Annotated in this window: 42 protein-coding genes and 1 pseudogene (1 of these 43 running past the window's edge); 25 read left to right on the top strand and 18 right to left on the bottom strand. The window is 72.4% G+C overall.

The annotated features are described in order from the left end of the window. Both ACWGJO_RS02755 and ACWGJO_RS02750 read left to right on the top strand, forming a co-directional pair. A protein-coding gene (locus ACWGJO_RS02755) for a hypothetical protein (protein WP_452181806.1) crosses the window boundary here: on the top strand, window positions 1–650 show its 3' portion. 46 nt of this gene lie to the left of the window's left edge; 650 of the gene's 696 nt are visible here — the last part of the coding sequence; its start codon lies beyond the left edge, outside the window; it ends in the stop codon at window positions 648–650. A 93-nt stretch (window positions 651–743) separates the two neighbouring features. Beyond that, complete coding sequence (locus ACWGJO_RS02750) at window positions 744–917, top strand: hypothetical protein (RefSeq protein WP_452181805.1); 174 nt, start codon at window positions 744–746, stop codon at window positions 915–917. Between the two features lie 64 nt (window positions 918–981). Here the strand turns inward: ACWGJO_RS02750 and ACWGJO_RS02745 are convergent, their stop codons facing one another. Continuing rightward, window positions 982–1,512 carry a GNAT family N-acetyltransferase gene (locus ACWGJO_RS02745; RefSeq protein WP_452181804.1) on the bottom strand — a complete coding sequence of 177 codons (531 nt, stop codon included), beginning with the start codon at window positions 1,510–1,512 and terminating at the stop codon, window positions 982–984. Between the two features lie 98 nt (window positions 1,513–1,610). Beyond that, window positions 1,611–2,045 (bottom strand): ATP-binding protein, encoded by a 435-nt coding sequence (locus ACWGJO_RS02740; RefSeq protein ID WP_452181803.1) that lies wholly within the window; start codon window positions 2,043–2,045, stop codon window positions 1,611–1,613. Window positions 2,046–2,207: 162 nt separating this feature from the next. On the opposite strand from ACWGJO_RS02740, the gene ACWGJO_RS02735 reads away from it, so the two are divergent. The 3 genes from ACWGJO_RS02735 to ACWGJO_RS02725 all read left to right on the top strand — a co-directional run bounded on the left by ACWGJO_RS02735 (window position 2,208) and on the right by ACWGJO_RS02725 (window position 4,332). Then, window positions 2,208–3,020, top strand: a complete 813-nt coding sequence (locus ACWGJO_RS02735; protein WP_452181802.1) for a helix-turn-helix domain-containing protein — start codon at window positions 2,208–2,210, stop codon at window positions 3,018–3,020. Beyond that, window positions 3,017–3,277 (top strand): DUF397 domain-containing protein, encoded by a 261-nt coding sequence (locus ACWGJO_RS02730; protein WP_452181801.1) that lies wholly within the window; start codon window positions 3,017–3,019, stop codon window positions 3,275–3,277. The genes ACWGJO_RS02735 and ACWGJO_RS02730 overlap by 4 nt, the downstream gene beginning before the upstream one ends. Before the next feature lie 209 nt (window positions 3,278–3,486). After that, window positions 3,487–4,332 carry a hypothetical protein gene (locus ACWGJO_RS02725; RefSeq protein ID WP_452181800.1) on the top strand — a complete coding sequence of 282 codons (846 nt, stop codon included), beginning with the start codon at window positions 3,487–3,489 and terminating at the stop codon, window positions 4,330–4,332. A 350-nt stretch (window positions 4,333–4,682) separates the two neighbouring features. On the opposite strand, the gene ACWGJO_RS02720 is transcribed toward ACWGJO_RS02725, so the two are convergent. The 4 genes from ACWGJO_RS02720 to ACWGJO_RS02705 all read right to left on the bottom strand — a co-directional run bounded on the left by ACWGJO_RS02720 (window position 4,683) and on the right by ACWGJO_RS02705 (window position 9,681). Continuing rightward, window positions 4,683–5,180: an ATP-binding protein gene (locus tag ACWGJO_RS02720; RefSeq protein WP_452181799.1), complete on the bottom strand. Its 498-nt coding sequence runs from the start codon at window positions 5,178–5,180 to the stop codon at window positions 4,683–4,685. Window positions 5,181–5,379: 199 nt separating this feature from the next. Next, window positions 5,380–6,618: a L,D-transpeptidase gene (locus tag ACWGJO_RS02715; RefSeq protein ID WP_452181798.1), complete on the bottom strand. Its 1,239-nt coding sequence runs from the start codon at window positions 6,616–6,618 to the stop codon at window positions 5,380–5,382. 214 nt (window positions 6,619–6,832) lie between these two features. Next, window positions 6,833–8,092 carry a L,D-transpeptidase gene (locus tag ACWGJO_RS02710; protein ID WP_452181797.1) on the bottom strand — a complete coding sequence of 420 codons (1,260 nt, stop codon included), beginning with the start codon at window positions 8,090–8,092 and terminating at the stop codon, window positions 6,833–6,835. 347 nt (window positions 8,093–8,439) lie between these two features. Then, window positions 8,440–9,681, bottom strand: coding sequence for a L,D-transpeptidase (locus ACWGJO_RS02705; RefSeq protein ID WP_452181796.1), 1,242 nt, complete (start codon window positions 9,679–9,681; stop codon window positions 8,440–8,442). Window positions 9,682–9,897: 216 nt separating this feature from the next. Between ACWGJO_RS02705 and glgX the strand changes: the two genes are divergently transcribed. Beyond that, window positions 9,898–12,168 carry a glycogen debranching protein GlgX gene (gene glgX, locus ACWGJO_RS02700; RefSeq protein WP_452181795.1) on the top strand — a complete coding sequence of 757 codons (2,271 nt, stop codon included), beginning with the start codon at window positions 9,898–9,900 and terminating at the stop codon, window positions 12,166–12,168. Between the two features lie 10 nt (window positions 12,169–12,178). Here the strand turns inward: glgX and ACWGJO_RS02695 are convergent, their stop codons facing one another. Next, window positions 12,179–13,606, bottom strand: coding sequence for a family 2B encapsulin nanocompartment shell protein (locus ACWGJO_RS02695; protein WP_452181794.1), 1,428 nt, complete (start codon window positions 13,604–13,606; stop codon window positions 12,179–12,181). A gap of 234 nt (window positions 13,607–13,840) precedes the next feature. On the opposite strand from ACWGJO_RS02695, the gene ACWGJO_RS02690 reads away from it, so the two are divergent. Beyond that, a complete protein-coding gene (locus ACWGJO_RS02690; RefSeq protein ID WP_452181793.1) occupies window positions 13,841–15,736 on the top strand; it encodes an ABC transporter ATP-binding protein in 1,896 nt (631 codons plus the stop codon). After that, entirely contained in the window at window positions 15,733–17,580 is a 1,848-nt protein-coding gene (locus tag ACWGJO_RS02685) for an ABC transporter ATP-binding protein (RefSeq protein ID WP_452181792.1), read from the top strand. The genes ACWGJO_RS02690 and ACWGJO_RS02685 overlap by 4 nt, the downstream gene beginning before the upstream one ends. Before the next feature lie 170 nt (window positions 17,581–17,750). Here ACWGJO_RS02685 and glgP read toward each other — a convergent pair whose 3' ends face one another. Continuing rightward, on the bottom strand, window positions 17,751–20,429 hold the full coding sequence (gene glgP, locus ACWGJO_RS02680; protein WP_452181791.1) for an alpha-glucan family phosphorylase: 2,679 nt from the start codon (window positions 20,427–20,429) through the stop codon (window positions 17,751–17,753). Between the two features lie 1,096 nt (window positions 20,430–21,525). On the opposite strand from glgP, the gene ACWGJO_RS02675 reads away from it, so the two are divergent. The 7 genes from ACWGJO_RS02675 to pyk all read left to right on the top strand — a co-directional run bounded on the left by ACWGJO_RS02675 (window position 21,526) and on the right by pyk (window position 34,528). Further along, on the top strand, window positions 21,526–23,481 hold the full coding sequence (locus tag ACWGJO_RS02675) for an alpha-1,4-glucan--maltose-1-phosphate maltosyltransferase (protein WP_452181823.1): 1,956 nt from the start codon (window positions 21,526–21,528) through the stop codon (window positions 23,479–23,481). After that, window positions 23,478–25,202 carry a maltose alpha-D-glucosyltransferase gene (treS, locus tag ACWGJO_RS02670; protein WP_452181790.1) on the top strand — a complete coding sequence of 575 codons (1,725 nt, stop codon included), beginning with the start codon at window positions 23,478–23,480 and terminating at the stop codon, window positions 25,200–25,202. Before ACWGJO_RS02675 ends, treS begins: the two co-directional genes overlap by 4 nt. A gap of 250 nt (window positions 25,203–25,452) precedes the next feature. Continuing rightward, window positions 25,453–26,943 (top strand): maltokinase N-terminal cap-like domain-containing protein, encoded by a 1,491-nt coding sequence (locus tag ACWGJO_RS02665; RefSeq protein ID WP_452181789.1) that lies wholly within the window; start codon window positions 25,453–25,455, stop codon window positions 26,941–26,943. Between the two features lie 61 nt (window positions 26,944–27,004). Then, the gene (gene glgB / locus ACWGJO_RS02660; RefSeq protein ID WP_452181788.1) at window positions 27,005–29,443 is read left to right on the top strand and encodes a 1,4-alpha-glucan branching enzyme; all 2,439 of its coding nucleotides are present in this window, start codon (window positions 27,005–27,007) and stop codon (window positions 29,441–29,443) included. A 183-nt stretch (window positions 29,444–29,626) separates the two neighbouring features. Beyond that, window positions 29,627–31,786 (top strand): phosphate acetyltransferase, encoded by a 2,160-nt coding sequence (pta, locus tag ACWGJO_RS02655; RefSeq protein ID WP_452181787.1) that lies wholly within the window; start codon window positions 29,627–29,629, stop codon window positions 31,784–31,786. Next, window positions 31,783–33,006: an acetate kinase gene (locus ACWGJO_RS02650; RefSeq protein WP_380348685.1), complete on the top strand. Its 1,224-nt coding sequence runs from the start codon at window positions 31,783–31,785 to the stop codon at window positions 33,004–33,006. The genes pta and ACWGJO_RS02650 overlap by 4 nt, the downstream gene beginning before the upstream one ends. A gap of 94 nt (window positions 33,007–33,100) precedes the next feature. Beyond that, on the top strand, window positions 33,101–34,528 hold the full coding sequence (gene pyk / locus ACWGJO_RS02645) for a pyruvate kinase (RefSeq protein ID WP_452181786.1): 1,428 nt from the start codon (window positions 33,101–33,103) through the stop codon (window positions 34,526–34,528). A 106-nt stretch (window positions 34,529–34,634) separates the two neighbouring features. On the opposite strand, the gene ACWGJO_RS02640 is transcribed toward pyk, so the two are convergent. From ACWGJO_RS02640 to ACWGJO_RS02625, 4 genes are all read right to left on the bottom strand, one after another. Next, entirely contained in the window at window positions 34,635–36,032 is a 1,398-nt protein-coding gene (locus ACWGJO_RS02640; protein ID WP_452181785.1) for a hypothetical protein, read from the bottom strand. Beyond that, window positions 36,029–36,670, bottom strand: coding sequence for a DUF6114 domain-containing protein (locus tag ACWGJO_RS02635; protein WP_452181784.1), 642 nt, complete (start codon window positions 36,668–36,670; stop codon window positions 36,029–36,031). The genes ACWGJO_RS02640 and ACWGJO_RS02635 overlap by 4 nt, the downstream gene beginning before the upstream one ends. A 133-nt stretch (window positions 36,671–36,803) precedes the next feature. Then, window positions 36,804–37,466 carry a DUF6230 family protein gene (locus ACWGJO_RS02630; protein WP_359899897.1) on the bottom strand — a complete coding sequence of 221 codons (663 nt, stop codon included), beginning with the start codon at window positions 37,464–37,466 and terminating at the stop codon, window positions 36,804–36,806. A gap of 700 nt (window positions 37,467–38,166) precedes the next feature. Further along, a complete protein-coding gene (locus tag ACWGJO_RS02625; RefSeq protein ID WP_452181783.1) occupies window positions 38,167–39,159 on the bottom strand; it encodes a tetratricopeptide repeat protein in 993 nt (330 codons plus the stop codon). A gap of 401 nt (window positions 39,160–39,560) precedes the next feature. Here ACWGJO_RS02625 and ACWGJO_RS02620 point away from each other — a divergent pair, with 401 nt between their 5' ends. Beyond that, window positions 39,561–40,250: a TetR/AcrR family transcriptional regulator gene (locus tag ACWGJO_RS02620; RefSeq protein WP_452181822.1), complete on the top strand. Its 690-nt coding sequence runs from the start codon at window positions 39,561–39,563 to the stop codon at window positions 40,248–40,250. A 76-nt stretch (window positions 40,251–40,326) separates the two neighbouring features. On the opposite strand, the gene ACWGJO_RS02615 is transcribed toward ACWGJO_RS02620, so the two are convergent. The 3 genes from ACWGJO_RS02615 to ACWGJO_RS02605 form a co-directional block, all read right to left on the bottom strand. Further along, window positions 40,327–42,012 (bottom strand): acyl-CoA mutase large subunit family protein, encoded by a 1,686-nt coding sequence (locus ACWGJO_RS02615; RefSeq protein WP_452181782.1) that lies wholly within the window; start codon window positions 42,010–42,012, stop codon window positions 40,327–40,329. Between the two features lie 206 nt (window positions 42,013–42,218). Further along, complete coding sequence (locus ACWGJO_RS02610; protein WP_359899903.1) at window positions 42,219–42,560, bottom strand: DUF3817 domain-containing protein; 342 nt, start codon at window positions 42,558–42,560, stop codon at window positions 42,219–42,221. Window positions 42,561–42,636: 76 nt separating this feature from the next. Next, window positions 42,637–43,173: a MarR family winged helix-turn-helix transcriptional regulator gene (locus ACWGJO_RS02605; RefSeq protein WP_359899905.1), complete on the bottom strand. Its 537-nt coding sequence runs from the start codon at window positions 43,171–43,173 to the stop codon at window positions 42,637–42,639. A 497-nt stretch (window positions 43,174–43,670) separates the two neighbouring features. Here ACWGJO_RS02605 and ACWGJO_RS02600 point away from each other — a divergent pair, with 497 nt between their 5' ends. Next, complete coding sequence (locus ACWGJO_RS02600) at window positions 43,671–45,302, top strand: M4 family metallopeptidase (protein ID WP_452181781.1); 1,632 nt, start codon at window positions 43,671–43,673, stop codon at window positions 45,300–45,302. A gap of 397 nt (window positions 45,303–45,699) precedes the next feature. Next, on the top strand, window positions 45,700–47,325 hold the full coding sequence (locus tag ACWGJO_RS02595) for a M4 family metallopeptidase (RefSeq protein WP_380348673.1): 1,626 nt from the start codon (window positions 45,700–45,702) through the stop codon (window positions 47,323–47,325). A gap of 151 nt (window positions 47,326–47,476) precedes the next feature. On the opposite strand, the gene ACWGJO_RS02590 is transcribed toward ACWGJO_RS02595, so the two are convergent. After that, on the bottom strand, window positions 47,477–47,788 hold the full coding sequence (locus ACWGJO_RS02590; protein WP_380348672.1) for a DUF3817 domain-containing protein: 312 nt from the start codon (window positions 47,786–47,788) through the stop codon (window positions 47,477–47,479). A gap of 266 nt (window positions 47,789–48,054) precedes the next feature. Between ACWGJO_RS02590 and ACWGJO_RS02585 the strand changes: the two genes are divergently transcribed. The 5 genes from ACWGJO_RS02585 to ACWGJO_RS02565 all read left to right on the top strand — a co-directional run bounded on the left by ACWGJO_RS02585 (window position 48,055) and on the right by ACWGJO_RS02565 (window position 51,852). Next, the gene (locus tag ACWGJO_RS02585; protein ID WP_359899911.1) at window positions 48,055–48,852 is read left to right on the top strand and encodes a DUF2127 domain-containing protein; all 798 of its coding nucleotides are present in this window, start codon (window positions 48,055–48,057) and stop codon (window positions 48,850–48,852) included. A gap of 103 nt (window positions 48,853–48,955) precedes the next feature. After that, the gene (locus ACWGJO_RS02580; protein WP_359899913.1) at window positions 48,956–49,594 is read left to right on the top strand and encodes an AIM24 family protein; all 639 of its coding nucleotides are present in this window, start codon (window positions 48,956–48,958) and stop codon (window positions 49,592–49,594) included. Then, complete coding sequence (locus ACWGJO_RS02575) at window positions 49,594–50,244, top strand: AIM24 family protein (protein WP_452181780.1); 651 nt, start codon at window positions 49,594–49,596, stop codon at window positions 50,242–50,244. The genes ACWGJO_RS02580 and ACWGJO_RS02575 overlap by 1 nt, the downstream gene beginning before the upstream one ends. Window positions 50,245–50,486: 242 nt before the next feature. After that, window positions 50,487–51,296 carry an AIM24 family protein gene (locus tag ACWGJO_RS02570; RefSeq protein ID WP_452181821.1) on the top strand — a complete coding sequence of 270 codons (810 nt, stop codon included), beginning with the start codon at window positions 50,487–50,489 and terminating at the stop codon, window positions 51,294–51,296. A gap of 40 nt (window positions 51,297–51,336) precedes the next feature. After that, a complete protein-coding gene (locus ACWGJO_RS02565; RefSeq protein WP_359899917.1) occupies window positions 51,337–51,852 on the top strand; it encodes a MarR family winged helix-turn-helix transcriptional regulator in 516 nt (171 codons plus the stop codon). A gap of 60 nt (window positions 51,853–51,912) precedes the next feature. On the opposite strand, the gene meaB is transcribed toward ACWGJO_RS02565, so the two are convergent. Then, on the bottom strand, window positions 51,913–52,869 hold the full coding sequence (gene meaB, locus ACWGJO_RS02560; RefSeq protein WP_359899919.1) for a methylmalonyl Co-A mutase-associated GTPase MeaB: 957 nt from the start codon (window positions 52,867–52,869) through the stop codon (window positions 51,913–51,915). A gap of 86 nt (window positions 52,870–52,955) precedes the next feature. Beyond that, entirely contained in the window at window positions 52,956–54,149 is a 1,194-nt protein-coding gene (locus ACWGJO_RS02555; protein WP_452181779.1) for an acetyl-CoA C-acetyltransferase, read from the bottom strand. Window positions 54,150–54,400: 251 nt separating this feature from the next. Between ACWGJO_RS02555 and mce the strand changes: the two genes are divergently transcribed. Continuing rightward, complete coding sequence (gene mce, locus ACWGJO_RS02550) at window positions 54,401–54,841, top strand: methylmalonyl-CoA epimerase (protein WP_316526247.1); 441 nt, start codon at window positions 54,401–54,403, stop codon at window positions 54,839–54,841. A gap of 566 nt (window positions 54,842–55,407) precedes the next feature. After that, window positions 55,408–57,671, top strand: a pseudogene (locus ACWGJO_RS02545) (hypothetical protein); the annotation flags it as partial.

Raw genomic sequence — 57,671 nt, 5'->3', positions numbered from 1 at the left:
AGAGGCCCAGCGGTCTCCGGGCGATCTGGGCGAACACCCTGGAGCCGGTGGCTCCGCTGCCCTGGTACCGGCGGGTGCCGCGCAAGGCTCTGATCGCGGCGGTCGTGGTCGTCGGCCTGTTCGCCGCGCTGACCGTCGCGGCGGTGACCGGGGCCGGCGCCCCGACACGGCACCGGATCGTGCTCGCGGACCGGATCGGCGACCAGGTGCGGCTCCCGGACGAGGACAGCACCCTGGCCCTGCGCGCCGACATCGAGCGGCAGATGACGGCCCTGCGGCCGTACCGGGAGCTGACGGTGGCCGGCTACGGCGCCGCCGGGTCGACCGAAACCACGCTGACCGTGATCGGGCTGACCGGCAGCTTCCCGGACGTCCGGCGGGAGCTGGACAAGTACTTCGGCACGCAGACGATGAGCGACCCGTCGGGCGAGACGGTGGTCGACCGCCAGGACTACCCGGCCGGCCCCCTCGGCGGCGCGCTGGACTGCGCGGTGCTCGACTACCCGGCCGCGTCCCTCACCACCTGCGCCTGGGCGGACGGCACCACCGTCGGCATCGTCGTCGACGAGACGGGCGCCGGCGAGCCCGAGGAACTGGCCCTGCGCACACTGGACATCCGGGCCGCCGTCGAGGTCGAGGCGAAGGACTGACCGACGGCCCGCCGGAACTGTCGGACACGCCGTGGGGCCGCCGGAATGAAACCCAGCCTTGTGGACCCGGCGGCGCTCACGACGGAGACGGCCGTGCAGATACGGACGTGGCGAGTCGACGAGGACTTCACCTGGCGCTCCGTGGCCCGGGCCGCCACCGACCGGTGGGGCTCCGGGTACGGCAGCAACCAGATCTACGGCAGGGACCTCTGCGTGGCCGCCGCGAAGGTGCTGGGCGAAGACCCCGACCGGGAACCGTGGAACTGACCCCCAGGGGTGAGCACAGGAAGTCGGGCGGGCCGACTTCCTGTGCGGGCGGCGACCCTTGTGGTCAGTCGCGGGCCGGTGGCGGGGACCACAGGCCCAACCACTGGTCGGCGCCGAAGGCCTCGAAGCGCTCGACCTCGGTGAAGCCCAGCTTCGCCGCGAGGCGCATCGAGGGGAGGTTGGCGGTCTGGGTGGCGAGCACCACCGGCTCGCCGGGGAGCACGCCGGCGAACCAGTCGAGTACCGCCGCACACGCCTCGGCGGCGTAGCCGCGCCCCCACGCCTGCGGCAGGAACAGGTAGCCGAGCTCGGCCCTCTCGCCGACCCTGCCGACACGCCCCGCCTCCTTGCGCAGCAGGACCTGGCCGATCGTCTCCCCGTCGAGATCGACCGCGAAGATGCCGGGGCTGCGGCCGGGCGCCCCGGGCATCCCGCGCTCGATCTCGTCACGCGGCCGGGCCCCACCGAGGTAGGTGTTCACCTCCGGCGAGGCCAGCAGCTCGATGAACGCCGCACGGTCACGGGCCTCGGGCTCGCGGAGCACGAGCCGCTCGGTCCTGATCGGGGCGGACGGCGGCCAGGGAAGGGGGCGCACGGTGGTCTCCTGATCCTCTCGGGCGGCGACTTCCGGCGCCGTCGAAGATCAGGACGCGCTCCGGCGCGACGCCAGTTGCGTGCGCCCGGAGAACGGCCTCAGCCGTGCGGGTTGGCCGGGGTGGGGAGGGCCAGTTCGCACCAGACGGTTTTGCCGATGTAGCCCTCACCGCGCAGGTGGGCGCCCCAGGAGGTGGAGAGGGAGGCGACGAGTCCGAGGCCACGACCCGACTCGTCGTCGAGGGTGGCGTGGCGCAGGGTCGGGAGCGTGGCGTTCGCATCGGAGACCTCGATGCGGAGGAGGGAGTCGGTGGGGAGAAGGACGCGGACGCCGATCATCCGGTCGCGCTGGGAGCGGGCGTGACGGCAGGCGTTGGTGACGAGTTCGCTGAGGAGGACCAGCCCGGTCTCGGCGGAGTCGACGGGCACCTCCCACTCGAAGGCCTGCCGGATGAAACGGATCCGGGCACGGCCGGCGCTACGAGGGAGGCGGGGGAACATCCACTCGACGACATCGACGGGCTGAGTGAGCATCAGAGTCCTTGGGGGGCGTACGGACGGCTTCACTCGGGAGAGCTGAGTTCGGCCATTTCACCCTTCAAGCGTCGGCAGCCGGGCATAGCCTCAGCAGTTACGCGATACGTACAGCGAGAGCTTGAACCGCCCTGCGACCAGGGCAGGGAGGAGCACGGGGCCGTGAGCACGCCGAAGGAAAACCCGATGTCGTGGAAGTACTGCGGCGACCAGCTCAAGCGGTGGCGTACGAAGGCGGGAGTGACCCGCGAGCAGTTGGCCAAGGAGGCCTGCTACGACATCGAGAGCGTGCGGTCGATGGAGGCGGGGAGGCGGAAACCGTCGCTCAAGCTGCTTCAGACGGCGGATGAACTGTGTGACGCGAAGGGGATGCTGCTGGGGGCGGCGGACTACCTGGCGCCCGAGAAGTTCCCGTCCTACTCGCAGGGCTACACGCATGCCGAAGCCGATGCGATCGCGATCCACACATATGAAGCGCTGCTCATCCCGGGACTCCTCCAGACCGAGGAGTACGCCCGAGAGCTGATCGGCCACGCGTGCCCGCCCCTGGACAACGAGACGGTTGACGTCCGGGTCGAGGCTCGAATGCAACGCCAGGCGAAGCTGACGAGCTCCCCACCGGCATTGTTCGGCTTCGTGATCTACGAAGCCGCGTTGCGGGCGAAGGTCGGCAGTTCGGACCTCATGAAGAGGCAGCTCGCGCACATCATCGAGAGGAGCTGCCTGCGCAACGTCGCCATTCAGGTGCTTCCCGCGAACCGTGCGGCGTACCCGGCCCTCACCGGGCCCATCATCCTGCTGGAGACGGCCGACCACGAGCAGCTGGCATACGTGGAAGGGCACCGAACGGGCGCACTGCATGCCGATCCCGACAAGGTGAACGTGATCACGCAGCGACATGGCATGATCCGCATGCAGGCCCTCAGCACTGAGGAATCCGTAGAGTTCATCAGGAAAGTCTCGGAGGAGCTATGAATGCTGATGCCGAGTGGTTCAAGTCCAGCTACAGCGACGACAATGGCGGCGCCTGCGTCGAAATCGCCATCTCCTGGGTGAAGTCCAGCTACAGCGGAACAGAGGGCGGCAACTGCGTCGAAGTCGCCCCCTCCCCCTCCTCCATCCACGTCCGCGACTCCAAGGACAAGGCCGGCCCGACCCTCGCCTTCTCCCCCGCCGCCTGGTCGGCCTTCGTCGCCTTCGCGGCCGAAGCTCAAGCCGCCAAGCCCGAGTGACCCCTTAGTGGAACGGGTGGGTAACCACCTTCCAACCACCCCCGCACGCAGCAGATATGACTTATCGTCACGACTTCTCCACAGGCAGTTCCCCCATGTAGCGTGCGCACTAACGAAACAACCCCCGCCGGTGCAGCAACACCGAACGGGGGTCTGACCGGCACGATCGAAGAGGGTTCGATCCTGTGGCTACCCACGACTCTACCGTCATGGCCTCCCCCGGATACGGCAAGCAGTCGGCCCCCGGGCAACTCCCCCCGGCAGCGGACGACTTCACTCACCTCCCGGCCCGCGAGGCATACCTCGCCAGCCTGATCAACCAGCTTCCCGACGGCGCCGCGATGGACGTGAAAACCCTCGCCGCGCACCAGCCCCTCTTCGGGCAGATGGCCGTCCGCTCGGCCCTCAACAAGCTCTCCACCGCAGGTCACCTGCGCCGCGTCCGGGAACGGGTCAACGCCGAGCACCCCCAGTGGGTGTTCCGCACCTACTTCTCCCGGACGCCCCGCTCCGACGCTTGGTGGAACCACTTCCTCGCCACCGGGGGCGCCGGGGAGGCGTCAACGGATTCCGCACCCGATCCCCCGGAAGAGCGAACGCGCAACCGCGCCCCCCTCACCTCGGTCGCCTACGCCGCCCTCGCCGGCCTCGGCATCGCGGACGCCCGCCTCTCCCTCTCCGCCACCGACTGCGAAGCGCTCGAACCGCTCGCCGCCGAGTGGTTCGCCCGGGGCGCCACCCTGGCCCTCTTCATGAACGCCCTCACCTCGGGCCTGCCCACCCCGGTCCACAGCGCGGCGGCCCTCACCCGGCGCCGCCTGATCGACAAGCTTCCGCCCGAACGCCCGCAGCCGCCGGAAGCCGTCCGCATCCCCGAGTGCACCGACTGCCGAACCCCCTGCCGACCGCAGGTCCTCCTCGGCGGCCTCTGCCGCGCCTGCCGCAGCGGCGGAAACGCGATCCCACGGCCCCGCTCCGGCGGCCTCTCCCCGACCGCGGTCCGCGCGCACGCCGCGCGAGCCCGCCAAGCCATGGTCACATCGCCGCGATCGTGAATATTCACAGGCAATGGCGTTAACCTATGCAAAATCCAAAGGTGAACTAGGTAACAAGCCTTGCATTCCAAGACGCCTGGTTTGCCCGCATGCTGAGATCCGTGCGATAGTCGAAGCAGCCCAACGGCGGGCGACACCGCACGCCGCCCTGGGCCGATGACTTCGGCGGGCCCGACCTGGCACTGCCGACGCCCATCGCGCGGCACGCACCCCCTTGGCCGGCGCGATGACCTGCAAGGGCCCCCGCCCGCCGGACCACGGCGAAATCGGGGGCCTTGCGTGTTTTCCGGGAAAACCGTCGGACCCGCCCGGCCTCCAGAGCCACTCGGGCCCCGGAGCCGCCCCGGCCCTCAGGGCCGCTCGCGCACCTTCAGCTCGAACCAGACGCCCTTGCCCCGCGGCAGCAGGTCCGCGCCCCAGCGGTCGGCGAGGTCGTCGACGATCTTCAGCCCCCGCCCCCGCTCGTTCACCGGCCTGGCCTCGGCGAGGATCATGCAGGGCAGCGCCCGGGAGGAGTCCCGGACCTCGATCCGGAGCCAGCCGGGCTTGCGGCTGACGTGCAGGCCGATGGTGCGCCCGGCGGCGTGCCGCACCGCGTTGGCCACCAGCTCGCTGGTGAGCAATTCCCCGGCCTCCAGGCACTGGTGGAGCTCCCAGGACTCCAGGACGGAGAGCACCAGTCTGCGGGCCACCGGGCCCGACTCCGGCCGGGACGGCAGCCGCACCTCGTTGGGCGCCGACTGGTCGCACAGTCTGCCGGAGTACAGCTCCTCCAGCTCCTCGGAGGTGAGCCGCTCCAGCGCCGAGAGCCCGCCGCCCTGGACGTCGATCCAGGAAACCTCGGCCACCGCGCCGACCCCGGGAACCGATGACTGATCTGCTTCGCCCCAACCCGCCATGCGGACCATCATTGCGGAACGCAAGCAGCCGCGTACGGACAATGAGCAAACGATCTCCGCGAGTCGGCATATGCCGGAAGCAAGAAGGGGTCACCCGGGCCGACTTCCGTCAATCCCGGGTTGACCCCTCGCACGCCTCAGCAGCCGGTCACCAGTTGCTCCACGGCATGTTCCAGCCGCTCAGCCCGTTCGCCGGGTCGAGCGTCTCCTTCCGGATCGAGTTCTTCACGACCATCACGTCGCCGACCAGCGAGCCGTCGTAGAACTTGCCCATGGAGGTGTTGGCGCCGCCGCCCTCGACGTCCTTGAGGCCCACGCAGCCGTGGCTGACGTTGTCCTCGCCGAAGGTGCTGCTGCTCCAGTAGTTGCCGTGCACGTACGTGCCGGAGGTGGTCAGCCGCATCGAGTGCGGGACCTGGAGGTCGTACGGCGCGCCGGTCATCCCGGGCAGGGTGCTGGACTGCATCCGCACCACGCCCTCCTTGGACATGACCACCATCGTGCCGTTCCAGGTGGGGTGTTCGGGCGCGCCGGCACTGATGTCGATGTCGCTCGACACACCGTCCCGTACGACCGTCATCTTGTGTGCCGCGGCGTCAACCGTCGAAACCTGGGACCGCCCGATCGTGAAGGGCTCGTCCCGGTCCGCGCCGTACACCCCCGTGGCGATCTCGACGCTCTTGAGCCGGTAGTGCACGACCACCTTGGTCCCGGGCGTCCAGTACTGCTCCGGGCGGAAGTCCAGCCGGCGGTCGTCGAACCAGTGGCCCTTGACCACGGTGCCGTTGTCGGTCTGGAAGGTGATGCCCCGCAGGACCTCGTCCTTGTTCTTGACGTCCTTGCCGAAGTTCACCGAGACGATCATGCCGACGCCGTACGTGGCGTCGTTGTCCACGTTGTCGGAGGCCTTGACGAGCGCCGTCGGCGTCAGCGTGGTGAAGCTGCTGTCCGCCGTGGCGACCGCGCCGTTCGCGTCCGCGGCCATCGCGCTGACCTGGTAGGCGGTGCCCACCTCCAGGCCGGCCGTGGGCGTCCAGGAGGCGCCGTCGGCGGAGATGGTGCCGGGAACCTCCTTCCCGGCCCTGTCGCTCACCTTGACGGTGGTGAGCCTGCCCCCGGTCGCGCCGATCCTGAGCGCGTTCGGCGCCACGTCCACCGAACCGGCCTTGGGCTCGATGCTCACGGCGGCCGTGGAGACCTTCGGCACCGCGCTGGTGGGCGCCGCCGCGGGCGCCGTCGCCGTGGGCGCGGCAGCGGCCGCGCCGGCCCCCAGGTCGGCCTTGGCCGCGCCGCCCCCCGCACCCCCGCCGCCCCCGCCGCAGGCCGCCGTCAGCGTCATCGCCCCGCCGACCAGACCGACCGCCACCACTCTGCGTATCGACCTCAACGTCGATTCCCTCCCTCAGAAGATCCGAGAAACTCCCCGTGGACCCGACGGACCCGACCGGCCGCACGCACCCGGCCACCGGAAAGGTTGCGCCACGCGTGGGGCTGATCGCCCCGGAAACCGCGGCGGCCCGACCCCAACGGGTGAGGATCGGGCCGCGCGGCGAAGGACTCGCCGGAGGGCCCGGGTATCCGGGCCCTCCGGCGGGTAGGGCCTACCAGTTGGCCCAGTCCACGTTCCAGCCGCCCAGCCCGTTGGAGGGCGCGACGGTCTTCTCCTTGGTGTTCACGACCTTGATCGGGTCGCCGATCATCGAGTCGTTGAAGAACTTGCCCGCGACCGAGCTGTCGCTGCCGCCCTTCACGTCCTGCATCGACACGCAGCCGTGGCTCGCGTTGGTCTTGCCGAACGGGCTGGCCCAGTAGTTGCCGTGCACGAAGGTGCCGGAGGTGGTCAGCCGCATCGCGTGCGGCACGTCCTGGATGTCGTACTCGCCGCCGAGACCGACGGTCTGCGAGTTCATCCGGGTGACCTTCTCCTTGGACATGACCACCATCGTCCCGCCCCAGGACGGCGTGGCGTCCGCGCCCAGGGTGACCGGCAGGGTGGCGCTCTGGCCGTCCCGCTCCACGGTCATCTGGTGCGACTTGGCGTCCGCGGTGGAGATCATCGACCGGCCGATGGTGAACGGCTCGTCCTTGTCCACGTCGCCGTAGATGCCGGGCGCGACCTCGACGTTCTTGAGCCGGTACTTGACGGTCACCTTGGTGCCCGGCGCCCAGTACTGCTCCGGGCGGAAGTCCACCCGGCGGTCGCCGAACCAGTGGCCCTTGACCACGGTGCCGTTGCTGGACTCGATGCTGATGCCCTTGACGACGGCGTCCTTGTTCTTGACGTCCTTGTTGAAGTTCACCGAGACGATCATGCCGACGCCGTAGGTGGCGCCGTCGCTGATGTTGTCGTTGGTGGCGATCTTCTTGTCCGGCGTCAGGGTGGTGAACGAGGTGGTGGACGCGGCCACCAGGCCCTCGCCGTCCTTGGCCTGCGCGTTCACCTTGTACGCCATGCCGACCGCGAGCGCCCCCGCGGGCTTCCAGCCGGCGCCGTCCGGGGTGATCGCCCCATCGACCGGCTTGCCGTCCTTGTCGGTCACCTCGACCGTGGTGAGCTTGCCGTTGGAGACGGACACCTGGAGCCCGTTCGGCGGGACGTCCTGGGCACCGTCCTTCGGCTCGACGGCGAGCACCGCGGCCGAGGGCTTCGGCGTGGCCGACCCGCCCCCGTCCGCCGCGGCCGACGCCGAGGCCCCACCGCCGGCCGCCGAACCGCCCGAGCCACCCGAACCGCTGCCCTTGTCGTCATTGCAGGCGGCAGTGAGCAGCAGCACCCCACCCATGACCAGCGCCATCGCACTCCTGCGCCCGTAGCGGTTGGTGGTGCGTATCGCTGCCTCGGCCGTCTTACCCGTCTTCACGGTTTCTCCCCTCCCGGTATTCACTCACTTGACGCGTTGAGTGCCCCCATGAGTTGCACTGTCCGGCCGATCTTTCCGGCCGGACCCCGGACGCGCCGGAGCAGGATAACTAAGCCATCCGAGTGAAAGCTGAGGGGAGCCGGGTTGACGGCGTGTGAAGCAGCCGTGAAGTCGGGACGGAACGGGACGGAAACCCCTTACGGCACGGCCGGCACGGGCGCCGCAACCGTCGCAGTCGGCACGGGCGGCACAGCGGGCACGGGAACCACGGCCGACGGCCCGGCCGGCCCGGACACCACGGCCGGCGGAAGCCCGGCCGACGGAACCCCGGACCCGGACGCCCCGACCTACGCCGCCTGCGGCAGCGCGCTCCCCGCCACCCACTGCTCCCACGGCACGTTCCAGCCGTTGAGCCCGTTCTGCGGCGGCACGAAGTCCCCGGACGAGGCCGTCACCTCCAGCACGTCCCCCGGGATGGTGTGCTCGAACAGCCAGCCCGCCGGGGAGTCCTTGCTCGCCCCGCCCTTGGCGTCGGCCAGCCCGATGCAGCCGTGGCTGGTGTTGGCGGCGCCGAACACCCTCTGGTCCGCCCAGTAGTTGCCGTGCACGAAGGTGCCGGAGGTGGTGAGCCGCATGGCGTGCGGGACGTCCTTGATGTCGTACTCGTCGCCCATGCCGACGGTCTGCGAGTCCATCCGGGTCTCCCGGTACTTCTCCGACACCACCATCACACCCCGGTAGGTGGAGTGGTCCCGGCTGCCGCCGGAGACCTTGAGCACCCGGACCACCGTGCCGCCCTGGCCGGCCCGGACGGTCAGGGTGTGGGCGTCCAGGTCGACGGTGGAGACCTGCGCCCGGCCGACGGTGAAGTGCAGGTCCCGGCTCTGGGTACCGAACTCCCCCGGCGCGCCCTGCACGTCCTTGAGCCGCAGCGCCACCGTGACCCTGGTGCCGGCCGCCCAGTACTGCTGCGGGCGGAAGTCCAGCCGCTGGCCGTCGAACCAGTGCGCGGCCACCGGCACCGGCGGGTCCGCGGTGACCTGAACGGCCTTCTCCACCGCCGCCCGGTCGGTGATCGGACGGCTGAAGCGCAGCGAGACCGGCATGCCGACGCCGACCGTGGAGCCGTCCTCCGGGGTGAAGAAGGCCACGAGGGTGTGTGCCCGGGCGGCGGTCGTGAACGCCGAGTGCTGGGCCGCCTTCTGGCCCTGGTCGTCCTCGGCGACGGCGTCCAGGGTGAAAGCGGTGCCGAGCGGCAGCGGGCCGTCCGGCGCCCAGCCGGTGCCGTCCGGGGCGATCGTGCCGGGCACCTCGGTGCCCTTGGCGTCGGCCAGCCGGACGGAGACCAGCCGGCCCTGCGCGGCGTTCACCCGCACGGCGCCCTCCGGCTGCACGTCCTGCGCGCCGTCGGCCGGCGTCGCGGTGAGCACCGCCCGGGACGGCGCCGCCGGCGCGGTGCGCCCACCGGCCGCGGCCGCGTCCCCGTCCGGCAGGGCCGTGGAGCCACCGCCGCTGCAACCCGTCAGGACCGCCAGGCAGCAGGCCACCGCCGCCGCGCCCCGCGCCCACACCCGTCCTCGGCGCCGCATCCCGGGGCCCTCCCACTGTTCGCGTCCGACGCCGGGAACAACGAGGCGCATCGACGCGGGGACACGCCGATCGCCCCGGAATCCCCCCGTTCCGTCAACCCGCCACCCTGGCCGCCATCCGCCGGTAAGCCCCCGTTCAACGGCTTCCGATCTGCGCAATCCGGGAAGGAGAAGGTGAACGGGGTCCGGGACACCCCGCCCAGGGAGGGTGCGGCCATGGCGTCAGGGCAGGAGCTGGAAGCCGGGGTACGGCCGGTCGGCGGTCCGCACCGCACCGCCGAACCGCCCTGGCCCGGCAGCTGGCAGCCGCTCGGCGCCCGCTGCCGCACCGACCGGCGCGGCCGCCGGGGCACCAACTTCGCGCTCTGGGCGGCCGGCGCCGAGGCCGTCGAACTGTGCCTGTTCGACGAGGACGGCCGGGAGAGCCGGCACCACCTCACCGAGCAGGACGTCCAGGTCTGGCACGGCTTCCTCCCCGGCGTGCGCCCCGGCACCCGCTACGGCTTCCGCGTGCACGGCCGCTGGGACCCGTGGACCGGCGCCCGCTGGAACCCGGCCAAGCTGCTGCTCGACCCGTACGCCCGTGCCGTGGACGGCTGTTACACCTCGCACGACGCCGTCTGCTCCGCCGTCCGCAACTGGCCCGAGGCGGACGTCGCCGACACCGTCCGGGACAACCGCGACTCCGCGCCGTACGTGCCCAGATCCGTGGTCGTCCACGACGACGACGACTGGTCCGACGACCACCGCCCGAGGACCCCGTGGGCCGAGACGGTGCTCTACGAACTGCACGTGCGCGGCTTCACCATGCGCCACCCCGAGGTCCCGCCGCAGCTGCGCGGCACCTACGCCGGCCTCGCCCACCCCGCCGCCGTCGCCCACCTCACCCGTCTCGGGGTGACCGCCGTCGAGCTGCTGCCGGTGCACCAGCACGCCAGCGAGGACCACCTGCAGGCCCGCGGACTGGTCAACTACTGGGGCTACAACACGATCGGCTTCTTCGCCCCGCACGCCGGCTACTCCGCCTCCGGTTCCCGCGGCGGCCAGGTCGGCGAGTTCAAGCGGATGGTCCGCGCCCTGCACGCCGCCGGGATCGAGGTGATCCTGGACGTGGTGTTCAACCACACCGCCGAGGGCGGCGCACTCGGCCCGGCGCTCTCGCTGCGCGGCATCGACAACGCCGCCTACTACCGCCTCCCGCCCAACCGCCCCCGCGGCTACGCCGACTACACCGGCTGCGGCAACACCCTGGACACCCGCCGCCCCCAGGTGATCCGGCTGATCACCGACTCGCTGCGCTACTGGGTCGCCGAGATGGGCGTGGACGGCTTCCGCTTCGACCTGGCCGCCGCGCTGGCCCGCGGCGGCCCGAACGGCGGCGACGCCGTCGACATGGACCACCCCTTCCTCGCCGCCGTCGCCCAGGACCCCCTGCTCAGCCGGGTGAAGCTGATCGCCGAGCCCTGGGACGTGGGCCCGGGCGGCTACCAGGTCGGCGGCTTCCCCCCGCTGTGGGCCGAGTGGAACGACAAGTACCGCGACACCGTACGGGACTTCTGGCGCGGCGCCCGCCCGGACGTGCGCGAGCTCGGCTACCGCCTCTCCGGCTCCTCCGACCTCTACCAGCGGGCCGGCCGCCGCCCGGGCGCCTCGGTCAACTACGTGACGGCGCACGATGGTTTCACCCTGCGCGACCTGGTCTCCTACGACCGCAAGCACAACGAGGCCAACGGCGAGGACAACCGGGACGGCACCGAGGACAACCGCTCCTGGAACCACGGCGCCGAGGGCGAGACCGCCGACCCGGCGGTCAACTCCCTGCGCCTGCGCCAGCTGCGCAACCTGACGGCCACCCTGCTGCTCTCCGCCGGCGTCCCGATGATCACCGCCGGCGACGAACTGGGCCGCACCCAGGGCGGCAACAATAACGCCTACTGCCAGGACAACGAGGTCGGCTGGCTGGACTGGTCACTGCTGGAGCAGCCCGGCTGGCAGGAGCTGTGCGAACTCACCGCCCGGCTGGTCCGGCTGCGCCGGGCCCACCCGGTGCTGCGCCGCCGGGCGTTCTTCTCCGGCCGCGCCACCGCCCCCGACGGCCGGCCCGACCTCGTCTGGTTCACCCCGCGGGGCACCGAGATGACCGAGGCCGACTGGTTCGCGCCGACCGCCTGCCTCGGCATGCTGCTCTGCGGGACCGCGCTGTCCGAACGGGACGAGGCCGGGCTGCCGCTCAGCGACGACAGCTTCCTGCTGCTGCTCAACGCGGGCCACGAACCGGTGGTGTTCACCCTGCCCGGCGAGCCCCGGGCGGCACCGGCCGCCGAACGGGAGCCGATGACCGGACGGGAGACGCCGGCCGGACGGGAGACGGCGGCCGGCTGGGAGACTGTGGTCGACACCGCCGCGGGGCCGGACGGACCGTGCCCGCGCGGCGCCGTCGTGCTGGGCGGGCGCTCGCTGCGGCTGCTGCGCGCGCCCACCGTCTGAGGGCCCGGGCTCAGCCGCGGGCGTGCCCGAGCTCGACGTTCTCCAGCACCCCGATCGCGTCCGGCACCAGCACCGCCGCCGAGTAGTACGTGCTGACCAGGTAGGAGGCGATCGCCTTCTCGTCGATGCCCATGAACCGCACGTTCAGGCCCGGCTCCACCTCGTCCGGGATGCCGACCTGGGTGAGGCCGACCACGCCCTGGTTGTCCTCGCCGACGCGCATCGCGATGAACGCGGTGGTCTGCTGGTCGGACACCGGGATCTTGTTGCACGGGAAGATCGGCACCCCGCGCCAGGTCGGCCGCTGCTTGCCGAGGACGTCGACGGTGGACGGGTAGACGCCGGCCCGGTTGCACTCCCGCTCGAAGGCCGCGATCGCCCGCGGGTGGGCGAACAGGTAGTCGGTGTCACGGCGCATGCTCAGCAGCTCGTCCAGGTCGTCCGGGGTGGGCGCCCCGGCGCGGGTCTGGATCCGCTGGTCGAAGTCGGCGTTGCCGAGCAGGCCGAACTCCGGGTTGTTGATGATCTCGTGCTCCTGCCGCTCCCGCAGGGCCTCGACGGTCAGCCGCAGCTGCTCCTCGGTCTGGTTCATCGGCTGGTTGTAGAGGTCCGCGACCCGGGTGTGCACCTTGAGCACGGTCTGCGCGACGCTCAGCTCGTACTCGCGCGGCTTCAGCTCGTAGTCCACGAAGGCGCCGGGCAGCTCGTACTCGCCCCGGTGGCCGGCCGAGAGGTCGATCCTCGCCTCGCCGTGCTCGTTCTGCGCCTGCGCGATGTCGGCGGCGAAGCCCAGCAGCTGCTCGCGCAGCGGCTCGGAGCGGCCGATCAGCTCCTGGAGCACCGGCCAGGCCAGCGTCATCGCGACCCCGGAGGTGTTCGCCCGCACGGTGTACGGCCAGGTGCCGCCGCCCTCGGTGATCGCCTCGTCGCCGAGGTGGTCGCCGTCCGCGAGCGAGCCGAGCACGGTCTGCTCGCCGTACTTGCCGGTGCCGATCCGGTCCACCTTGCCGTGCGCGATCAGGAACACCTCCTCGATCGGCGCCCCCTCCTGCACCAGCACGTCGCCCTGCGCGAAGTCCCGCTGCACGAACCGGCGGGCCATCTCGGCCAGCACCTCCTCGTCCTCGAAACCGCGCAGCGCCGGTACCTCGGCCAGCGAGGGGGCGATCACCGTCACCGCGGAGCCGGTCTTCGCGAAGCTCACCCGGCCCTGCCCGGGGGCGAAGCTCAGCCGCCGGTTGACCCGGTAGGTGCCCGCGCTGACCTGCACCCACGGCAGCATCCTCAGCAGCCAGCGGGAGGTGATCTCCTGCATCTGCGGCTTCGACTTGGTCGTCGTCGCCAGGTTCCGCGCCGCGGTCGTGCTGAGGCTGAGCTGGGCCCGTACCTGCACGATTGCGGAGCCGGGCCCTGGGGTGGGTTCGGTTTTGACCGTCATGTGTGCACTCCTGTCACTCGCGCATCAAAAGGCGTCCGTCAGGAGGTGTCATCGGCCGATCGGCAGGGCGCTCGCAAGAGGCGCGCGGCGTGCTCCTCCCCGCACGAACGGCTGCGCGCGCCCCGTCTTTCGCGCCCGACCCGTCCATTCGGGTGGCCGGTTCTCGGTGCGCCGCACCGACAGGGGCGAAAAACCGGATGAGAAGTGACGGGCTCTGTGCCTACCCTCACCGCGATGGCCGAGAACAGGCAGGACCACGACAACCCGCCCCAGGGAAGCCCCCGAACCGACGGCCCCGGGGAGCCGGGCAGAACCGACGAACCCGACGGAACCGGCCGGACCGGGCCCGGGCCGCGGCACTCCGCGGTCCGCTCCCTGCTGCGCCTGTGGCCGTACGCCCGTGCCGTCCGCGGCCGGCTGGCCGTCTCGGTGACGGCCGCGACGCTCGCCATGCTGAGCACCCTCGCCGTCCCGGTGGTCCTCGGCCGGATCGTGGACGGCCCGCTCGCCGAGCGCGACCTCGCCGGCCTCTGGCCCCTGGTCGGCCTGCTGCTGCTCCTCGGCCTGGTCGAATCGGCACTGTTCTACACCCGCCGGGTGGTGCTGGCCCGCCCGCTGGCCGGGCTGGAGACGGCGATGCGCGGGGACCTCTTCGCCAAGCTCCAGCGGCTGCCGGTCTCCTTCCACGACCGCTGGGGCTCCGGCCAGTTGCTCTCCCGGGCCACCGCCGACATGTACACCATGCGGCTGTTCCTCGCCTTCCCGCTGGTCTTCCTGATCGTCAACTCGGTGATGTTCCTGGCCGGCACGGTGCTGATGTTCACCCAGGACTGGCGGCTCGCCCTGATCGCCCTGATCCCGTTCGTCCCGCTGTTCGTGGTCACCCGGCGGTTCGAGACCGGCTACTCCGGCGCCACCCGGCGCGCCCAGGACCAGAACGGGGACCTCGCCACCGTGGTCGAGGAGTCCGTCCTCGGCATCCGCATCCTCAAGGCCTTCGGCCGCCACCGCTCCATGGCCGAGCGCTTCCGCGCCCAGTCCCAGGAGCTGCGCCGCACCGAGCTGCGCAAGGCGCACCTGCTCGCCAACCTGTGGGCGGTCACCGTCGGCCTGCCGGAGATCGCGCTGGGCTGCGCCCTCGCCGTCGGCGCCTACCTGGTGGCGAACGACGGCCTGAGCGCCGGCACCCTGGTCGCCTTCCTCTCCACCGCGCTCGCGCTGCGCTGGCCCGTCGAGTCGCTCGGCTGGCTGCTCGCCTACGGCAACGACGCGGCCACCGCCACCGACCGCTTCTTCGAAGTGATGGACGAGCCGGAGACCCCGGACCCGGGCACCGCCGCCGAACTCGCCACCGCGGACGGCATCCGCTTCACCGGCGTCCGCTTCCGCTACCCCGACGCCCCCGGGGACAGCCCCGACCTGCTGGCCGGCATCGACCTGCACGTCCGCAGCGGCGAGACGATGGCCCTGGTCGGCGCCACCGGCAGCGGCAAGACCACGCTCACCGCCCTGCTCCCCCGGCTGTACGACGCCACCGCCGGCACCATCACGCTGGACGGCCGGGACGTCCGCGAGCTGCCCCGGCAGCGGCTGCGCGAACTCGTCGCGGTCGCCTTCGAGGAGCCCACCCTGTTCTCCGCCACCGTCCGGGAGAACGTCCTGATGGGCGCCCCGGGCGCCGGCGAGGAGCAGCTGCGCACCGCCCTCGCCACCGCCCAGGCCGGCTTCGTCGAGAAGCTCCCGCAGGGCCCGGACACCGAGGTCGGCGAGCAGGGGCTGAGCCTGTCCGGCGGCCAGCGCCAGCGCCTCGCGCTGGCCCGCGCGGTGGTCGGCGACCCGGCCTTCCTGGTGCTGGACGACCCGCTCTCCGCCCTGGACGTGCACACCGAGGCCCTGGTCGAGCGGGCGCTGCGCGAGGTCCTCGGCACCACCACCGCCCTGGTGGTCGCCCACCGCCCCAGCACGGTGCTGCTCGCCGACCGGGTCGCGGTGCTGGCCGACGGCCGGATCACGGCCGTCGGCACCCACCAGGAGCTGCTGCGCGACTGCGCGCACTACCGGGAACTGATGTCGGGCGAGGCCGCCCCGGTGCCCGAGGGCTCCCTCGCGTCGAATGGAGGGCACGCATGACCACCACCGCCGAACCCGTCCGGACCGGGCCCGCCGAGCCGGCCGAGGAGGAGCTGCCCGCGCCTCCCGCCGACGAGGAGGACATCCCCGTCCCGCCGGGTGCGCCCCGGGCGCTGCTGCGCTCGCTGCTCGGCCCGCACCGGGCCCGGATCACCATCGCGATGGTGATCATCCTGGTCCAGCAGGCCGCGCTCCAGTCCGGGCCGCTGCTGGTCGCGGTGGCGATGGACCGCGGCATCCCGGCACTGCGCGAGCACGACTCCGGCCCGCTGATCGCGGTGGTCGCGGCCTACCTGTTCTGCGCGCTGCTCAGCCCGGTGCTGCAGTGGGCGTTCATCAAGATCAGCGCCCGGGTCAACCAGGACATCGTGCTGGAGCTGCGCGGCCGGATCTTCCGGCACGCCCAGCGGCTCAGCCTGGACTTCCACGAGCGCTACACCTCGGGCCGGATCATCTCCCGCGCCACCAGCGACATCGACGCGCTGCGCGAACTGCTCTCCGAGGGCCTGCAGGAGCTGCTGACGGTCTTCCTGTCGGTCTGCTACATCTCGGTGCTGCTGCTGGTGCTGGACTGGCGGCTCGGCCTGGTCTCGCTGGCGGCCTTCCTGCCGCTGGCCCTGATCGCCCGCTCCTTCCGCCGCCGCTCGCGCCGGGTCTACCGGCGCTCGCGCACCTCGGCGGCCTCGCTGATCGTCCGCTTCACCGAGACGATGAACGGCATCCGCCCGGTGCAGGCCTTCCGCCGCGAGAAGGCCAACGACGCCGCCTTCGCCGTGGTCAACCAGCAGTCCGCCACCGCGACGGCGGACGGCCTGCTGGAGATCGCCCGCTACGTCGGCCTCTCCCGCGCCACCGCCAACCTGTGGACCACCGGCGTGGTGCTGCTCGGCGCCTACCTGGTCGTCGACGACGCCCTGGAGCTGGGCGTGCTCACCGCCTTCGCGCTCTACCTGCGCCGGCTCTTCGACCCGATCGACCAGCTGGCGATGTTCCTGAACAGCTACCAGTCGGCCGCCGCCGCCCTGGAGAAGATCTCCGGCCTGCTCGCCCACGAGCCGACCGTCGCCGAGCCGGCCGAGCCCGTCGAGCTGCCCCGGGCCGACGGCAAGGGCCGGGCGGTGGCCTTCGAGGGCACCCGCTTCGCCTACCGGACCGGCAAGGAGGTGCTGCCGCCCTTCGACCTGTCGATCCCGGCCGGGCAGACGGTGGCGGTGGTCGGCGCGACCGGCGCGGGCAAGTCGACGGTCGCCAAGCTGCTGGCCCGCTTCTACGACCCGACCGACGGCCGGATCCGGCTGGACGGCGTGGAGCTGCGCGACCTGGCCACCCCCGAGCTGCGGCGCGGGGTGGTGATGGTCACCCAGGAGTCCTTCCTGTTCTCCGGCACCGTCGCCGAGAACATCGCGATCGGCCGCCCCGGCGCCACCCGCGCGGAGGTCGAGCAGGCCGCCCGCGACATCGGCGCGTACGAGTTCATCGCCGCCCTGCCGGACGGCTTCGACACCGACGTGCGCAAGCGCGGCGGCCGGATCTCGGCCGGCCAGCGCCAGCTGGTGGCCTTCGCCCGCGCCCTGCTGGCCGACCCGGCGGTGCTGATCCTGGACGAGGCGACCAGCTCGCTGGACGTCCCCGGCGAGCAGGCCGTGCAGCGGGCGATGCGCACCGTGCTGGCCGGCCGGACGGCGGTGATCATCGCCCACCGGCTCTCCACCGTGGAGATCGCCGACCGTGTCCTGGTGATGGATCAGGGCCGGATCGTGGAAGATGGCTCCCCACAGGAGCTGATCGACGGCTCCGGCCGTTTCGCCGCCCTCCACCGGGCCTGGCGGGACAGCCTGGTCTAGGGTCCGGCTCCGGACCCCCATGAATGTGCCCGCCCGGGTGCGCCGTCACGCACCCGGCCGGGCCTCCCCACTTCCCGACCGGACCAACGGGCCCGGCCGCAGCCGCGGTTCACGGCCGCCCCGCGGGCCGCCGCCGTCCTCGCCGGGACGCACGGCGGCCGCCCGCGGGGTCAGCGCAGCAGTCCGGCGTCCATCCCGGCCGACTCGGCCGGCAGGGCGACCAGCCCCAGCTCGGCCGGCGAGGCCAGCCGGGGGTGCGCGGGCAGCACCCGGACGGTGTAGCCGAACGGGCCGGTCCGGCACAGCTCCAACGAGCCCTCGTAGCGGGTGCGGCCGTCCAGGTCCGGCCCGCCGACCGGTTTGAGGGCGAGCAGGCAGGCGTCCGAGATCCGGTCCCGTTCGTCCACCCGGCCGGAGACCGCCTGCACCTCGACGTCGCCCGGTTCCAGCGTCCCGAGCGCGACCTGCACCCGCAGCGCCAGCGAGCTGCCCAGCTCCTGCGCCTCGGCCGGGCAGTCCGCCTCGACGTGCTCGACCCGGACGGCCGGCCACGCCTCCCGGACCTTCGCCTTCCAGACCGCCAGCTCGCGCGCGCCCGTGAACCGCCCGGTCGCGTGCTGCCCCGCCAGCTCCCGCTGGGCCTGCGCCGCCGGGGCGTACAGCCGTTCGACGTACTCCCGGACCATCCGCCCGGCCAGCACCTTGGGCCCGAGGGTGACCAGAGTGTGCCGGACCATGGCGATCCACTGCTGCGGCAGCCCGTCGGCGTCCCGGTCGTAGAACCGGGCGGCGACCTGGTTCTCGATCAGGTCGTAGAGCGCGGCCGCCTCGATGTCGTCGCGCCGCTCGGCCTCGCCGCTGTCCGGGTCGAGCGCCCCGCCGCTCTCGTCGGCGGTGGGGATCGCCCAGCCGTTGCGGCCGTCGAACCACTCGTCCCACCAGCCGTCCAGGACGGACAGGTTGAGGCAGCCGTTGAGCGCGGCCTTCATCCCGGAGGTGCCGCAGGCCTCCAGCGGGCGCAGCGGGTTGTTCAGCCAGACGTCGCAGCCCGGGTAGAGGCGCTGGGCCATCGCCATGTCGTAGTCCGGCAGGAAGACGATCCGGTGCCGCACCGCCGGGTCGTCGGCGAAGGCGACCAACTGCTGGATCAGCCGCTTGCCGCCGTCGTCGGCCGGGTGGGCCTTGCCGGCGACGACGATCTGCACCGGCCGGGTGGGGTGCAGCAGCAGTCCGCGCAGCCGCTCCGGGTCGCGCAGCATCAGGGTGAGCCGCTTGTACGAGGGCACCCGGCGGGCGAAGCCGATGGTGAGCACGTCGGGGTCGAGCACCGAGGAGACCCAGCCGAGCTCGGCCGCGCCGGCCCCGCGCCGGCGCCAGGAGGCGTGCAGCCGGCGGCGGGCCTCCTCCACCAGCTGGGCCCGCAGGGCGCGCCGCAGCTCCCAGACCTCGGTGTTGCCGATGCGTTCCAGTCCGCTCCAGCGCCGGGTCTCGCCGGTGGTCATCGCCTCCTCGGCGCGCTCGGCGCCGAGTTCGGCGGCGCCGAGCCGGACCACCGCCGGGTCGATCCAGGTGGCGGCGTGCACGCCGTTGGTGACCGAGGTGATCGGCACCTCCGCGGGGTCGAAGCCGGGCCACAGACCGTTGAACATCGAGCGGCTGACATCGCCGTGCAGGGTGGAGACCCCGTTGGCGCGCTGGGCGAGCCGCAGGCCCATGGCGGCCATGTTGAAGAGCTTCGGGTCCCCGTCCGGCCAGCTCTCGGCGCCGAGCGCGAGCACCTGGTCGACCGGTACGCCGGGCAGCGTGGCGTCGCCGCCGAAGTGGCGGGCGACCAGCTCGCGGTCGAAGCGGTCGATGCCGGCCGGGACGGGCGTGTGGGTGGTGAAGAGGGTGCCGGCCCGGACGGCCTCCAGGGCGGCGGCGAAGTCGAGGCCGGCCCGGCCGTCGGCGATCAGTTCGCGGATGCGTTCGACGCCGAGGAAACCGGCGTGGCCCTCGTTGGTGTGGAAGACGTCGGGGGCGGGGTGCCCGGTGAGCCGGCAGTAGGTGCGCACCGCCCGGACGCCGCCGATGCCGAGCAGCATCTCCTGGAGCAGCCGGTGCTCGCTGCCGCCGCCGTACAGCCGGTCGGTGACGTCCCGCTCGGCGGGCGAGTTGGCCTCGATGTCGGAGTCGAGCAGCAGCAGCGGGACCCGCCCGACCTGGGCCTTCCAGATGTGGGCGGCCAGGGTGCGGCCGCCGGGCAGGGCGAGGTCGACCCGGCCGGGGGTGCCGTCGGCCTCCCGCAGCAGGCTGACCGCGAGTTCGTCCGGATCGAGCAGTGGATAGCGCTCCTGCTGCCAGCCGTCCCGGCTCAGGGACTGCCGGAAGTAGCCGTGCCGGTAGAACAGGCCGACGCCGATGACCGGCACGCCGAGGTCGCTGGCGGCCTTGAGGTGGTCGCCGGCCAGGATGCCGAGTCCGCCGGAGTACTGGGGCAGCGCGGCGGCGATGCCGTACTCGGGCGAGAAGTAGGCGATCGCGGCGGGCAGCGGGGCGGCGTCGGACTGCTGCCGGTTCTGGTACCAGCGGGGGCCGGTGAGGTACTCGCGCAGGTCGTCGGCGAGGTCGCCGAGTCTGCGCAGGAAGCGCCGGTCCGTGGCGAGTGCGGCCAGTCGGGCGGCCGGGACCTCCCCGAGCAGCCGTACCGGGTCCTCGCCGGTCGCGGCCCAGACCTCCGGGTCCACGGACCGGAAGAGGTCCCTGGTCTCGGGGTGCCAGGACCAGCGCAGGTTGAGGGCCAGCTCGTGCAACGGCTGGAGTTGTTCGGGCAGGACGGTGCGGACGGTGAATCTGCGGATTGCCTTCACGGCGTGAAGCGTAGCCTCGGCGGTCGGCCCGGCAGTGCGTCAAGTGGGCTATTGGGCATCCGTTCGGGCTATTGATGAGATCGCATTCGGCGCATTGGTCTGCACGAGGGGCGCGCGAGGCGCACATTTCGGGGGCCCGCGCTACCAATACGTGAACTCTTCGGTACGACTCCATTTCCGGGGTCCCGTGCACCCGGGAGAAGGCCCGAAACTACTGTCGTACCGGTGCAAAACCTTGTCGCCGGTGCGAGGATGACCGAAGGTCGTTGGTGCTGTGGGGAGTGCGACGACGGGTGGCGTCCCCCGCGAAGCAGCACGTCCGAATCCTTTTCGTGTTGGCCGTTCCCGTCCTTCTTAGCCCATTCGGCGCTCACCGCGCACGGACGCGTGTCCTGACGCCCGGCCCGCTCGTTCACGGGTGGACCGGGTCGGCCGGGGCGTGGCCCGCGCAGGCGTGCGCCGGGACGCACACGGGCTCCGGGGCGTCCCACCACCGGCTCGGCGGGCGCCGGGCAGGTTGCCGGGAACAGCGGCGCGGGCAGGCTCCGGTGGCACGTCCTCCCCACCCAGCAGTCCTCCGGTACTCCCCCGGCCCGACCCCGGCCCGCGGGGAGCTGCCGCCGATCTCGGGCAGGAGCTTGGCATGCACGGCGACACGCGGGACCAGTCCACACCGATGGCCGAAGGCCTCGACGCAGCGGTCGCGGAATCCGCCGGACGGATGGATTCTGACACTCGGACAGATCCGGCGATGCCGGCGCCGAGGGCGTCCGGGGCGGTCGGTGGCGGATCCTCCGAAGCCCAGCCCCCCGCGGCACAGCCCTCCGCGACCCGACACCCCGGGAGCGAGGAGGACCGGACCGCGGCGCCCCGCCGGCGCACCACCACGCGCCGCACCACCGCGTCGGCCACCACCCCGAAGGCCGGCACCGGGGTCGATCCCGCGCCGCGCCGCCGGACGGCCGCCGCCGAGGCGCCCGCGGAACCGGCGACCGCCCGCCGGACCGCGGCCGAACCCGCCGGGAGGACCGTCGGCAAGGCCGCCGCCAAGCCCTCCACCAAGCCCTCCGCCCGCAAGACGACAGAGAGCGACACCGTGATCGGCCGCATCCCCGTCCTGGACGTCAGTCCCCTCGTCGACGCCGGCCGCCGCCCGGCCAAGGCCGTCGTCGGCGAGACCTTCCCGGTCACCGCGACCGTCTTCCGCGAGGGCCACGACGCCGTCAACGCCAACGTGGTGCTGCGCGACCCGCGCGGCCGCAGCGGCCCGTGGACGCCGATGCGCGAACTGGCCGAGGGCACCGACCGCTGGGGCGCGTACGTCACCCCGACCGCCCCCGGGCGCTGGTCGTACCTGGTGGAGGCGTGGAGCGACCCGGTCGCCACCTGGCGCAAGGCCGCCGCGGTGAAGCTGCCCGCCGGGATCGACACCGCGCTGGTCCTGGAGGAGGGCGCCCGGCTGCTGGAACGGGCCGCCGCCGGGGTGCCCAAGAAGGAGGGCCGCGCCGACGTGCTGGCCGCCGCCGACGCGCTGCGCGACCCGACCATGCCGCCGCTGTCCCGGCTGGCCGCCGCGCTCGCCCCCGAGGTGCTCGACGTGCTGGTCCGCCACCCGCTGCGCGAGCTGCTCAGCGCCTCCCGCCCGCTGCCGCTCCAGGTGGACCGCGAGCGCGCACTGTTCGGCTCCTGGTACGAGTTCTTCCCCCGCTCGGAGGGCGCCGTGGTGGACCCGGCCGGCGTCGAGCCGCCGCGCCCGGGCAACCTGCGCAGCGCCGCCGAGCGGCTGCCGGCCGTCGCCGCGATGGGCTTCGACGTGGTCTACCTGCCGCCGGTCCACCCGATCGGCCGAGCCTTCCGCAAGGGCCCGGACAACACCCTGACGGCCGGTCCGCACGACGTCGGCTCGCCCTGGGCGATCGGCTCCCCCGAGGGCGGCCACGACGCGGTCCACCCGGACCTCGGCACCATCGAGGACTTCGACCACTTCGTCGCCGAGGCCCGGGCGCTGCACCTGGAAGTGGCGCTGGACTTCGCCCTCCAGTGCTCCCCCGACCACCCCTGGGTGAACAAGCACCCGGAATGGTTCAGCCACCGCGCGGACGGCACCATCGCGTACGCCGAGAATCCGCCGAAGAAGTACCAGGACATCTTTCCGGTCAACTTCGACCAGGACATGGACGGAATCGTCAAGGAAACCATCCGGATCCTCCGGTTCTGGATGTCCCACGGCATCCGGATCTTCCGGGTCGACAACCCGCACACCAAACCGGTGACGTTCTGGGAGAACGTACTCGCCGACGTCGCCCGGACCGACCCCGACGTCGTGTTCCTGGCGGAGGCCTTCACCCGCCCGGCGATGATGCACACCCTGGCGAAGATCGGATTCCACCAGTCGTACACGTACTTCACCTGGCGCACCACCAAACCGGAACTCACCGAGTACCTCACCGAACTCACCGGTGACGCCGCCGCCTACATGCGGCCCAACTTCTTCACCAACACCCCGGACATCCTGCACGCGTACCTCCAGCACGGCGGCCGGGCCGCCTTCGCGGTCCGCGCGGTGCTCGCCGCCACCCTCTCCCCCAGCTACGGCGTCTACGCCGGCTACGAGCTGTACGAGGACGAGCCGGCCCACCCGGGCTCCGAGGAGTACCTCCACTCGGAGAAGTACGAACTGCGCCCGCGCGACTGGAGCCGCACCGACACCCTGGCCCCGCTGCTGACCGTGCTGAACCGGCTGCGCCGCCGCCACCCCGCCCTCCAGCAGCTGCGCGACCTGCGCTTCCACTCCACCGACAACGACCAGGTGCTCGCCTACTCCAAGACCGCGACCACCCCCGAGGGGCTCACCGACCAGGTCATCACCGTGGTGAACCTCGACCCGCACCACGTCCAGGAGGCCACCGTCACGCTGGACGGCGACGGCCCGTACGCGGTGCACGACGAGCTCACCGGCGCCGTCTTCACCTGGGGCCGGCACAACTACGTCCGGCTCGATCCCTCAGCCGAGCCGGCTCACCTCCTCACGGTTCGGAGGAACCCAGCGTGACAGTGAACGAGCCCGTCCCCGACACCTTCCCCGAGACCTCGAAGAAGACGCTCGACCCCGACTGGTTCAAGCGTGCGGTCTTCTACGAGGTGCTGGTGCGGTCCTTCCAGGACAGCAACGGCGACGGGGTCGGGGACCTCAAGGGGCTCACGGCCAAGCTCGACTACCTCCAGTGGCTCGGGATCGACTGCCTCTGGCTCCCCCCGTTCTTCGCCTCGCCCCTGCGCGACGGCGGGTACGACGTGTCCGACTACACCTCGGTACTGCCGGAGTTCGGCGACCTCGCCGACTTCATGGAGTTCGTCGACGCCGCCCACGCCCGCGGCATGCGCATCGTCATCGACTTCGTCATGAACCACACCAGCGACCAGCACCCGTGGTTCCAGGCCTCCCGGACGGACCCGGACGGGCCGTACGGCGACTTCTACATGTGGGCCGACGACGACAAGCAGTACCCGGACGCCCGGATCATCTTCGTCGACACCGAGACGTCCAACTGGACCTACGACCCCGTCCGCAAGCAGTACTTCTGGCACCGCTTCTTCTCGCACCAGCCGGATCTCAACTACGACAACCCCCGGGTCCAGGACGAGATGATCGCCGGACTGCGGTTCTGGCTCGACCTCGGCATCGACGGCTTCCGGCTGGACGCGGTGCCGTACCTGTTCGCCCGCGAGGGCACCAACTGCGAGAACCTGCCGGAGACCCACGAGTTCCTCCAACGGGTCCGCAAGGAGATCGACGCCAACTACCCGGACACCGTGCTGCTCGCCGAGGCGAACCAGTGGCCGGAGGACGTCGTCGACTACTTCGGCGACTTCGCCTCCGGCGGCGACGAGTGCCACATGGCGTTCCACTTCCCGGTGATGCCGCGGATCTTCATGGCGGTGCGCCGGGAGTCCCGCTACCCGGTGTCGGAGATCCTCGCCAAGACCCCGCAGATCCCCGGCGGCTGCCAGTGGGGCATCTTCCTGCGCAACCACGACGAGCTGACCCTGGAGATGGTCACCGACGAGGAGCGCGACTACATGTACGCGGAGTACGCCAAGGACCCGCGGATGCGCGCCAACGTGGGCATCCGCCGCCGGCTCGCCCCGCTGCTGGAGAACGACCGCAACCAGATCGAGCTGTTCACCGCCCTGCTGCTCTCCCTGCCCGGCTCCCCGGTGCTCTACTACGGGGACGAGATCGGCATGGGCGACAACATCTGGCTCGGCGACCGGGACGGCGTGCGCACCCCGATGCAGTGGACCCCGGACCGCAACGCGGGTTTCTCCTCCGCCGACCCGGGCAGGCTCAGTCTGCCGCCCATCATGGACCCGGTGTACGGCTACCAGGTGACCAACGTCGAGGCGCAGCAGAGCAGTTCGAGTTCGCTGCTGCACTGGACGCGTCGCATGATCGAGATCCGTAAGCTCAATCCGGCGTTCGGTCTCGGCGGCTACGCCGAACTGCCCTCCAGCAACCCCGCCGTACTGGCCTTCGTGCGCGAGCACGAGGGGGACCTGGTCATGTGCGTGAACAACTTCTCGCGGTTCGCGCAGCCGACCGAGCTGGACCTGCGGCAGTACGGCGGGCGGTATCCGGTCGAGCTGATCGGTGGGGTGCGCTTCCCGTCGATCGGCGAGTGGCCCTACCTGCTCACCCTGGCCGGGCACGGCTTCTACTGGTTCCAGCTCCGGCAGCCCCCGCGCCTGAGCGGGACCGGGCGATCGAAGTAACGATCCGCCGCACGCCGCACACCAGCGTGAACAGCACCATCAGACCCTCCGGGGGCGCGAGTTGAACCCCGCGCCCCCGGAGTTCTCTGCACCACCGCGTACGGAGAACAGCCCAACGGCCACCCACACGAAGGCGTGACACCCGAGCCGTGCTCGCGTGCCGCGACCGCCGCGCCGCCGCAATCCGGAAGACTGACGGACCCGGCCACGACCCGTCGGGCAGTCCGCGTGCTTCCGGGGAAAGGGAGCCATGTCCGAAACCTCCCGTTCTCAAGCCCACCACCAGGACGGCGCCCCCGCCGGTCCCGCCGCCGCGGCGGGCACCCGGGGCACCTCGGTCCGGAGAACCGCCGTGGGCGTCAGCGAACTCGTCCAGGCGGCCCTGCCGCTGATCGGGGCGTGGCTGCCCACCCAGCGCTGGTACGCCGGCAAGGGGCGGCCCATCACCGGCCTCACCCCGGTGGTCGGAACCCCCCTGCAGGTCGGCGACCCGGCCCTGCTCCACCTGTTGCTACGGGTCGAGCACGCCACCACGGCCGGCGCCCCGCACGGCGACATCTACCAACTGCTGCTCGGCATCCGCTCCGGCGGGCTCGGGGACATCGAGCCCGGCGCCGTACTCGGCCGGCTCAGCCAGGGCCCGTACGACGGCGCGACCCTCTACGACGCGGTGCACGACCCGGAACTCACCGGGCGGCTGCTGGAACACCTGGCCACCGGCGACCGCTTCGGCGCACTGTCCTTCCGCCGCACCCCCGGCTCGGGGCTGCCCGCCAACCTCCCCGGCCGCGCCTCCACCGCCGAGCAGTCCAACAGCTCGGTCATCTACGGCACCTCGTACATCCTCAAGCTGTTCCGCCGCATCCACCCCGGCACCAACCCCGACCTCGAACTCTCGCTCGCGCTCTCCCGGGCCGGGTCCACCCGCATCCCCCGGGTCGCCGCCTGGTTCGAGAGCCGGATGGAGCGCGCCGAGCCCGCCACCCTCGGGCTGCTGCAGCGCTACCTGCCGGACGCCGAGGACGGCTGGGAACTGGCCCTCGACCAGGTCGGCCGGCTCAAGGGCGACCGGTCCCCGGGCAACTTCGCCATCGAGGCGCACCGGCTCGGCCGGGCCACCGCCGAGGTGCACCGGGTGCTGGCCCGCTCGATGCCGGTCGCCCGGCTCGACCGCACCCAGACCGGACGCCTGGCCGGCGCGATGGCCGACCGGCTGGACAGCGCCGTGGCCGCCGTCCCCGGGCTGCTGCGCTTCCGGGCCGCGCTGCGCGCCGCCTTCCAGCAGCTCGCCGACGCCCACCCGGACGGCCTGCCGGTCCAGCGCATCCACGGCGACCTGCACCTCGGACAGGCGATGCGCACCCCGCACGGCTGGGTGCTGCTGGACTTCGAGGGCGAGCCGGCCAAGTCCGTCAACGAGCGCCGCGAACCGCAGCCCGCCCTGCGCGACGTCGCCGCGATGCTGCGCTCCTTCGACTACGCGGCCGCCCACCTGCTGGCCGGCGGCCCGGTCGACCCGGAGCTGGCCCACCTGGCCGCCGCCTGGGCCCAGCGCAACCGCACCGCCTACTGCGCCGGCTACACCGCCGGCGGCGGCGCCGACCCGGCCGCCTCGCCGGAGCTGATGCGCGCGCTGGAGATCGACAAGGCGGTGTACGAGGTGGTGTACGAGGCCCGGCACCGGCCGAGCTGGCTGCCCATCCCGCTGGCCGCGATCAACCGGCTGGCCCTGTCCGTCTGACCCCCCGCTTCCCGTACCGCCCGCAGGAGTTCGCCCACCCCCGTCGCAGGAGGACCCCGCCGTGACGCCGATCGACCCGACCGGCCGCCCCACCCGCACCGTACCGGCCACCTTCCTGGCCGGACCGCTCCCAGCCGAAGGGCGGGCGGCCGAAGGGCGCGCCGGCCACGACCGCGAAGCGCGCCGGGCGACCGAGGAGAAGGACGCCGGGACCGCCTCCGAGCCTCCGCCCACCCCCCGGTCCGCTCCCCGGTCCGCCGCCGGAGAACCCCGGGAGGCCGGACGCCCGGCCCCCTCCGGGGCGCTGCGGCTGCCCGAGGCACCGTTGCCGCCGTCCGAGGTGGACCGGCTGGTCGGCGGGCAGCACCACGACCCGCACGCCCTGCTCGGCGCACACCCGGTGCTCGGCGGCACGGCGATCCGGGTGCTGCGCCCGTTCGCCGAACGGGTGGTCGTGGAGACCACCCAGGGCCCGGCCGAGCTCACCCACCAGCAGGGCGGACTGTTCACCGGCCTGGTGGCCGGCGGCGATCCGCCGGACTACACCCTGCTGGTGACGTACCCCGACGGCGAACCGCTGCGCCAACACGACGGCTACCGCACCCCGCCCACCCTCGGCGAACTCGACCTGCACCTGATCTCCGAGGGCCGGCACGAACAGCTGTGGCGGGCGCTCGGCTCGCACGTGCGCACCGTCGACGGGGTGGCCGGCACCGCCTTCGCGGTCTGGGCGCCGAACGCCGCCGGGGTGCGGCTGATCGGCGACTTCAACCACTGGAACGGCACCGGGCACCCGATGCGCTCGCTCGGCTCGTCCGGGATCTGGGAGCTGTTCGTCCCCGGCCTGGCCGAGGGCGCCACCTACAAGTACGAGGTGCACACCCGGCAGGGCTGGGTACTGGACAAGGCCGACCCGCTCGCCCGGGCCGCCCAGTGCCCGCCCGGCACCGCCTCGGTGGTCACCTCCTCCGACCACACGTGGCAGGACGGCGAGTGGATGGCCCGCCGGGCCCGCTCCGCGCACCACCGGGCACCGATGTCGGTGTACGAGCTGCACCTGCCGTCCTGGCGCCCGGACCTCACCACCTACCGCGCCATCGCCGAGGAACTGCCGCGCTACCTCAAGGAGTTGAACTTCACCCACGTGGAGTTCATGCCGGTGATGGAGCACCCCTTCGGCGGCTCCTGGGGCTACCAGGTGTCCGGTTACTACGCCCCCACCGCCCGGCTCGGCGGCCCCGACGACTTCCGCCACCTGGTGGACACCCTGCACCGGCACGGCATCGGCGTGATCGTCGACTGGGTGCCCGCGCACTTCCCCAAGGACGACTTCGCGCTCGCCCGCTTCGACGGCGAGCCGCTGTACGAGCCGGCCGACCCGCTGCGCGCCGAGCACCCGGACTGGGGGACGCTGGAGTTCGACTACGGCCGCAAGGAGGTGCGCAACTTCCTGGTCGCCAACGCGGTGTACTGGTGCGAGGAGTTCCACATCGACGGCCTGCGGGTGGACGCCGTCGCCTCGATGCTCTACCTCGACTACTCCCGTGAGGGCGGCGACTGGACGCCCAACCAGTACGGCGGCCGGGAGAACCTCGACGCGGCCTCCTTCCTCCAGGAGATGAACGCCACCGTCTACCGCCGCTGCCCGGGCGTGATCACCATCGCCGAGGAGTCCACCGCCTGGGACGGGGTCACCCGGCCCACCGACGCCGGCGGCCTCGGCTTCGGGCTGAAGTGGAACATGGGCTGGATGCACGACTCGCTGGTCTACATCTCCAAGGAACCGGTGCACCGCAAGTACCACCACAACGAGATCACCTTCTCGATGGTGTACGCCTACTCGGAGAACTACGTCCTGCCGATCTCCCACGACGAGGTGGTGCACGGCAAGCAGGCACTGGTCTCCAAGATGCCCGGCGACTGGTGGCAGCAGCGCGCCAACCACCGCGCCTACCTCGGCTTCATGTGGTCCCACCCGGGCAAGCAACTGCTCTTCATGGGACAGGAGTTCGCCCAGGGCGCGGAGTGGGACCACGAGCAGGGCCCGCAGTGGTGGGTGCTCGACGAGCAGTGGCCGGCCCACCGGGACCACCTCGGGGTGCGCCGGCTGGTCGGCGACCTCAACCGGCGCTACCTCGACACCCCGGCGCTGTGGGAGCTGGACACCGTCCCGGACGGCTTCCGCTGGCTCGACGGCGGCGCCGCCGAGGACAACCTGCTCTCCTTCGTCCGGTACGCGGCCGACGGCTCGCCGCTGGTCGCGGTCTGCAACTTCTCGCCGGTGGTCCGGCACGGGCACCGGGTCGGCCTGCCCCGGCTGGCGGGCCGCGAGCAGCTCTGGGAGGAGGCACTGAACACCGACGCCGAGGAGTACGGCGGCAGTGGCGTCGGCAACTCCCACCCGGTCAAGGCCGAGCTGGTGGGATGGGACGGCCAGCCCCGCTCCGCCGACCTGGTCCTCCCCCCGCTCTCCACCGTCTGGCTCCGCCCCGCCCGCTGAGCGCCGCGCCGGCCCGGGGCCGCGCACGACGAGGCCCCGGGTGCCCGCCCCACCGGGCGGGCACCCGGGAGGGACCTCCGCCCCTTGCCCGAACCCCGCCGCTCTGCTCGCGGACGGCCGTTCGGGGTGCGAAGGTATGGTCGATATGACCACTTTCCGAGACGACGGGACGGAGACACCCACGTGGCGCGCAGCGTGTACGTGACCGGTATCGACCGGGGGGACGGCCGCCAGGCGGTCGAACTCGGGGTCATGGAACTGCTCACCCGCCAGGTGGACCGGGTCGGGGTGTTCCGCCCACTGGTGCACGCCGCCGCGCCCGGGCGGCCGGGCTCCGACCACGTGGTCGAGCTGCTGCACGGCCGCTACCGGCTCGACCTGCCGAGCACCGAGCTGTACGGCCTCACCTACGAGGAGGCCGCCACGCTCCAGGCCGCCATGGGACAGGACGAGCTGGTCTCCGTCCTGGTCGACCGCTTCCACGCGCTGGAGCGGCGCTGCCAGGCCGTGCTGGTGCTCGGCACCGACTTCTCCGACACCAGCATCCCGGACGAACTGGCCTTCAACGCCCGCCTGGCCAACGAGTTCGGCGCCGCCGTGCTGCCCGTGGTCGGCGGGCACGGCGCGGACGCCGAGACCGTCATCGCCGAGGTCCGCAACGCCCACCGGGCGTACACCGACCTCGGCTGCCAGACCCTCGCGATGATCGCCAACCGGGTCTCCCCCGGCGCCGAGCAGCGGATCCGGCGCACCCTCACCGAGAAGCTGCCGATCCCCGCCTACGTCATCCCGGAGGAGCCGGCCCTGGCCGCGCCCACCGTCGCCCAGCTGGTCGAGGCGACCGGCGCCGAGGTGCTGATCGGGGACGCCGCCGGCCTCGCCCGGGACGTGCGCGGCTACGTCTTCGGCGGCGCCATGCTGCCGACCTTCCTGGACGCGCTGACCGAAGGCGCGCTGGTGGTCACCCCCGGGGACCGGGCCGACCTGGTGATCGGCTCGCTGGCCGCGCACGCCGCCGGCGCCCCGCCGATCGCCGGCGTGCTGCTGACGCTCGGCCAGCACCCCGGCCCCAACGTGATGGCACTGGCCGCCCGGCTCGCCCCCGGCACCCCGGTCGCCGTCGTCCCCGAGGGCAGCTGGCCCACCGCCGCCCATCTGACCCACCTGGAGGGCAAGCTCACCCCGGCCAGCCCCCGGAAGGCCGAGATCGCCCTCGGCCTCTTCGAACTGCACGTCGACACCGCCGAGTTGACCAACCTGATCGAGGTCGGCCGGTCCGATCGGGTCACCCCGATGATGTTCGAGCACGAGCTGCTGGAGCGCGCCCGGGGCGCCCGCCGGCACGTCGTCCTGCCCGAGGGCACCGAGGAGCGGGTGCTGCGCGCCGCCGAGATCCTGCTGCGCCGCAACATCTGCGACCTCACCCTGCTCGGCGAGGTGGACGCCGTCCGCCGCAAGGCCTCGGCCCTGAGCATCGCCCTCCCGGACGCGGGCACGGCCCCCGGCCACCAGGCCGGGGGGAACCCGGCCGCCGACCGGGCCCAGGTGCGGATCGTCGACCCGGCCACCAGCCCGCTGCGCCGCCAGTTCGCCGAGCTGTACGCGAAGCTGCGCGCCCACAAGGGGATGACCGTCGAGCTGGCGCTGGACGTGGTCACCGACGTCTCGTACTTCGGCACCCTGATGGTCCAGGAGGGCATCGCGGACGGCATGGTCTCCGGCGCGGCGCACTCCACCGCCGCCACCATCCGGCCCGCCTTCGAGGTGATCAAGACCTCGCCGGACGCCTCGATCGTCTCCTCGGTCTTCTTCATGTGCCTGGCCGACCGGGTGCTGGTGTACGGCGACTGCGCCGTCAACCCGGACCCGGACGCCCAGCAGCTGGCCGACATCGCCATCCAATCGGCGGCCACCGCCGCCCAGTTCGGGGTGGAGCCGCGGGTCGCGATGCTCTCGTACTCGACCGGCACCTCCGGCTCCGGCGCCGACGTCGACAAGGTCCGCAAGGCCACCGAGCTGGTCCGCCAGCTGCGGCCGGACATCCTGGTCGAGGGCCCGATCCAGTACGACGCGGCGGTGGACGCCCACGTCGCGGCCACCAAGCTGCCGGGCTCCCCGGTCGCCGGGCGGGCCACCGTGCTGATCTTCCCGGACCTCAACACGGGCAACAACACCTACAAGGCAGTGCAGCGTTCGGCCGGCGCGGTCGCGGTCGGGCCGGTGCTCCAGGGGCTGCGCAAGCCCGTCAACGACCTCTCCCGCGGGGCGCTGGTGCAGGACATCGTCAACACCGTCGCGATCACCGCCATCCAGTCCCAGGACAGCAAGGAGCCGCAGGCATGAGTGGAGGCACCCGCGTTCTCGTGCTGAACGCCGGCTCCTCGTCGGTGAAGTACCAGCTGATCGACATGCTGGACGGGGCCAAGCTGGCCGCCGGGCTGGTCGAGCGGATCGGTGAGACCGGCGGGCGGCTGGTGCACACCCCGCGCGGCGGCGAGGCGCGCGAGACCGTCCAGGTCTTCCCGGACCACGCCGGCGCGCTCAAGGCCGTCGCCGAGGAGCTGTCCGCCGACGGCCTCGGGCTGGACTCCCCCGAGCTGGCCGCGATCGGCCACCGGGTGGTGCACGGCGGCCTGCGGTTCACCGAGCCGACCGTGATCACCGACGACGTGCTCCGGGAGATCCGCCGGCTGATCCCGGTCGCCCCGCTGCACAACCCGGCCAACATCACCGGCATCGAGGTGGCCCGCGCGCTGCGCCCCGACCTCCCCCAGGTGGCCGTCTTCGACACCGCCTTCCACGCCTCGATGCCCGAGTACTCGGCCCGGTACGCGATCGACAAGGCCGTCGCCGACCGGCACCGGGTGCGCCGCTACGGCTTCCACGGCACCTCGCACCAGTACGTCTCGCGGGCCACCGCGCGGCTGCTCGGCAAGGACCCGGCCGAGGTCAACGTGATCGTGCTGCACCTGGGCAACGGCGCCTCCGCCTCGGCGGTCGCCGGCGGCCGCTGCGTGGACACCTCGATGGGCCTGACCCCGCTGGAGGGCCTGGTCATGGGCACCCGCTCGGGCGACATCGACGCCGGCGTGGTGTTCCACCTGCACCGGGTCGGCGGCCTCTCCGTGGACGAGATCGACGACCTGCTCAACCGCCGCAGCGGCCTGCGCGGGCTGTGCGGCGAGAACGACATGCGCGAGATCATGCGCCGGGCCGACGAGGGGGACGCGGACGCGAAGCTGGCCTTCGACTCGTACGTCCACCGGCTGCGCAAGTACATCGGCGGCTACTACGCGGTGCTCGGCCGGGTGGACGCGATCGCGTTCACCGCCGGCGTCGGGGAGAACGCGGCGCCGGTGCGCGCGGCGGCCACCGCGGGACTGGAGGAACTGGGCATCGCCGTCGACCCGGAGCTGAACTCGGTGCGGTCCGGCGAGGCCCGGATCATCTCGCCCGAGTACGGCCGGGTGGCGGTCGCCGTGGTGCCCACCGACGAGGAGCTGGAGATCGCCCGACAGGCCTTCGCCCTGGTGCACCGGGAACGCCGGGAGTCCGAGGACTGACACGGAACCGTCTCACTCCTCGGAACTTTTCGTCGGCGATTCCTCCCGGTGCGTGCCGAATGCACCTATAACACGAACGGATAGACTGATCCATATGCGCCGAGCGAAAATTGTCTGCACCCTGGGTCCGGCGACGGACTCCTACGAACAGCTGAAGGCCATCGTCGAGGCGGGCATGAACGTCGCCCGACTGAACATGAGCCACGGCAACCACGCGGACCACGAGGAGCGGTACCGCAAGGTCCGCCAGGTCTCGGAGGACACCGGCAAGGCCATCGGCGTCCTGGCCGACCTCCAGGGTCCGAAGATCCGTCTGGCGACCTTCGCCAACGGCCCGGTGACCGTCGACAACGGCGACGAGTTCACCATCACCACCGAGGACGTCCCCGGTGACCAGCACATCTGCGGCACCACCTACAAGGGCCTGCCCGGCGACGTGAAGCCCGGCGACCCGATCCTGATCAACGACGGCGTCATCGCCCTGGAGGTCGTCAGCGTCGACGGCCCGCGGGTGAGGACCGTGGTGGTCGAGGGCGGCGTGCTCTCGAACAACAAGGGCATCAACCTGCCCGGCGCGGCCGTGAACGTGCCCGCCCTGTCCGAGAAGGACAAGGACGACCTGCGCTTCGCGCTGCGCCTGGGCGTCGACATGATCGCCCTGTCCTTCGTCCGCAACGCGGACGACGTCAAGGACGTCCACGAGGTCATGGACGAGGTCGGCATCCGGGTGCCGGTCATCGCCAAGATCGAGAAGCCGCAGGCCGTCGAGGCCATGGAGGAGATCGTCCTCGCCTTCGACGCCATCATGGTCGCCCGCGGCGACCTGGCCGTGGAGTACCCGCTGGAGCGGGTGCCGCTGGTCCAGAAGCAGCTGGTCACCCTGGCCCGCCGCAACGCCAAGCCGGTCATCGTCGCCACCCAGATGATGGAGTCGATGATCCACGCCTCGCGCCCGACCCGCGCCGAGGTCTCCGACGTCGCCAACGCCATCCTGGACGGCGCCGACGCGGTCATGCTGTCCGCCGAATCGAGCGTCGGCAAGTACCCGGTCGAGACCGTCCGCACCATGAGCCGGATCTGCGAGAAGGCCGAGGAGGAGCTGCTCTCCCAGGGCCTCCAGCCGCTCAACCCGGGCCGCAAGCCGCGCACCCAGGGCGGCTCGGTCGCCCGCGCCGCGTGCGAGCTGGGCGACTTCCTGGACGGCAGGGCGCTGGTCGCCTTCACCAAGTCCGGTGACACCGCCCGCCGGCTGTCCCGCTACCGCTCGCCGATCCCGGTGATCGCCTTCACCCCGGACACCGCCACCCGCAACCAGCTCTCGCTGAGCTGGGGCGTCGAGGCGTACGTGACGGAGCAGGTGGCCACCACGGACGCGATGGTCGCGCAGGTCGACCGGGAGCTGCTGAAGCTGGGCCGGCTCAGCGAGGGCGACACCGTCATCGTCACCGCCGGTGTCCCGGTCGGCATCCCCGGCACCACCAACATGGTGCAGGTGCACCACCTCGGCACCCGGAGCGAGTGACCGGCCGCCCGACCCGAACGCCCGTGGGGCGGTCCTCCTTCCGGAGGGCCGCCCCACGGGCCTTGCGGCGCACGCCGCCCGTCGACCGCGCCGCCCGTCGCCGCCGCTACTTGTCGCTGTAGGGGGCGTCGTCGTTGAACATGCGCATCCCGGGGATCCGCAGGGTGCCGCCGAACTGACCGGCCTGCTTGGCGGTGACGCCGGTCAGCTCCAGGTCCAGCGGGATCGGGATGGCGCCGATCAGGTCGTACAGCCAGCGCGGCAGGGTGTCCGGGGTGAGGGTGATCTCGCCCAGGTCGATCAGGATCGGCAGGCCGAGCACCTTGGAGAGGTGGCCGGACAACCGCTCCACGTACATGGTGACCGGGCCCTTGCGCATCGTCGAGGTGGACCCCGGGGCGCCCTGGACGTGGAAGGTGACGCCGTTGCCCTCCAGGGTGGACATGTCGAGGTTGTCGATGTCCACGCTGTCGACCACGAACTTCAGGACGCGCTTGCTGCCGGTCGGGGTCTTCACGTCGTAGACGCCGTGGAAGGTCGCGCCGTGCAGGGCGAGCCGGCTGGTCTTCAGGGTCCAGTTCTGCTCCGGGACGACGTGCCCGGGGGCGGGCGCGCCGGCGGTCAGGGACCGGGCGTCCACATCGCAGTTGGGGTTCTCGGTGGGCGTGGCGGACGGGCTGCCGGAGGCGCCCGCGGAGGGCGTCGCCGAGGCGTCCGCGGACGGCGTCGCGGAGGGCTTCGGCCTGCCGGTCGCCTTGCCGCTCGGCGCGGCGGTGGCCGTGGCGGTGGGCGAGGGCTCGTCGTCGGCCGGCCGGGTCGCGGGCGGCGCGGCCTGCGGGGCGGCGGCCCGGGCCTGCGGCTGGGCGGGCTGGGCCGGGGTGCCCGTGCTCGGGGCGGGTGCGGTCGGGGCCGTCGGGGCGGTCGGCGCCGTGGTGGCCGCCGGTGTGGTGGCCGGCGTCGGGCTCGGCGCGGCGTTCGGGTTCAGCAGGTGGCCGATGCCGCCGACCAGGTCGTCGATCAGGCCGCTCCGGACCGCCGTGCCGGTGTCGGCGGAACCGGCGACGGACGGCTGGGTGGTGGCGGCCGACGGCTTGACCGGCGAGGTGGGCTGCTGGGCGGGCGCGGTGGTCGGCACCTGGGTCGGCACCGAGCCGGGGTCGGTCGAGGGGCCGGCCGGGGGCGCCGTGGTCGGGGCCTGGCTCGGCGCGGTGGACGGGCCCGGCGGCGGCTCCGGCAGCTCGCTCTTGGGCACCGGCGTCTCGATCGGCGCGACGTCCGGCACGGTGGCCGGAGCGGTGCCGCAGGGCTTGCCCGCCGCGGACTCGGCGACCGCCGGGCTGGGCGTGTAGGCCGCGGCCATCAGCAGCGCGGTCGGCACCGCCGCCATCGCCAGCGCCCGGCCTCTCAGCCGGACCCGTACGGGCGTGCGCGGGGCCGCGTGCCGGCCGGAGCGCTGCGCGGGAACGGTCGTACCGTTGTCGGCTTGCTCGGCCGGCCCGGTCACCGCGCCTCCTCCTGGTCCACGGCACCGGCCTGCTTCGGGACGGCGGTTCCGGCGACGGGTTCGGCGGCCGCCGGGACGGCCGCAGCAGCGGTCCGGGTCTCGGCGCTCGGCTCGGTGCTCGGCTCGGTGGCGACGCTCTGCGCGACGGCGCTCCCGGCCGCCACGTCCCCGGTGCCGTGCTGGGCCCGGCGCCGGCGCCGGCCCTTGGCGGCCTTTCCGGCCTCGGGCTCCGGCAGCGGGGCCCAGGAGACCATCAGCCCGCCGCCGATCAGGCCCGGCAGCAGGGCCAGCCCGAAGCCCCCCAGGTTGGAGACCGGGATCGAGACCAGCGTCAGCAGGGTGGTGGCGATACCGGCGAAGACGCGTACGGCCGGCTGGAACCACGCGGTCAGTCCGAGCACCACCAGCAGCACGCCGATGATCAGTGATCCGGCACCCGCCGTGGTGGCCATGGCCACCGTCATGCCGCCCAGCGAGAGCTTGGCGTACGGGAAGTACATGATCGGGACGCCGGCGATCATGGCCAGCAGACCGCCGTAGTACGGCCGCGTCCGGCGGAACGTACGGAACACCCGGCGCAGCCACTGGGCGGGGTTCTCGTGCTCGGCGGGCCGGTAGGAGGCAAGGGCGCTGGACACGGTGCAGCTCCTCGATGGTGTGAACGAGGGGATGGACGAGACACGGGATCCGGGGACGGCGCACGCACCGTCCCCGGTCCCGCAGGTGCCGTCGGGGCGGGCGGACCGGGCCCGGTCCGCCGCCGTCAGCGGCTTAGTAGCACTCGCCGGAACCGTCGGTGTGCAGCGCGAGCTTCAGGCCCTGGAGCTTGAAGGTGCCGGCCGAGGTGGCCCAGGCGGTCTGCTGCACGTTGTACAGGTCGGCCTTCTCGGCGGCCTGGGCGAAGCCGGTCTGACCGGACGGCAGGCCACCGAGCTTGGACTGCCAGCCCTGGGTGGCCGAGCCCTTGAGGGTCGAGGCGTCCTGGCCGATGTTGATGTTGGTGAACTCGGCGTCGGCGTTCAGCTGGTCGAGGTCGATCAGCAGGTTCTTGGCGTAGACCTGCTTGTTGACGTCGTCGCTGTTGCCGGCCTCCAGCCGCAGGACGATCTTGGGCAGCTTCCACGGCAGGTGGGGGATGACGTTGGGGTCGGTCACCACCGACTGGCAGAGGCCCTTGATGGTGGCCTCGTCGAAGGCCGAGACGGCGACCGGGTGCGGAGTGCCGTTCGTCTCCGCGTCGATCGAGCCGAACTGGGCGAAGTTCTTGCCGTGCAGCTCCGGCGTGGTGACCTTGAAGCTCTGGCCGGACACGCTGAACGAAGCCGCCAGCGCGTTGTTGGCGATCGAGATGCCGACCATCGCGGTGGCCGCGACGCTCGGCACCATCACCAGGGCGAAGCGCTTCCAGCGGGTCTTGCCGTAGGTCTGGGACATGCGAGTCCTCCTTCTAGGACGTACATCTCCGGCTCCCCGGCGGTGCGTCCCGCACCGGTGGGGGCCTGGGATGGGAGAGAGCTACGTCCTCGGTAGCGGAGAGCGCCTTGGGCGTCGTCGGACGCGGGAGCGACCCGCGTGCAGCGGGCGTCCCGTCCGAGCGCCGGCCGACCTTGCGGGGCGGCGGGCAGGACCGACGACATCGGCGATCACCCCCGAGCGACAACCAGCGACCGCGCAGGGCCGCGCGGCCGGTCGAAGGACAGGAACCGCCGTGGGACCGCGGATACCCCCCTGCCCTCCCTCCCGCCGGCCGGGGCCGGCGGATCACCCGGTGGGGATCCCGCGCTCCGCGTGGCCGACCGGGGTCGGCGGAGGTGGAGTCTGGGACCGGGCGTGGCCGATCGTGCTTGAATCCCGGGCGAAGCACAAGAGGTTCCTTACTGACGGGTAATGCAACATCAGGTGATGTTGATCATGAAATCGACCTGAACTGCACCCTGCGTGACGCCTTGAAGGAACCGTGATGGCGAAATCCGCCGGAAACACCAGCGAAACACCCGCGGGTGGTCACACATGGTGACCACCCGCGGGTGAAATCAAGATTTGGTAAACCTCTGTTCGGTTGACCGGATTGTCGCCAAATCCCCAGCGACACCGCAGGTCATCCGCCGTGCCAGACGGCGGACCTGATCCGGACTCAGAACAGCACGCGCGCCAGCGCCGTACGGGCCGCGACGACCCGCGGGTCCTCCGGGCCGATCACCTCGAACAGCTCCAGCAGGCGCAGCCGAGCGGCGTCCCGGTCCTCACCGGCCGTCCGCCCGACGGTGGTCACCAGACGCCCGAAGGCGTCCTCGACGTGACCGCCGACCAGGTCCAGGTCGGCCGCCTTGAGCTGGGCCTCGACGTCCTTCGGGTCGGCGGCGGCCGCCGCCCGGACGGCCTGGAGGTCCAGGCCCTCGATCCGCTTCAGCAGCTCGGCCTGGGCCAGGCCCAGCTTGGCCTCGGTGTTGCCCGGCTGCTCGAGCAGCACGTTCTGGTACGCCCGGATGGCACCGCCCAGGTCACCGGAGTCCAGCGCGTCGTGCGCGGCGGACAGCGCCGGGTCCTCGGGACGCTGCGGCGCGGCGGCCTCGGCCTCGCCCGGGACGGCGGCGCCGCCGGCCACGCCGAAGCGCTGCTCGGCGACCAGGATCAGCTGGTCCAGGATCTTGCGGATGTTGGCGGCGCTCTCCGCGCCCTGGAACAGCGGCACCAGCTGGCCGGCCACCACGGCCATCACGGCCGGGATGCCCTGGATGCCGAACTGCTGGGAGAGCAGCTGGTTGGCGTCCACGTCGATCTTGGCGAGCACGAAGCGGCCGGCGTACTCCTCGGCCAGGTCCTCCAGGATCGGGCTCAGCTGCTTGCAGGGCCCGCACCACTCGGCCCAGAAGTCGATGACGACCGGCACCTCGGTGGAGCGCTGGACGACCTCGGTCTCGAAGGTGTCCTCGGTGACGTCGATGACGAGCTGCTGGGCGGACTGGGCGGGGGCGGCTCCGGCCGAATCGGCGGCGGCCGCCTGCCGGGCCCGCTCGGCCCGGGCAAGCTCGGCCTTCTGGGCGGCTTCGCCGGCCGCCTTCACTGCGGCGAGGTCGACCGCGCCGCGCAGGGCGGAGCTGTTGAGACGCGAATTCCGTGGCTGCATGGCACCATCCTCCCCCGTCCGCGCTGCTCGCGGGCACCATCCTCCGGAAAGTCGCCCCGCGCGGACCGCGCGGCACGGAATTCCGGGCGCGGTGCCGCTCCCCCGGTAGCCTGGACCGTTCGGCGCGGATCCCCACCCGCGCCCGCGCCGCTCCCGTCCCACGGGACGCGGCGCCTGGCTGTCACTGCTTTCGCTACGAGTCGTAGCGTAACTGGAGCCGGTGCCCCGCCCGCAAGCCCCACCGGCGGTTCGGGGACGTGACCTGCCCCACTTTCCCGGGCCGCCCCGCTGCCCGAACGGGCGAACAGTCGCTACCGTTACCAACCCCACCCAAGTTACTTACCAGTAAAGCGCGAGGAGGCCCGGTGCCGGCCGCCCAGCCCCCAGCGAGCCCGGACAGCGTGGAGCCCGCCGAGCCCACGGCCCGGACCTGCCCCGACCCGGCCGGCGCGGCCCCCCACCGGACCGCCGCCACCCCGGAACCCGCGGGCGCCGCCCGGGCCAAGGGCCGCCCCCGCAGCGCCGCCGCCGACCGCGCGATCCTCGACGCCACCCGCGAGGCGCTGGCCGAACTCGGCTGGGGCGGACTGACCATGGGCCATGTGGCGAGCCGCGCCGGGGTCGCCAAGACCACCCTCTACCGCCGCTGGCCGTCCAAGAACGAGCTCGTGGTGGACGCCGTCGCCACCCTCTTCGACGACCTGGTGATGCCCGACCTCGGCAGCCTGCGGGCCGACATCGAGGCCGTGGTGGCCCAGTTCGCCGATCTGCTGGCCCGCCCGGAGACCCAGGCCGCGCTGCTCGCGCTGTTCGCCGAGGGGACCCGCGACCGCCAGCTGCGGCGCCGGATCCGCGAGTCCATCGTGGATCCGCAGAAGCGGCTGGTCCGCCAGGGCCGGGCGGCTGCCCAGGCACGCGGAGAACTCGGAGCGGACTGCGACGCCGACTCGGCCCGCGAGGAGGTCGACATCATCTTCGACACCATCGCCGGCACCGTCGAGCACCGCGTCCTGGTCAGCGGCGAGCCGATCACCCCGGAGTGGACCCGCCGCTTCACCGACCTGCTGCTCGGACCGCTGCTCGCCGGCTGAGCGCACGGCGGAGCCGCCGTACGGGATCCCGGTCCCGTACGGCGGCTCCGCTCCGGCCTCGGCCTCGGCCTCGGCCTCAGAACATCGCGTTCTCCTGGTACGTCCCCCACTCCTGCCGCAGCGCGTTGCAGATCTCGCCCAGCGTCGCCTCGGCGCGCACCGCGTCCAGCATCGGCGGGATCATCGACTCGCCCGAGCGGGCCGCCGCCAGCATGGCGTCCAGCCCGGCGCGGACGGCCGCCTCGTCCCGGGCCACCTTGCGCTCGCCCAACGCCCGGACCTGCTCGCGCTCGACCTCGTGGCTGACCCGCAGGATCTCCAGCTCGGGGGTGACGCTGCGCGGGTGGCAGTTGACGCCGACCACGCGCTTGTCGCCCTTCTCCACCGACTGCTGGTACTGGAAGGCCGCCTCGGCGATCTCCCCGGTGAACCAGCCCTCCTCGATGCCGCGCAGGATGCCGGAGGTGATCGGGCCGATCTCGTGGTCCTCGCGGCCCTTGTCGAGGATCCGCTGGAAGATCGCCTCGGCCTGCTGCTCGATCCGGTCGGTCAGCGCCTCGACGTACCAGGAACCGCCCAGCGGGTCGGCCACGTTGGCGACGCCGGTCTCCTCCATCAGCACCTGCTGGGTGCGCAGGGCGATCTCGGCGGCCTGCTCGGAGGGCAGCGCCAGGGTCTCGTCCAGGGCGTTGGTGTGCAGCGAGTTGGTGCCGCCGAGCACCGCGGCCAGTGCCTCCACGGCGGTGCGGACCACGTTGTTGTACGGCTGCTGCGCGGTCAGCGAGACGCCGGCGGTCTGGGTGTGGAAGCGCAGCCACTGCGCCTTGTCGGTCTTGGCACCGAAGCGCTCGCGCATCCAGCGGGCCCAGATCCGGCGCGCGGCGCGGAACTTGGCGATCTCCTCGAAGAAGTCCAGGTGCGCGTCGAAGAAGAAGGACAGGCCGGGCGCGAAGACGTCCACGTCCAGGCCGCGGGACAGGCCCAGCTCGACGTAGCCGAAGCCGTCCGCGAGGGTGTACGCCAGCTCCTGCGCGGCCGTCGCCCCGGCCTCGCGGATGTGGTAGCCGGAGACCGACAGCGGCTTGTACGCGGGGATGCCCTCGGCGCAGTAGGCCATCAGGTCGCCGATCAGGCGCAGGTGCGGCTCGGGGGCGAAGAGCCACTCCTTCTGCGCGATGTACTCCTTGAAGATGTCCGTCTGGAGAGTGCCGTTGAGCACCGCCGGGTCCACGCCCTGGCGCTCGGCGGCGACCAGGTACATGCAGAAGACCGGCACGGCCGGGCCGCTGATCGTCATCGAGGTGGTGACCTCGCCGAGCGGGATGCCGTCGAACAGCACCTCCATGTCGGCGGCCGAGTCGATGGCCACGCCGCAGTGGCCGACCTCGCCGAGCGACTTCGGGTCGTCCGAGTCGTAGCCCATCAGGGTGGGCATGTCGAAGGCGACCGAGAGGCCGCCACCGCCGGCGTCCAGGATCATCCGGTAGCGCTCGTTGGTCTGCCGGGCATTGCCGAAGCCGGCGAACTGGCGGATGGTCCAGGTGCGGCCCCGGTAGCCGGTCGGGTGCAGGCCGCGGGTGTACGGGTACTCGCCCGGCCAGCCGATCCGCTCGAAACCCTCGTGGGCCTGCCCGGCGGGCGGGCCGTAGACCGGCTCGACCTCGTCACCGGAGAGGGTGCTGAAGTCCGCGTCCCGCTTGCGGGCCTTGTCGTACCGCTGCTGCCAGCGCTGCCGGCCGCGCTCGATCTCCTCGGCGTCCATGACCCCGAACTCCGCTCCATACGGCCGCCACGGCGACGGGCGGCACAACTAGTAGGACGTCCTAACAATTTACTCGGACGTCCTAGTACTTGTCGACGGACAACCGCCCGCGCGGCCCGGAATCCCTCCGAATGGCCCACGAAACGCCGGGAGCGCCCCTCCCCCTGATCGGGGAGGGGCGCTCTCGGCGGCGCGGGCGGCGGGGCTCAGACCCCGGCCGGCTGGCGGGCGGCGCCGCCCGCCGGGAGCTTCTCGGCGGCCTCGCGGGCCACCTTGCGCTCGAAGACGAAGGAAAGGAAGGGGATGCAGCCCGCCGCCAGGGTCAGCACCAGCCGGCCCATCGGCCACTTCAGCTTCTGCCCGAGCAGGAAGGTCACCACGAAGTACCCGATGTAGAGGTAGCCGTGCAGCATCGCGACGTACGTGGTCACGTCCTCGGCCGCGCCGAAGCCGTACTTCGCGACCATGAAGCCGCAGAACACCAGCAGCGCCACACCGGTCGCTACGGCCAGGGCCCGGTACCAGCCCAGCAGGGGGGTCGCCTTCATGATCTTCCTCGCGTCGCTCGGCAGTATCGGCCGGTACGCCCGGATCCGCGCACCGCTCCAACGAGGGTAGCCGCCCTCACGCCGTCCCCTTCGCAGCCCCCTCGCCCGGATCGGTGAAGTCGCCGGCGGCCACCCTCAGCGGCCTGAGCAGATCGAAGACCTGGCGGCACTGCTCCTCGCCGTACTCCTCCAGCCCGAACTCCATCGCCATCAGCCGCCCGGTCGCCTCCTCGACCACCTCGCGGCCGCGCCCGGTGATCGTGGCCAGCACGCCGCGGCCGTCCAGCGGGTTGGGCCGGCGGGCGACCAGGCCGGCCCGCTCCAGGCGGTCGACGGTGTTGGTGACGCTGGTCGGGTGGACCATGAGCCGCTCGCCGATCTTGGAGAGCGAGAGCTCGCCGGTCCGGCTGAAGGTCAGCAGCACCAGGGCCTCGTAGCGGGCGAAGGTCAGCCCGTACGGCTTGAGCACCGCGTCCACCCGGGAGAGCAGGATCTGGTGGGCGCGCATGACCGAGGTGATCGCCGCCATCGAGGGGACTGCGCCCCAGCGGCGGGTCCACAGCTCGTCGGCGCGGGCGATCGGGTCGAAGTCGAGAGCGAGGGGCTTGGCCACCTCCTTACCGTACCGGCGGACGGGATGTGTGTTACCAGGCGTCCTGATGGTGGACAAGCGCAGCACGTGGCGAGAACCCGCCAATCGGACGGCCAGGTCCATACCAGGACATTGCGTCGATGTGAACGCGCGACAACGGGCTCCCGACGCACCGGGATTGACCTCCGATCAGCCCGGCGCCGTGCCACCAGGCCTCGGTTCGGACGGTAACCCGCTGCAAGGCCGGGCGATTCCTCCCTTTTGTCGGCCCGTTCACATTCCTCGGCCGTGGCGGGACTTGGCCAATTCATGAGCAAGACCTGTCATTTGATTTGCTCGATTGTCATGCTTTCGGCCAACCCGTTCGGTAGCCACCACCCCCACCCACCGGTGGCACAGCCGCTCCGACCGCACGGGGACCTGCACGTCAGCGCTCGTTCCGCCCCTCAGGTGCCGGCCCGGCCCCCCGGAACGCCGCGCGACCGCGTCCGTTCGCGGTTTCCCGGAAGGACTCGTTCGTGAAGCGAAAGCTCGCCGCAGTCGCCGTACTCTCCGCCACCGCCCTGCTCGCCGGCGTCGTCCAGGTGAGCGCCGTGGCCGTCGCGGACCCCGCCCCGCAGTCCCAGGGCGCGCAGCAGCGTGCCGACCTGATCGCCCTGGCGAACGGCCAGGCCGGCAAGGTGGCGCACGCCCTGGCCCTGGGCGGCCAGGAGCAACTGGTGGCCAAGGACGCCGTGGTGGACGCCGACGGCACCCGCCACCTGCGCTACGAGCGCACCCTGGCCGGCCTCCCGGTCCTGGGCGGGGACCTGGTGGTGCACCAGAAGGCCGACGGCTCGACCACCTCCGTGGACAAGGCGACCGGCGCGACCCTCGCGCTGCCGAGCCTCACCCCGCAGATCCCCGCCGACCAGGCCGCCGCCCAGGCGACCGGCGCCGTGCAGTCCACCGTGGGCATCGCCGCCGACGAGGACGAGTCCCCGCTGACCGAGGTCCACCAGACCGGCAAGGCCGAACTGGTCGTCTGGGCCGCCGACGGCAGCCCGCGCCTGGCCTACCGCACCACGGTCGAGGGCCTGCGCGCCGACGGCACCCCGAGCCGTCAGCTGCTGGTCACCGACGCGGCGAGCGGCCAGGTGCTCTCCAGCCACGAGCAGGTCCGGACCGCCTCCGGCACCGGCAAGGGCGTCTTCGTCGGCACCGTTCCGCTGACCACCACCCAGAGCAGTTCGAACTACCAGCTCAAGGACGCGACCCGAGGCGGGCAGGCCACCTACACCCTGAAGGGCAAGACCTCCGGCTCCGGCACGCTGGTCGCCAACACCACCAACAGCTTCGGCAACGGCCTGGCCTCCAACGCGGAGTCCGCCGCGGTCGACGCCCAGTACGGCGCGGCCGCCACCTGGGACTTCTACAAGAACACCTTCGGCCGCAACGGCATCAAGAACGACGGCGTCGGAGCCGCGAGCCGGGTCCACTACGGCCGCAACTACGTGAACGCGTTCTGGGACGACTCCTGCTTCTGCATGACCTACGGCGACGGCACGAGCAACACCCACCCGCTGACCGAGCTGGACGTGGCCGGCCACGAGATGAGCCACGGCGTCACCTCCGCCACCGCCAACCTCAACTACTCCGGTGAGTCCGGCGGCCTCAACGAGGCCACCTCGGACATCTTCGGCTCCATGGTCGAGTTCTACGCCAACCTGCCCGCCGACAAGCCGGACTACCTCATCGGCGAGCTGATCAACATCAACGGCGACGGCACCCCGCTGCGCTACATGGACCAGCCCTCCAAGGACGGTGCCTCGGCCGACTACTGGTCCTCCACCGTCGGCAGCAAGGACGTCCACTACTCCTCCGGCGTCGCCAACCACTTCTTCTACCTGCTCGCCGAGGGCAGCGGCGCCAAGACGATCAACGGCGTCAGCTACAACAGCCCGACCTCCAACGGCTCGACCCTCGCCGGCATCGGCCGGGACAAGGCCGCGCAGATCTGGTACAAGGCGCTGACCACCTACTTCACCTCCACCACCAACTACGCGGGCGCCCGCACCGGCACCCTCAAGGCCGCCGCCGACCTGTACGGCGCGAGCAGCGCCGAGTACAGCGCCGTCGCCGCCACCTGGAGCGCCGTCAACGTCAACTGACGCACCGCACAGGCGCACCGGACGCCCGGGACCTCCATCGGGAGGGCCCGGGCGTCCGGCCGTTGCGGAGGGCTGTCAAGGCCGGGCGGCTGGCGGAGTCCCGCCAGGGGGACGAACCGCCGAAACCGGGCAGCGGGCGGCAACCGAACCATCCGTACCGGGATTGGCGGTTCCTGGCCAATCCCGGAGGCGCCCTGTCCATCCCTGCCAACGATTGTCATGCTTCTGACCAAGTCCCGTCCGACCCTCCGCCGCCCCCACCCACACCCGGCGGAGCGTCAGGAACCGCACGGGACCGGCACGTCCGCGCCCTACCGCCCCAAGGCGCCAACCCCGGCGCCCCGGTACGCGGCGCACCCGCACGCACCCGCGGGTCTCGTGGAAGGAACCCCCGCACGTGAAGCGAAAGCTGACTGTCGGAGCCGTACTCTCCGCCACCGCCCTGCTGGCCGGCGTCATCCAGATCGCCGCCGCCCCCGCCCAGGCCGCCGCCCCCTCGCCGGCCCAGCAGCAGTCCGCGCTGCTGGCGCTGGCCTCCGGGCAGAGCGCCCCGGTCGCCCAGGCCCTCGCCCTCGGCGGCCAGGAGAAGCTGGTGCCCAAGGACGTCGTGGTGGACAAGGACGGCACCCGCCACCTGCGGTACGACCGGACCTACGCGGGCCTGCCGGTCATCGGCGGCGACCTGGTCGTCCACCAGAAGGCCGACGGCTCGGTGAAGTCCGTCGACCAGGCCTTCGCCGGCCGGCTGTCGGTGCCCAGCCTCACCCCGGGCCTCGCCGCGCCGCAGGCCGCCGAGGCGGCCACCGCCGCGGTGCGGGCGACCGTCGGCATCACCGCCGACGCGGACGAGGCGGCCCTCAGCCGGGTCGACGGCGCCGGCGCTCCCGAGCTGGTCGTCTGGGCCGCCGACGGCACCCCGCGCCTGGCCCACCGCACGGTGGTCTCGGGCCAGCGCTCGGACGGCACCCCGAGCCGCCAGGAAGTGATCACCGACGCCGCCACCGGCCAGGTGCTCGCCAGCGACGAGAAGGTGCAGACCGCCACCGGCACCGGCAAGGGCGTCAACGTCGGCACCGTCACGCTGACCACCACCCAGAGCGGTTCGAACTACCAGCTCAAGGACGCCTCCCGGGGCAACCAGTCCACCACCGACCTGAAGGGCGGCACCTCGGGCAGCGGAACGCTCTTCAGCAACACCACCAACAGCTTCGGCAACGGCACGCCCTCCAACCGCGAGTCCGCCGCGGTCGACGCCCAGTACGGCGCCGCGGCGACCTGGGACTACTACAAGAACACCTTCGGCCGCAACGGCATCAAGAACAACGGCGTCGGCGCCGCGAGCCGCGTCCACTACAGCACCAACTACGTCAACGCGTTCTGGGACGACTCCTGCTTCTGCATGACCTACGGCGACGGCGCGAGCAACACCCACCCGCTGACCGCCATCGACGTCTCCGGCCACGAGATGAGCCACGGCGTCACCTCCGCCACCGCCGGCCTGATCTACTCCGGCGAGTCCGGCGGCCTCAACGAGGCCACCTCGGACATCTTCGGCACCATGGTCGAGTGGTCCGCCAACCTCCCGGCCGACCCGCCGGACTACCTCATCGGCGAGAAGCTCAACATCAACGGCAACGGCACCCCGCTGCGCTACATGGACAAGCCCTCCAAGGACGGCGCCTCGGCCGACAACTGGTCCTCCACCGTCGGCAACAAGGACGTCCACTACTCCTCGGGCGTCGCCAACCACTTCTTCTTCCTGCTCGCCGAGGGCAGCGGCGCGAAGGTCATCAACGGGGTCAGCTACAACAGCCCGACCTCCAACGGCTCGACGGTGACCGGCATCGGCCGGACCAAGGCGGCCGCGATCTGGTACCGCGCCCTGACCGTCTACATGACCTCCACCACCAACTACAAGGCCGCCCGCACCGCGACCCTGAAGGCCGCCACCGACCTGTACGGCGCGAGCAGCACCGAGTACAACACGGTCGCCGCGGCCTGGAGCGCGGTGAACGTCAACTAGGGCGTGCCCGGCACGCCCCGACCGGCCCCGGCGCGAACCGCCGGCAGGACCGGCCCGAGCCACCCCCGGTAAGAAACGGCGACAGGCTGCCGCGGCCCTTTGGGAGAGGAGGCCGCGGCAGCCTGTCGACCGTCCACGATGACGCCGGGGCTCAGGCGGTGGCGGGCTTCGGCTCGCCCCGCTCCTCGCGGGCGAGCATCCGCTCGGCGAAGAAGCCGCCGGTGGGCAGCACCGCGAGCACGAACATCAGGACGCCGCGCTTGGCGTCCCACTTCTGCGCCTGCCAGGCCTGGATCCAGAAGACCGCGTAGAGGATGAACAGGACGCCGTGGACCATGCCCATCACCGGGACGGCGTCGAACGAGGTGGTCCGCTTCAGCACCGAGCAGATCAGCAGCAGGATGAAGGAGACCCCTTCGGGGCCGGAGACCAGGCGCAGGCGGTGGACGGCGCTGCTGTTCACGATGGATACCTCAATACGGGGGTCGGCGGCGCGGGCGCGCTTGTGAAGCAACTCACAAGCCTTCCGGCCATTATCGCCGAGCACACGTACGGACCCCCGGCCGGGGGTGGCCACCGTGCCCGATCTCACAGCGCCCGCCCGCCCTGTCACAGCTGTGTGCCGGAACGCCTCCGAGCGCGACCGCCCGTCACCGGGAACCCCTATCCTGCTGCCCGCGCGCCCACCGATCCGGGCGCCGACGCATCGCACACGGGGGTAGTCGCCACATGCTCAAGCTCGACTGGGACCGCAGGACCTGCGCCAGGCGCGGTCACACCACCTACGCGCCGACGGAACCCGAACTGGCCTCCCGGCTGCACGCCTCCACCGCCCTCGGCGACGCCTGGCGCTGCCTGCGCTGCGGCGACTTCGCGCTGGGCGACCCGCACGGCTCCGGCCCGGCCGAGGACGCGCCGCTGGTGCCGCGCGGCAAGGCGCTGCGGGACCTGTTCATCCTGCGCTTCCTGGCCGTCGAACGGGTGCTGCGCGGGCTGCTGATCATCGTCGTCGCCTGGGCCGTGTGGAAGTTCTCCAACAGCCAGGACGCGGTGCACCGGGTGTTCGACGAGAACCTCACGGTCTTCAGGCCGGTCACCGACCACTTCCACTGGGACCTCGAACACGCCCCGATCGTCGAGACCATCCGCAAGACCTTCGACTTCAAGAAGAGCACCCTGCTGATCGTCGCGGGCGCCCTGATCGCCTACGCGGTGATCGAGATCGTCGAAGCGGTCGGCCTGTGGCTGAACAAGCGCTGGGCCGAGTACCTGACGGTGGTCGCCACCGCGGCCTTCCTCCCCCTGGAGGGCTACGAGCTGAGCCACCACGTCAGCGCGCTCAAGGTCTGCACCCTGGTGCTGAACATCGCGGCGGTGCTCTGGATCATGCTCTCCAAGCGCCTGTTCGGACTGCGCGGCGGCGTGGTGGCCTTCGAGGCGGAGCGCCACTCGGCCTCGCTGCTGGAGGTCGAGCAGGCGGCCGGCACCGTTCCGCGCCCCGGACAGGGGGCGCACGCCCGAGCCTGAGCGGGGCGCGCGCCCCGGCCTGACCGGCGCGTTTGTCGCAGGCCGGTACCAGTTGGCCCGCGCACCCTCCCCGGACCACGGCCGCAGCGGCTAGATTGCGGCCGTGGCACAGTTCAGACTCCAGGGATCGCGCGTGCTCGCCGTCGAATTGGGCGGGGACGCCGTCAAGGCGCGAAACGGTTCGATGGTCGCCTACACCGGGCAGATGGCCTTCAAGAAACTGACCGGCGGCGGGGACGGCCTGCGCGGCATGGTCACCCGCCGGCTGACCGGCGAGAAGATGACGGTCATGGAGGTGAAGGGACAGGGCACCTGCTACTTCGCCGACAAGGCCACCGAGATCAATCTGGTCCGGCTGAACGGCGAGACGCTGTACGTCGAATCGGACAACCTGCTCTGCACCGAGTCGACCCTGCACACCGGCACCAGCTTCACCGGGCTCAACGGCATGTCCTCCGGCAACGGCCTGTTCACCACCAAGGTGGAGGGCCACGGCTGGGCGGCCGTCACCTCCAACGGGCCGGCCGTCATCCTGCGGGTCGACAAGAGCATGCCGCTGCGGGTGGACCCGGGCGCGTACGTCGCGCACACCGGCACCCTGCAGCGCAGCCTGAAGTCGGGCGCGGGCTGGACGACGATCATCGGCGAGGGCGGCGGCGAGGCCGTCCAGATCGAGTTCACCGGCGAGGGCCTGGTGTACGTCCAGCCCTCCGAGAAGGTCACCATCGGGGGCGACGTCTGATGGGCTTCACGAAGATCAACGGCAAGATGGTCGAGGCCCAGGTCCTACCCGGGCAGCGGCTGTTCAGCCAGCGCGGCGCGATGCTCGCGTACAGCGGCGACGTCCGCTTCACGCCGAACATCACCGGCGGGCAGGGCGGCGTGATGTCGATGATCGGCCGCCGGGTGGCCAACGAGGACACCCCCCTGATGACCGTCGAGGGCCAGGGCCGGGTGATGTTCGGCCACGGCGGCCACCACGTCCACGTGATCGACCTGTTCGGCGACACCCTCTACGTCGAGGCGGACCGGCTGCTCGCCTTCGAGGGCACGCTGCGGCAGTCCACCATGTTCATGGGCTCGCAGGGCGGGGTGATGGGCATGGTCCGCGGCCAGGTCACCGGGCAGGGCCTGTTCACCACCAAGCTGGAGGGCCAGGGCTCGGTCGCGGTGATGGCCCACGGCGGTGTCTTCGAGCTGCCGATCCTCCCCGGCCAGTCGGTGCACGTCGACCCCCAGGCGTACGTGGCGCACCGCGGCGACGTGCGCAACAAGCTGTCCACGGCGCTGGGCTGGCGCGACATGATCGGCCGCGGCTCGGGCGAGGCGTTCCAGCTGGAACTGTCCGGGCAGGGCGCGGTGTACGTCCAGGCGAGCGAGGAGAAGCTCTGATGTCCCACCCGCCGCAGCCCCCGTACGGCTCCCCGCACAACCAGCCGACCCAGCCCGGCTTCGCGGTCCCGCCGCCCCCGCCGAACTACGGCCCGCCGCAGGACTACCCGCCGCCCCCGCCCGGCGGCTACCCCCCGCCGCCGCAGCAGCCGTACGCCCAGCAGGCCCCGCCGCCGCCCCAGCAGCCGTACGGCCAGCAACAGCCGTACGCCCAGGAGCAGTTCGGCGGACCGGTGGCCCCGCTGCCGACCGGCCACGGCGGCACCGGTCCGGTGGTGTGGGACGCCCACAGCCTGCCGGCCGGCGACAACGTCAACCCGTACGCCTTCTCGGTCGACCTGAACGGCTCGTACTTCCTCCAGAAGGGCAAAATGGTCGCCTACTACGGCGACATCACCTTCAAGGGCGTCGGCGCCGGGGCGGTCGACCGGATGCTCGGGCAGCACTTCAACTCGCCGATGCACGCGGCGGACTGGGTGGTCGCCGAGGGCCGGGGCAAGCTGCTGCTGGCCGACCGGGCGTTCGACCTCAACTCGTACGACCTGGACGAGGGCAACCTGACCGTCCGCTCCGGCAACCTGCTGGCCTTCGACCCGACGCTGCGGCTCAAGCAGTCGATCATCCCGGGCTTCCTGACCCTGATCGGCACCGGCCGCTTCGTCGCCGCCTCCAACGGGCCGGTGCACTTCGTCGAGCCGCCGATCCGGGTCGACCCGCAGGCGCTGGTCGGCTGGGCGGACTGCCCTGCGCCGTGCCACCACTACGACCACGACTACCTGCACGGGCTGATCGGCGGCCTGCGCCGGCTGACCGGCTTCGGCGGGGCCTCCGGCGAGGAGCACCAGTTCGAGTTCATCGGCGCCGGCCAGGTGCTGCTGCAATCGAGTGAAAAACTCCTGGCCGAGCGGTCGGTCGGCGCGGTCGGGGCCGAGGCGGGCGTACCGATGGGCGGCGTGCCGTCCCAGCCGGGCACGGCCGGGCACGGCGGCGGGAATCCCAACATCCCCGGGCTCGGTAACCTGGGCGACCTCGGCCGACGTTTCGGTCTGTAAACTTGTACAAGATTGAACTAAATCGGCTATGCTTGGGAGCATGGATACGCACACGATCGACACTGCGGACACCCCTCCGCCGCAGCCCGAGGAGGAGACTCCCTGGCTGACCGCCAGGGAGCAGCGGATGTGGCGCGCCCATCTGGAGGTCGCCAAGCTGCTGGACTACCAGCTCAGCCGCGAACTCCAGCCGCACAACCTCGCGATCAACGACTACGAGATCCTGGTGGTGCTCTCCGAGGCGCCGGACCGCCGGATGCGGATGACCGACCTCGCGACAGCCACCCTCCAGTCGAAGAGCCGCCTCTCCCACCAGATCACCCGGATGGAGAACGCCGGCCTGGTCCTGCGCCAGGAGTGCCCCGGCGACCGCCGCGGCCTCTACGCCCACCTCACCGAACACGGCTGGGAGACCATGCAGCGGGTCGCCCCGGACCACGTGCGCAGCGTCCGCGCCCACTTCATCGACCGCTTCACCCCGGAGCAGCTCGACGACATGTACCAGGCCCTCGCCCCCATCGCCGAACACCTCCGCGGCCTGCGCGGCAAGCCGTAGCGCCGCCCCCGCACCACTCCGCCCCGCCACGACCACCGTCGCGGCGGGGCGGACCGCGTCTCAGCTCGCGGTCAGGCCGGCGACCAGCTCGTCGGCCGCGCCGTACGGGTCCAGCGCGCCCTCCGCCACCCGTTCGGCCAGGACGGCCAGGCGCCGGTCCCCGCGCAGGTCGCCGATCCGGGCGCGCAGTTCGGCCAGGGCGATCGCCTCGATCTCCTCGGCGGCCCGGCGGCGGCGCCGCGCGGCGAGCTCGCCGTGCTCCTCCAGCCACGCCCGGTGCTTCTCCAGCGCCTCGACCACCTCGTCCACGCCCTCGCCGCGGGCCGCGACGGTCTTGACGATCGGCGGGCGCCAGTCCCCCGGCTCCCGGGCCTCGCCGAGGCCCAGCATGTGGTTGAGCTCCCGGGCGGTGGCGTCGGCGCCGTCCCGGTCGGCCTTGTTGACCACGAAGACGTCGCCGATCTCCAGGATCCCGGCCTTGGCGGCCTGGATGCCGTCACCCATCCCGGGGGCCAGCAGCACCACGGTGGTGTCGGCCTGGGCGGCGACCTCGACCTCGGACTGGCCCACCCCGACGGTCTCCACCAGGATCACCTCGCAGCCGGCCGCGTCCAGCACCCGCAGCGCCTGCGGCGCCGCCCAGGAGAGCCCGCCGAGGTGGCCGCGGGTGGCCATCGAGCGGATGAACACCTCCGGGTCGGTGGCGTGGTCCTGCATCCGGACCCGGTCCCCCAGCAGCGCGCCGCCGGAGAACGGCGAGGACGGGTCGACGGCCAGCACCCCGACCCGCTTGCCGAGCCGCCGGTAGGCGGAGACCAGCGCCGAGGTGGAGGTGGACTTGCCGACCCCGGGCGAGCCGGTCAGGCCCACCGTGTACGCCCGCCCGGTGTGGGGCGCGAGCGCGGCCATCGCCTCCCGCAGCTGCGGCGCGGCGTTCTCGACCAGCGTGATCAGCCGGGCGACCGCCCGCGGCCGGCCCTCCCGGGCCTGCTCGACCAGCGTGGCGACATCGATCATCAGGAGCTCCTAGCGCAATGCCGTCGAATGCCGAAAGGGGCTGCGGACCGCCACTCGCGGTCCGCAGCCCTGGAGCGATCGGCCGGTCAGGCCTTCGGGACGCGCACGATCAGCGCGTCGCCCTGGCCGCCGCCACCGCACAGCGCGGCCGCGCCGACCCCGCCGCCGCGGCGCTGCAGCTCCAGCGCCAGGGTCAGCACCACGCGGGCGCCGGACATCCCGATCGGGTGGCCGAGCGCGATGGCGCCGCCGTTGACGTTGACGATGTCGGAGGAGACGCCCAGGTCCTTCATGGACTGGTGGGCGACGGCCGCGAAGGCCTCGTTGATCTCGATCAGGTCGAGGTCGGCGACCTCAAGGCCCTCCCTGGCCAGCGCGTGCTTGATCGCGTTGGACGGCTGCGACTGGAGCGAGTTGTCCGGGCCGGCCACGTTGCCGTGGGCGCCGATCTCGGCGATCCAGGTCAGGCCCAGCTCCTCGGCCTTGGCCTTGCTCATCACGACCACGGCGGCGGCGCCGTCGGAGATCTGCGAGGAGGTGCCGGCGGTGATCGTGCCGTCCTTGGCGAAGGCCGGGCGCAGCTTGGCCAGGCCCTCGACGGTGGTGTCCGCGCGGATGCCCTCGTCCTGGCTGAACAGCACCGGCTCGCCCTTGCGCTGCGGGATGGCGACCGGGGTGATCTCGGCGTCGAAGACCCCGTCGGCCTGCGCCTTGGCGGCCCGCTGGTGGGAGGCGGCGGCGATCTCGTCCTGCACCTCGCGCGGGATGCCCAGGCGGGTGTTGTGCTTCTCGGTGGACTCGCCCATCGGGATGTTCTCGTAGGCGTCGGTGAGGCCGTCGTGGGCCATCGCGTCGAGCATCGCGATCGCGCCGTACTTGAAGCCCTCGCGGGACTTCGGCAGCAGGTGCGGGGCGTTGGTCATCGACTCCTGGCCGCCGGCCACCACGATGTCGAACTCCCCGGCGCGGATCAGCTGGTCGGCCAGCGCGATGGCGTCGAGGCCGGAGAGGCACACCTTGTTGATGGTCAGCGCCGGGACGTTCATCGGGATGCCGGCCTTGACGGCGGCCTGGCGGGCCGGGATCTGGCCGGCGCCGGCCTGGAGCACCTGGCCCATGATCACGTACTGGACCTGCTCGCCGGTGATCCCGGCCCGCTCCAGAGCGGCCTTGATCGCGACGCCGCCGAGGTCGGCACCGGAGAAGCCCTTGAGGGAACCCAGCAGGCGGCCCATCGGGGTCCGCGCACCGGCAACGATCACAGAGGTGGTGTTGGTCATGGGACGGGCCCCTTCGCACGTCGTGGCCAGGTGAGGATGCGCTCAATGTACTGACCTGTTACCCGCCCGTCACCGGAGCGACAGTGTGATCGAGCGCACTGGCACCCTCCAGTCAACACCGTGCCGACCCGCTCCGGGTGAACCGCCCGCCGTGTGAGCAGGCTCGCACGCCGGGTACTGGCGTACGGCGCGGGCCATGCGCTGCACTTGGTGCACCTTTCCCACCGCCCTTCTCCACCCCGGAGGCCGTCGTGCTGACCCGCATCGACCACATCGGCATCGCCTGCCGAGACCTCGACAAGACGGTCGAGTTCTACCGCGCCACCTACGGCTTCGAGGTCTTCCACTCCGAGGTCAACGAGGAGCAGGGCGTCCGCGAGGCCATGCTCCGGATCAACGGCACCGACGACGGCGGCGCCTCCTACCTCCAGCTGCTGGAGCCCACCCGGCCCGACTCCACCGTGGCCAAGTGGCTGGAGAAGAACGGCGAGGGCGTGCACCACATCGCCTTCGGCACCGCCGACGTGGACGGCGACTCCGAGGCCATCCGGGACAAGGGTGTCCGGGTCCTCTACGACCAGCCGCGGATCGGCTCGATGGGGTCGCGGATCACCTTCCTCCACCCCAAGGACTGCGGGGGCGTCCTGACCGAGCTGGTGACCTCCGCACAGCAGGGCCACGACGAGCACTGATCCCCTCCCGGCCCGCCCCGGGGCGGGCCCCGCCCCGGCGGCGACCGACGGCCCGTCGGTCATGACCCGTCAGTAACCTGGCGGGAAGAGCCGGAAAACACCCCTGCGGCCATTCCCCCGCAGTGCGCTCCCACTACAATGCCCAGGTGCGCGACGGCTCCGGGGGACGGAGGCGACGGGCACGGCCGAAGACAGGCCCGTCCGCCCTCCGGTGGTCGGCCCGTCGCAAGGGGAGTCCATTACGCGGGCACGGCTGAACAGTCGCAAGACGGATCTGTCACCATTCTCCACAAGGCAAGAGTTCGCCCAGGAGTCCACTCGGACGGGGGAACGCGGCATCCCCGCGCTCCCGCGCCCCGGACTCCGACGACCGCGGCGGGCGGCCCCGACATGGCGGGGAGCCGTCCACCGGCTGCGGATGCAAGGACCAGTCGGACCGGCGCCCGGAACATCGGAGCCCGGCCCCGGCCCGGTCGAGGACGCGACCAGGAGATGGATGGGACCGCGGAGTGCGGGGCAACGACCGCTACGAGGCTGACGATCACCTCTCCCAGTTCGAGGCCGAGATGGGTCGGACTCGGAAGGAGCGGGACAAGGCAGTCGAGCATGCCGAGGACCTCGCCTACCAGGTGGAGGTACTGCGGGCGAAACTGCACGAGTCCCGCCGCATGCTCGCCCAGCCGCGCGCCTTCGACGCCGTCTCCGGCCAGGCCGAGCAGATGCTCCGCACCGCCGAGATGCAGGCCCAGCAGCTGCGCGCCGACGCCGAGCGCCAGCTGCGCGACTCCCAGGCCGCCACCCAGCGGATCATGGCCGAGGCCGCCGAGCGCACCGCCCGGCTGGAGGCCGACCTGGCCGCTCGCCGCCGCCAGCTGGAGGACGAGCTCACCGAACTGCGCCGCTCCGCCGAGCAGCACGTCAACGGCTGGGCCGAGCAGACCCGGGCCGGCTCCGAGCAGGAGGCCCAGCGGCTGCTCCAGGAGGCCCGCGCCGAGGCCGAGCGGATGGTCGCCGCCGCCCGTGCGGAGGCCGTCGCCCTCTCCGACCACGCCCGCGCCCGGACCGCCGCCGACGTGGACGCCGCCCGCGGTGAGGCCCAGGCCGCCGCCGAGGCCGCCCTGCAGCGGGCCCAGAACGACGCCGAGCGCCTGCTGCGCGCCGCCTCCGAGCAGGCCCAGCAGGCCGGCGCCCAGGCCGCCGCCGACGTGGACGCCGCCCGGGGCGAGGCCCAGCAGCAGCTCGCCGCCGCACACGCCGCCGCCGAGGGCCAGCTGGCCGGTGCCCAGGCCGAGATCGGCCGGCTCAAGGCGCAGGCCGCCGCCGAGCAGGCCCGGGCCGAGGAGCAGCTCGCCGCGGCCAAGGCCGAGATAGAGCGGCTGCGCGCCGAGGTGATCGCCGAGGCGGAGCGCACCCGCTACGAGGTCACCGAGCTGCGCGCCCAGGCCGAGCAGGCCGCCGAACAGCTCCAGGCCGACGCCGAGGCCGCCGCCGAACGCAGGGTCGCCGACGGCGAGGCCGCGAACGAGCAGCGCTCGCAGACCGCCCGGGCCGAGGTGGCCCGGATGGTCGCCCAGGCCACCAAGGAGGCCTCGGCGATCCGCGCCGAGGCCGAGGCCGTCCGCGACGAGGCCGCCACCAAGCAGGCCGAGGCCGACGCCGCCAAGGCCGCCGCGGCGGAGGAGAGCGAGCGGCTGCGGGCCACCGCCGAGTCGGTGGCCACCGAGCTGAAGGCCGAGGCCGCGGCGGCGATCGCCGAGCTGCGGGCCCAGGCCGAACGGGACGTCGCCGAGCTGCGGGCCCAGGCCGAGGCCGACGCCCAGCGGCTGCGCGGCGAGGCCGAGGAGGCGGGCCGGGCGGCCGGCGCCAAGGACGCCACCGTTCACCTCGCCAAGGCCGCCAAGACCGCCGAGGAGGTGCTCGGCCGGGCCGACCAGGACGCCGAGAACGCCCGCGGCGAGGCCGCCGCCGAGGCCGAGCGGATCCGCGCGGAGGCCGCCGCCGAGGCGCAGCGGCTGCGCGAGCAGGCCCAGGCCGCCGTCGAGCAGGCCCAGAACGCCGCTCTGGACGACGCCGCCGCGATCCGCGAGCGGATCGAGCAGATGCAGGACGAGGCGGCCCGGCTGCGGGCCGAGGCCGAGGAGCTGCGCGCCCAGGCCGCCGCCGAGGCCGACCGGGTGCGCGGGGAGGCCCGCCGCCAGGCCGTGGCCCAGATCGAGGAGTCGGCGAAGAACGCCGAGGAGCTGCTCAGCAAGGCCAAGGCCGACGCGGACGAGCTGCGCGCGGGTGCCGCCGGGGAGATCGAGCGGCTGCGCGAGCGGGCCCAGGAGCAGGCCGCCGAGACCCAGGGCCGGGCCGAGCAGACCCTGACCCGGGCCCGCGCCGAGGCCGGCAAGATCACCGAGGCGGCCGAGCAGCAGGGCCTGGACGCGCTCGCCGCCGCCAAGGCCGCGGCCGCCGAGAACCGGGCCGCGGCCGAGCGCGAGACCGCCGAACTCCGGCGCGAGGCAACCGAGTTCGACCAGCAGGTGCGCGCCGGGGCGACCGCCGCGGCACAGGCCCTGACCACCGAGGCGCAGGCCGAGGCGACCTCCGTCCGGGACGCCGCGGTGGCCGACGCCGAGCGGGTGCGCACGGAGGCCGACACCGAGGCCGCCCGGGCCCGGGCCGAGGCCGAGGCCGAGGCCGACGCGCTGCGCGAGGAGAGCCTGCGCGAGCGGGAGGAGGCGGCCGAGGGGCTGCGGCGCGAGCGCGAGGAGACCTCCGAGCACCTGGACGCCGCCGAGGCCGCCCGCGAACAGGCCGAGCAGGCCGCCGCGGAACTGCGGGCCCT

It is taken from the genome of Kitasatospora sp. NPDC054795 (assembly GCF_053611565.1).
This window is presented reverse-complemented; position numbering and strand designations above follow the sequence as displayed.

What these genes read in the sequence shown, in the direction of transcription:
- ACWGJO_RS02740 (WP_452181803.1), bottom strand. Translation starts at nt 2,045, where the DNA reads ATGCTCACTCAGCCCGTCGATGTCGTCGAGTGGATGTTCCCCCGCCTC.
- ACWGJO_RS02730 (WP_452181801.1), top strand. Translation starts at nt 3,017, where the DNA reads ATGAATGCTGATGCCGAGTGGTTCAAGTCCAGCTACAGCGACGACAAT.
- ACWGJO_RS02725 (WP_452181800.1), top strand. Translation starts at nt 3,487, where the DNA reads ATGGCCTCCCCCGGATACGGCAAGCAGTCGGCCCCCGGGCAACTCCCC.
- ACWGJO_RS02705 (WP_452181796.1), bottom strand. Translation starts at nt 9,681, where the DNA reads ATGCGGCGCCGAGGACGGGTGTGGGCGCGGGGCGCGGCGGCGGTGGCC.
- glgX (WP_452181795.1), top strand. Translation starts at nt 9,898, where the DNA reads ATGGCGTCAGGGCAGGAGCTGGAAGCCGGGGTACGGCCGGTCGGCGGT.
- ACWGJO_RS02695 (WP_452181794.1), bottom strand. Translation starts at nt 13,606, where the DNA reads ATGACGGTCAAAACCGAACCCACCCCAGGGCCCGGCTCCGCAATCGTG.
- ACWGJO_RS02690 (WP_452181793.1), top strand. Translation starts at nt 13,841, where the DNA reads ATGGCCGAGAACAGGCAGGACCACGACAACCCGCCCCAGGGAAGCCCC.
- ACWGJO_RS02685 (WP_452181792.1), top strand. Translation starts at nt 15,733, where the DNA reads ATGACCACCACCGCCGAACCCGTCCGGACCGGGCCCGCCGAGCCGGCC.
- ACWGJO_RS02665 (WP_452181789.1), top strand. Translation starts at nt 25,453, where the DNA reads ATGTCCGAAACCTCCCGTTCTCAAGCCCACCACCAGGACGGCGCCCCC.
- ACWGJO_RS02650 (WP_380348685.1), top strand. Translation starts at nt 31,783, where the DNA reads ATGAGTGGAGGCACCCGCGTTCTCGTGCTGAACGCCGGCTCCTCGTCG.
- pyk (WP_452181786.1), top strand. Translation starts at nt 33,101, where the DNA reads ATGCGCCGAGCGAAAATTGTCTGCACCCTGGGTCCGGCGACGGACTCC.
- ACWGJO_RS02630 (WP_359899897.1), bottom strand. Translation starts at nt 37,466, where the DNA reads ATGTCCCAGACCTACGGCAAGACCCGCTGGAAGCGCTTCGCCCTGGTG.
- ACWGJO_RS02625 (WP_452181783.1), bottom strand. Translation starts at nt 39,159, where the DNA reads ATGCAGCCACGGAATTCGCGTCTCAACAGCTCCGCCCTGCGCGGCGCG.
- ACWGJO_RS02615 (WP_452181782.1), bottom strand. Translation starts at nt 42,012, where the DNA reads ATGGACGCCGAGGAGATCGAGCGCGGCCGGCAGCGCTGGCAGCAGCGG.
- ACWGJO_RS02610 (WP_359899903.1), bottom strand. Translation starts at nt 42,560, where the DNA reads ATGAAGGCGACCCCCCTGCTGGGCTGGTACCGGGCCCTGGCCGTAGCG.
- ACWGJO_RS02585 (WP_359899911.1), top strand. Translation starts at nt 48,055, where the DNA reads ATGCTCAAGCTCGACTGGGACCGCAGGACCTGCGCCAGGCGCGGTCAC.
- ACWGJO_RS02575 (WP_452181780.1), top strand. Translation starts at nt 49,594, where the DNA reads ATGGGCTTCACGAAGATCAACGGCAAGATGGTCGAGGCCCAGGTCCTA.
- ACWGJO_RS02565 (WP_359899917.1), top strand. Translation starts at nt 51,337, where the DNA reads ATGGATACGCACACGATCGACACTGCGGACACCCCTCCGCCGCAGCCC.
- meaB (WP_359899919.1), bottom strand. Translation starts at nt 52,869, where the DNA reads ATGATCGATGTCGCCACGCTGGTCGAGCAGGCCCGGGAGGGCCGGCCG.
- ACWGJO_RS02555 (WP_452181779.1), bottom strand. Translation starts at nt 54,149, where the DNA reads ATGACCAACACCACCTCTGTGATCGTTGCCGGTGCGCGGACCCCGATG.